The sequence below is a fragment of the [Enterobacter] lignolyticus SCF1 genome (assembly GCF_000164865.1).
GTDB lineage: Bacteria > Pseudomonadota > Gammaproteobacteria > Enterobacterales > Enterobacteriaceae > Enterobacter_B > Enterobacter_B lignolyticus.
The window spans coordinates 3,427,294-3,484,254 of record NC_014618.1 but is presented as its reverse complement, the minus strand read 5'-3'; the positions used below and the strand labels follow the sequence as shown (position 1 = coordinate 3,484,254).

The following is a 56,961-nucleotide window of genomic DNA, read 5'->3' as shown; positions in this document are numbered from 1 at the left end:
TGGCGAGCAGCAGCGCGAGATTGCCGCGCGCCGACTGGCGCAGTGGTTTGACGCCGTTGAGCAGCACGGTTTTGTCGAGTGGAATTCCGCGCCGTATTACCCGGTTGACTACATCGGTCTGTTTGCGCTGTACGAGCTGGCGGCGGATGCCTGGATCAGTGAACGCGCAAAAGCGCTGATCGACCGGCTGATGCTGCTGAGTTCCCTGCACTATCAGGCCGGAATTGCGGCCGGCACCATGGGGCGGGTTTACGAAAAAGAGCTGCTGGCGGGCGTACTGACCGAACTGTCTGCCTACGGCAACGTGGCCTGGGGCGGCGGCTGGTACAACCGCAAGTGCGCCTCTCTGCCGCTGTTTTGCGCCAGCGACTATCAGCCACCCGTCGATACCCACCGTTACGCCACCTTGCAGCAGGGGACGCTGTCCGCCAGCTATCAGGCGGGCGGCGGAAACATTGTCGTGTGGAAAGCGCCCGGCGTCAGCCTCTCCAGCTGCGTGGATCACCATACCGGCAAGCGGGGCCATCAGCAGCATCTGGTGGATGTCCAGTTCGCCAGCCACTACGACGCGAAGCTGTGGGTGAACCATCCGGGCGACGATGAGCCCGGCGGTGAAAAACGGCCGTCCTACTGGTCCGGCAACGGCGTATTACCGCGGGTGATGCAGGTCGACAACCGCGCCATGCAGATCTACTGCCTGCCTGAAGGGGAAGCCTTTCCCTGGACCCACCTTTACCTGCCCGGCGAGGCGTTCGATCGGGTGATTAGCACTGCTCATAGCTGTGTGGTTAAGGCCGGGGAGGCGTTTGCCGCCATCTGCTGTTCCGCGCCGCTGACGGCCGTGACTCAGGGGATGACCGCCGGTAATGAGTACCGCGCGCAGGGGCATCGCGTCGCCTGGTATATCGAAGTAGGACACGGCGATGCCAGCGACTTCGACGCATTCTGCCAGCGCATGTCGACGCTGAGCGTACGTCTGGACGACAGCGACACCGCCGTCGCCGCGACGGCGGAAGGCGAACTGATGCGCCTTGATCTACAGGGCCGCTGCCAGGTTGAGGGCGTTGAGCGCGCCTTTCCTGCTGATGCCGGATGCCATCCGATCGTGATTTATCGTGGAGACGCACAATGAAGCCGCAACAACTCATCCCCGCCCTGGAGCGGGTAGTTCACGGGTTCTGCCAGTTAAAAGGGATGGGAGAGCTGAGCGCCAGCAAGGGCCTTGCTATTCAGTTTGAGCAATGGGAGTGGGAGGTCGGCGTCGGTCTTTACGGCTTCTGGCGCTATGCCCTGCATCAAAATGACGCCGCGCTACAGGCGTCACTGCTGGACTGGTATGAGGGGCAGATAGCGAAAGGTCTGCCGGCCATGCAAATCAACACCACCGCGCCGATGATAACCCTCGCGCTGCTGGCGGGCCACGGCGATCGCGCCGATCTGCGCGAAGCGGTCAACGCCTGGGCCGACGATCTGATGGCGAACCTGCCCAGAACCGAGGAGGGGGGCTTTCAGCACGTGGTGAAGGAGCAGCCGAACACCGGACAGCTCTGGGATGACACCCTGTTTATGACCTGTCTGTTCCTCGGTACGGCCGGGATCGTACTGAAGCGCCAGGATCTGATAGACGAAGCCGTTTACCAGTTCCTGCTGCACACCCGCTACCTGAGCGATCCCCGCAGCGGCCTGTGGTATCACGGCTGGACTTTCCTCGGCAATCACCATTTTGCGGGCGCCTTCTGGGCGCGTGGAAACGCGTGGATCACCGTCGCTATCCCGGAATTTATCGACCTGATGGGCGAGCACCTCGATGCCGGTACCCGACGCTTTCTGACCCAGGTGGTCGCGCGCCAGGTGCGCTCCCTGTGCGACCTGCAGGCCGAAAACGGCATGTGGCACACGGTGCTGGATGACCCTTACTCCCCGCAGGAGTCTTCCGCCACGGCGGGGATCGCCTACGGCATGCTGCGCGGCGTTCGTCTTGGCCTGCTGGATGACGCGGTCGTTGAGCCTGCGCTGCGGGCCGCGCGCGCGGTGTGGCAGCGCATTGATGCCGACGGCATCGTCCTTGAAGCCTCTAAAGGGACCATGGTGGGGCATGACCATCAGTACTACTGCGACATCGCCATTGCCCCTGTGCCTTACGCCCAGGCGCTGACGATGCTGCTGCTGCTTGAGCTCGAGCAGGGCCAGTGGCTGGCATAACGGTTTTAACGTTGTAATTATTCGGAGAACATTTGATGTCCAAACGGAACATTATGGGGGCCTTCCAGACTTTTGGCGGCGCCATGGCGGTCCCCATTGCCTTTCTACCCTTTACCGGTTTACTGCTCGCCATCACCGGCTTACTGACCATGCCCGACGTGATGGGCGGGCTTGCCCATCCGGATTCTAACTTTTATAAGGTGATGACCATCATCAAGTCCGGCGGCTGGACGATTTTCAGAAACTTCCCGCTGCTGTTCTGTATGGCGCTGCCGGTGGGTCTGGCCAGAACCGGCCAGGCGCGCGCGGCGCTGGTCGCCTTCTTCGCCTACATGGCCTACAACTACTTCACCAACAGCATGCTCACCTTCTGGGGGCCTGAGTTCGGCGTTGATTTCAGCAAAGCGGTCGGCGGCTCCAGCGGTCTGGCGCTGGTCGGCGGCATCAAAACGCTGGATACCAGTATCGTCTTCTCGCTGATTATCGGCGGCGTGGTGACCTGGGTTCATAACCGCTTCTTTGAGAAGAAGCTGCCGGATTATCTGGGTATTTTCCAGGGGATGAGCCTGGTGTTCATCATCTCCTTCTTCGTTATGCTGCCAATGGCGTACCTGACCTGCCTGCTGTGGCCGAAGGTGCAGCTTGGCATCAACGCCATGCAGAGTATGTATGTCGAAGCGGATGCGTTAGGCATGTGGATGCTGGCGTTTGTTGAACGTATGCTGGTGCCGACCGGTCTGCACCGTTTCGTCTACTTCCCGTTCTTCTTCGGTCCGGCGGTGGTTGACGGCGGCCTGTATACGCACTGGATTGAAAACGTGTCGACCTACGCGGCCTCTACCGTTCCGCTGGTTGAACAGTTCCCGGCGGCGGGCTACTCCCTGTACGGCAACATCAGCGTTTTCTGTTCATTAGGGGCGGGTCTTGCCATTTACGCCACGGCGAAGAAAAGCCAGAAGCGCAAAATTGCGGCGCTGGTCATTCCGGCGATTATTACCGCGATGGCGGTGGGCATCACCGAGCCGATTGAGTTTACCTACCTGTTCGTTGCGCCAGTGCTGTATCTGGTGAACGCCCTGATCGGCGCGACCCTGTGCGTTGTGCTTTATCTGTGCGGCGTGGTGGGGTTCATGGGCGGTGGTTTGAATGACATCATTCTGTTCAACTGGGTGTTCTACGCCAAGAACCACGCGCATCTTATCTGGATCCACCTGGGTCTGGGGCTGGGCTTTGCGGCGCTCAACTTCTTCGTGTTCCGCTACATGATCCTGCGCTTTAATTTCCTGACGCCGGGCCGTGGCGAAGACGAAAATGAAGAGGTGCGTCTCTATACCAAGCAGGACTATCGTAACAAGCAGTCTGGCGCGCCGGTCGCGGGCCAGGAGCCGGACAGACTTAAGGCGGCGGCAATCCTCCAGTGCGTTGGCGGCTATACCAACGTCGACACGATTGGCAACTGCCAGACCCGTTTGCGGCTGGTGGTGAAAGACCCGGCGCTGGTTGCTGACGATAAGGCCATGAAACAGGCCGGAGCCCTCGGCGTCATGCGTGCAGGTAAGAACCTGCAGGTGGTGGTCGGACTGTCGGCGCCGATGGTTCGCGAATACTTCGAACAAGAGTTCAATAAAGGACCGGGCAGCGCCAGCGCGGAGCTGGCAGCCGCGCCTGCGGTCTGATACCTGAGTGATATACCTGTGGGGGAGCAATGCTCCCCCATTGTCATTTTTCCAACAGGAGCTGCGTATGAACCGGTTGAACATCGGCGCTCGCGCCCATGATCTTAGCGGCCACTCCCTGCAGGATATTATCGATGAGGCCCGCAAACTGGGCCTTGACGGGTTGCAGCTGGCCATCCATAAAACCTGGGAGGACGAGTGGCAGGCCAGGGATGAGGATGCGATTGTCGCCAATATTCATCACCTTCAGTGTTCCGGGCTGTCCCTGTTTCTGCTGGCGAGCTACTTTAATCCGGCGCATTCCCGCCCCGATGTGCTGGCGCGAGAGCTCGAACGCGTGCGTTTTACCATCGCCGTTGCCGGCAAAAGCGGCGTTGCTGCGGTGGGAAGCGAAACGGGCTCCCTCAACGACGATGAGTGGACGTGGCATCCGGATAACCACGGTGAGACGGCCTTCTCCACCGTAGAGCAAACGCTGTCACGGCTTCGCCCTTCGCTGGTGGCCCATGACAGGCACTTTCTGGTTGAGGCGGTCAGCGACCACATTATTCACGACGCCGGTCGTCTGGCGCAGCTAAACGCGCGGCTAGGGGCGCGTTTTCAGGTCACCTTGGATCTCGCCAATCTGCTCAATACCGGTAATGCCGCGCGCTGGCGCGACGTGCTGGAACATTTTCTTCTCACCCACGGCGGGCGGATTCGCCTCCTCCATTTTAAGAACTTTATCCTGCAGGACGGGCATAAGGTGCCGGTGGGGCTTGAGGAGGGGATCATCGATTACGCGCAGGTGCTGAGGACGCTTGAGCGTTTTCAGCTAAGCCATATTCCTGTTGTTGTTGAAGAACTGACGGGGGCGGCACTGGCGGACAGCGTGGGGTATTTGCGGCGGCTGAGCGAATAATTCGGCGAACATCGTCATGGTTGCTAAAAATAAACAGCGCGATCCGCGCTGTTTATTTTTTTTTCTATCAATCGCGGGCGCGTTCGTTATTCCATTTCAGCGCCATAACGGCGCTCGCCAGCAGCAGCGTAACGCCGTTAGCGGCAATCAGCGGAATATCTCCTGATTTAATCCCGTAGGTTAGCCACAGTAAAAGGCCGCTGATAAATACCAGATACATTTTGGTGGAAATCGCCCTGGTTTCACGCGTCTTAAGGATGTCGAAGACCTGTAAGGAAAACGAGCCTGTCGTCAGAAATGCCGCGCACAGGCCAATGGAGGCGGCGTCAAAGGCAAACAGGACGGTGCTTAGCGCTGCCGTCCCTGCCAGGAAAATAATCTGGTTTGATGAAATACGTTTTTTCACGGGTGAACCTGTTGATAAATTGGGCGCATCAGGGCGATGAAATAATATGAAAAGGGCACTGATAAGCAGTGCCGGGGCATAGTGTAGTTGTTTTTCTTTAATTTAAAACGGCGTTTTGAATTTAATTTTTGGTATTTTTAAATGAAAAATTACTTGGCGGAAGAGGCGACGACAGGGTGGGCAGAATAGCCTGTTTCCCAAGGAAACAGGCTATTGTACGCGGCGATTTACCAGGCCTGGTGGTACAGCGCCATAATATCGTCGAGGGTGGCTTCCCGTGGGTTTCCACCGGTGCAGACGTCGTCGAACGCCGCCTGCGCCAGGGCCGGGATATCTTCTTTACGAACGCCGATGGCGCGCAGATTTTCCGGGATGCCGACGTCCTGGTTGAGCGAGACGACCGCGTCGACGGCCGCGGCGCGCGCCTCTTCCGGCGTCAGATGTTCGACGGGGCGGCCCATCGCCCGCGCGATGTCGCGGAATTTGTCGCCGGTATGGGCCGCGTTGTAGCGCATCACATGCGGCAGCAGGATAGCGTTAGCCACGCCGTGCGGGGTGTTGTAAAACGCGCCAAGCGGATGCGCCATGCCGTGAACCAGCCCCAGGCCGACGTTGGAAAAACCCATCCCGGCGACGTACTGCCCCAGCGCCATCGCCTCGCCATCGTCACGGTTGCCGTTGACCGACCCCCGCAGCGCGCCGGCGATAATCTCAATGGCTTTCAGGTGCAGAGCGTCGGTCAGCGCCCAGGCGGCGCGGGTGATGTAGCCTTCAATCGCGTGCGTCAGCGCGTCCACGCCGGTGGCGGCCTTCAGCGCTGGCGGCATAGCGTCCATCATATCCGCATCGATAAACGCGGCCTGGGGAATATCATGCGGATCGACGCAGACGAATTTGCGGCGTTTTTCTTCGTCGGTGATGACGTAGTTAATCGTCACTTCCGCCGCGGTGCCTGCGGTTGTGGGAATCGCCATCACCGGCACGCTGGCGCGGCGGGTCGGCGACAGGCCTTCGAGGCTGCGCACGTCGGCAAATTCGGGGTTGTTATGAATAATGCCAATCGCCTTACAGGTGTCCTGCGGCGAGCCGCCGCCGATGGCGATCAGGTAGTCGGCCCCGCTGTGCTCGAAGGCTTCAAGGCCCGCTTTCACTACCTGGATCGTCGGGTTCGGAACCACGCCGGTGAACGCCTCCCAGGCAAGCCCCGCGTCGTTCATCCGCGAGGTGACTTTTTCGACAACGCCGCAGCGCACCAGGTTTTCATCGGTCACTATCAGGGCCTTGTGGTAGCCGCGCCGCTGCACCTCATCGACTAACGATGCGACCGAACCCCGGCCAAACCACGCCGTTTCATTCAATATCATGCGATGTGTCATAGGATAATTCCCCTTTTCGAAGCCCATAAGTTTTCAGCAAAAGACCTTGTAACTATGTGGTTATTGTTTATCGATAGCGGCGTCGCGAAACAACCGGGGCGCGAATGTGTGATGGTTATCAATGAATAAGGCGTTTAGCGCCGTGCTGCGGCGAGTTCTGGCTGCGCTGAAAATGTCCGTTTGCGGCAGGTTTTTGCAAAACGGTCAGCATGGAGGACGCTGGCGGGGCAGCGGCGGGCGTTGCGTTCGGGCGATCGAGGCAATAAGCTAATTCCTCAATAGATAAGCGATAAGGGAAGCACAATGAAAAGAGCATGGGGTTTGCTGGCGCTGCTGGGCATCGCGGCGTGCGCCGGGGCGGCAGGCAGCAAACAGGCGCTGAAAACGCCGGTCCCCGGCGTGGTATGCGATAAATACGTCTGCGCCGACAGCAACGGGCTTTCCGCACCGCTCACGGAAAAATATCTGGGGAAAAATGCGGGTAAGAAATTAGCTTCGCTGGGGGACTTCGACCATACGCAGTTTACCTTTGCTAACGGTATTTTCTGCGATGTGAAGGAAAAGCTGTGCCGTAAGGATCGCTATTATGGCATGGACGGTAAACGCAGCGGCGCAATTGACCAGCACACGACGAATCTGCTGTTCCATCCGCAGCCGGCGAAAAAATAAGAGAATCGCCAGGCTGCCCCGTTGGCCGACATGATGGCAGGAAACATACGTTTTCTGCCGGTTATGCCTGCGCGTATTTATTACGCTTGTGTTGATACAAGAGCTCATCGGCTTTTAATAACGCAGTCTCCAGCGTATCGCCGGATCGCAGCTGATAGCTGCCGTAAGAAAAAGAAACCAGCTTATTTTCATCGATTGCGGCGAGATTTTCCTGAATGCGGGCTATTACATCGCGGGATTTTGCCAGCGAGGCGTTAATCAGCACCAGACTAAACTCATCGCCGCCGAGGCGAATACCAGCGTCGCTTTTACGAATAGACTGCGCGATTGCTCTACCTAAATACTGAATGGCCTGGTCACCCATGTGATGGCCGAGCGTATCATTAATTTTTTTCAGCCCGTCGCTGTCGATAGCGATAACGGTGACGGCGATATTTTTTGCCAGCAACGTCTGAATTTTTTGCGCCAAAGCGGGCGTGAGCGCTTTACGATTATACAGCCCGGTCATTGCATCCGTGACGTTGTCGCGAGAGAGCGACTCATGCCGCATGAGCTGCTGGCGCGCGTAGTGGCACAATAACCCGGTGCCCAGCAGGTACAGCGCTATCAGCCACAGGCAGTTGATCAGGACATAAATCCCGTCCAGCTTGATATGCAGGGTATAATAGCGGGTAATATTTTCCGCATAGTGAATCAAGGGCGCAGATTTGAGCTCCGGACGGTGGAACACGATATTATCGCCAGTGGCGTTATCGGTGACATACAGTGAAAGAAACCGCCACAACAGCGGGCGCTCGGTCGTATAAAATGAGGTGGCAAGGTCTTCGATATTAACATCCGTTATCAGAATGCCTTTGATTTCGTTATGCTGAAAAACGGGGGTGAGCATGCTGATAATATTTTTCTTAGTGTATCCATCACGATAAATATGCGACACAATATTCTCACCCTGACGTAAATCGTTTAATGCATCGGCATCGATGTTGATACTGTGGGCGCTCCGCTCGATATTAATATTGCCATCGCTGGTGACTAACCAGTTGCTAAATGTATAATGATGCGTATCAACCAGTCTGTTGATAAAAATAAAATTATTTTGCAGATCAATGTAGTAGCGAATATTGTTAAAACGGTAGCCGGTATAGTTTGAAAATGTATATTTTGATAACGTTTCGACCGTATTGTTTTGAATGATCGGTAGCGCAGAAACATCCTGCGCCCATGCGTTGCAGTCATGATTACGCGTTTGCAGCGTTCCATTGAGGCTGGGCATCGTTTGTCCTGCCAGGTTCAGGCCTGTTATCCCGTTCATTGACTCAACGTGCCGGCAGATCGCCGCGCTGCTCTTTACATTACCGCTGCTGGCCTGCTGATGGGCGGAAAATATTCGTGAAAGGCGAAAGGCAATATTCTGGTTGACATATTCTTCATGGAACAGCGCTGATTTCCCGTTTTCTGCGATATACCCCATGTAGCCTTGTAAACTTCGGTATTCATTTACGATAAAACCGAAGAAAATAGACGTCGTCAGAACGATAATAATGATTGTCGCGCTGCGGTATTTAGGCTGTGGCAAAGGGGAATATTCCTTTATTCAAAACGGATACAGAAGAATCTGAGTATAGCACCTGACACCGCCGGAGAGTTCAAAAATAAACAAATCAGCATTATCTAAAATGCCGGTCCCAACGTATTGTTGACGGGCGGTGAATCCCCCTAAGCGGCGGGGCGCTCAGTCAGGTTTTTGAAATCCCAGTAAACACAATGCATGCGGGTCAGTTGGACTGGCTGACTCACCGGGAGGCACCCGGCACCGCAACTGACCCTTTCGCATCCTCTTATCCAACCGGCTTACTGCTGAGCCATCATCATTTTACGGTGCTTTTCAATCTGCTGCTGATGCGCGTAAGCCTGGCTGTTGTTCATGCTGGCATGTGCGGCCATCGCTTTCTGGTGCGTATTCATCTCCGTCATTGTCATGGCGTTTCCGGCCACTGCGGCGGCGGGAGCGGAGGCGGCTGTCTGGTGCGCCGCCGCCTGGGCATTGTTGACCTGACGGTGCGCGTCCACCGCGTCGGCGGCCCAGGCGGAAGAGGCAATGCCCAGGGCGATGAAGGCAGTGATAATCGATTTTTTCATGGTGCTAGTCTCCTTATTCATTTCAACGTGTCGTTCCAGAGGAATTCCGCGGAGGGAAGCGTCTGGATGTAGTTGATTATAAAGAGATGATTCTGTTGCCAGCGTGACCGGGCGGTGACAAGTGCGTCATGAACGCGCAGGGATAAAGCAGCCTGTCCGACGACAGGCCGATGCGTTCAGGCGGCAAGCCTGGGAAGGCTGAGGGTAAAGCGGGTCGACATGGCGTCGGAGGCCACGCTGATTTTTCCCTGGTGCGCGGCGACAATCGATTTCACAATGGCCAGCCCTATGCCGCTGCCTTCCCCCTTGCGCTGGCGTGAAGGGTCGACGCGATAGAAGCGGTCAAACAGGCGCGGCAGATGCGCTGGCGCAATGGGCGCTCCCGGGTTCTCCACCGTCAGCTCCGCCCATTTGCCGCGTTCATGCACATGCACCGTCACGGACCGACCTGCCGGGGTATAGCGAATGGCGTTGGATAGCAGGTTATTGATGACGCGGCGCAGCATCAGCGGGTCGCCCTCCACGATGCAGGCCTGGCCCTCCAGCTGCAGACCGACGTTGCGCTCTTCCGCCCAGGCCTCGAAAAACTCGAATACCTTGATGGTTTCCGCCCGCAGGTCCAGCGGAATACGCTCCGGGATCAGCTGATTGTTGTCCGCCTGGGCGAGAAACAGCATATCACTGACCATTTTCGCCATCCGGTTGTACTCTTCAAGGCTGGAGTAAAGGACGTCCTCAAGCTCTTTTGTCGTGCGCGGCTGGCTTAAGGCAATCTCCGTCTGGGTGACGAGGTTGGTGATCGGCGTTCTGATCTCATGGGCGAGGTCGGCGGAAAAATTGGCCTGCCGGGTGAAGACGTCCTCAATGCGCGCAATCATATGGTTAAAGGAGATAACCAGTTGTTCAAGCTCGATAGGCACGCGCTCCGGCTCCAGGCGAACGTCGAGATTCTCCGAGGTGATGTTTTTGATTTTCATGCTGACGTTGCGCAGCGGCTGGTGGCCCTTATGCACTGCGAACAGCACGATAAAAATAATCAGCAGGCTCATCGCCGAGGCAATCATCAGCAGGTTGTGCTTCAGCGCGTCAAGATAGTGCAGGTGAAAATCAATGGAGAGCGCAATCAGCAGCGTGTCGGTTGCGGTTTTCCCGCTCCCCGGCGAGGCGACCGGGGAGGCGATAATCCGCCACGTGCTCTGGCTCATGCCATGCATGTTCTGCATGCTATCCTGGCTGTCGGCCCACTGAAATACGTTGCCGGAGCCCAGGTTCTGGCTGAAGCCGGCGGTTTTCAATACCGGCATCAGGTCAGGACCGTCCGCCGAGCGGTACAGCACCTGCTTTTGCGGGTCCAGCAGCAGCACCGAGATATAGCGATAGCTGGCAAGGATAATGCCGATTTTCTCCACCTTTTGCCGTTCGGAGTCATCGGGATTTTCCAGAATGGTCGACAGCGTAGTGTTGATCTGCTGCAGGTTTTTCACGTCCTGCTCGGCAAAGTGATTCTGTACGGAATGCAGCATGATACCGGCAAAGGCGGCAAAGGCGATGATGGTCGCCAGGCTAATGAAGAAGGTGAGGCGTATCTCAAGCGAAAACGGTCTGCGCCGCCAGTTAATCCTCATCAGGCACCTCAAGCACATAGCCGACGCCCCGAACGGTCTGAATCAGCTTCGGCTCAAAATCGTTGTCGATTTTGGCCCGCAGCCGTTTAACGGCGACGTCGATGGCGTTGGTGTCGCTGTCAAAGTTCATATCCCAGACCTGCGAGGCGATAAGCGAACGCGGGAGCACCTCGCCGCGATGGCGGATAAAAAACTCGAGCAGGGTAAACTCTTTGCTGGTCAGCGTAATACGGGCGCCGCCGCGGCTCACCTTACGCGATACGAGGTCGAGGGTTAAATCGGCGACCTGAAACTGGCTTTCCGGGATCACCGCCGCCCCGCGGCGCAGCAGAGTGCGCACCCGCGCCAGCAGCTCGGCGAAGGCGAACGGCTTCACCAGATAGTCATCGGCGCCGAGCTCAAGCCCCTTCACCCGATGCTCAATGGTGCCGAGCGCGGTCAGCAGCAGAATCGGCATTCCCTTATTGGCGGTGCGCAGCATACGGACGATATCCCAGCCGTTGACGTCGGGCAGCATGATGTCCAGTACGATCAGGTCGTAATCGGCGGTCATTGCCAGGTGGTAGCCGGTCAGGCCGTTATCGGCGAGATCGACCACAAACCCCGCTTCGGTCAGCCCCTTGCTGAGGTACTCTCCGGTTTTTACCTCATCTTCGACAATCAGTATTTTCATCTGCCCTCCGCAGCGCCAGTTCGCCTGTCATTCTAGTGGGCGGGGGGACGAGATCAACGACTTAAACCGAAAATGACAGCTTTGTCATTATCCTGTCACCCTGCGAACAGAGTCGCTCAGCTAAGGTGTCCGCCATCATCATCTGGAAACGATTGGCAGCAGGTTACCGGGCTCGCCTGGACGGGAAGCGATATGTTTAGATTAAAACAACTGGCGGTCAGTACGGCATTTTTTCTGGCGGGGTGCGTCTCTCTGGCGCCAGACTATCAGCGCCCTGAGCTGCCGGTGCCGCAGCAGTTTTCTCTCTCCCGCAATGCGCTCGTCCCGACAACCGCAGGCTATCAGGACACCGGCTGGCGCACCTTCTTTGCCGACCCGCAGGCCAGGCGGTTCATTGATGAGGCGCTGCGTAACAACCGCGATCTGCGAATGGCCTCTCTGAAGGTTCAGGAAGCGCGCGCGCAGTACAATGTGACCGACGCCGATCGCTATCCGCAGCTGAACGCCTCGTCAGACGCCAGCTACAAAGGCGGGTTAAAAGGCGATAGCGCCACCAGCAAAGAGTATGAGGCCGGGCTGGGTCTGACCTTCGATCTCGATTTCTTCGGCAGGCTGAAAAACATGAGCGAAGCGGATCAGCAGAACTTCTTTGCCAGTCAGCAAGCCCAGCGCGCCGTGCACATCCTGCTGATTTCCAACGTCTCGCAAAGCTACTTTAACCAGCGCCTGGCCTGGGAGCAGCTGAATATCGCCAAAGAGACGCTGCAAAACTATCAGCAATCCTACGCCTTCGTTGAGCAGCAGCTGGTCACCGGCAGCACCAACGTGCTGGCCCTTGAACAGGCTCGCGGGGTGATTGAAAGCACCCGCGCCGAGATCGCTAAACGGGAAGGGCAGCTGGCGCAGGCGAACAATGCGCTGCAGCTGCTGACCGGGAGCTACCAGATGCTGCCGAACGACGCGCTGAATCTGGAAAAAGATTTGAATCCGGTCGCGCTGCCGCCCAATCTCTCCTCGACGATTCTGCTGCAGCGGCCGGATATCATGGAGGCCGAGCACCAGCTGCGGGCGGCGGACGCCAATATCGGCGCGGCGCGGGCGGCGTTTTTCCCGTCTATTACCCTGACAAGCGGGATCTCCAGCAGCAGTACGGACCTGACGAACCTGTTTACGGCGTCCAGCGGTATGTGGAACTTCGTGCCGAAAATTGAGATCCCGATTTTCAACGCCGGCCGCAACCAGGCCAATCTGACCCTGGCGGAAGTGCGCCAGCAGCAGTCGGTAGTGAACTACGAGCAGAAAATACAGGCGGCGTTTAAGGACATTGCCGATGCGCTGTCGCTGCGCGATAGCATCAGCGGACAAATTGCCGCCCAGCAGCGTTACCTGAATTCTTTACAGATTACCCTACAGCGCGCGCGCGGATTATACGCCAGCGGCGCGGTGAGCTATATCGAGGTGCTGGACGCCGAGCGTTCATTATTTGCCACCCGGCAAACGATCCTCGATTTGAAATATGCCCAGCAGGTTAATGAGATCAATCTCTTTACCGCTCTTGGCGGCGGCTGGAGTGAGTGAAATAGCCAATCATGATGAAATCAGGAGTCAATATTATGCGTCAGTCAATGAAAGTCGCGCTGTTCGGAGTTCTCTCTCTGGTGATGGCGCAGGCCGTACAGGCCAACGAGCAGCACCAGGGAATGGCGATGTCCGGCAGCGAAACAAGCGCGCAGCCGCAGGTCGTCAGCGCCAGCGGCGTAGTAAAAGAAATTGATCTTAAAAATAAAAAAATCACCATTGCCCATGAGGCGATTCCGGCCATCGGCTGGCCGGCGATGACCATGCGCTTTACCTTCGCCACCCAGGATGACAGCATCAGCGCGCTAAAACCGGGCAGCCAGGTGAATTTCTCGTTTATCCAGCAGGGTAATATTTCGCTGCTGCAGAGTATTAACGTCATCCCGTCCTGATTATTTTCACGATTTATTCGCCCGGCATAACTGTCGTTATGGTGGGCGAATTTTCAAAGCCTATAGCTAATTTAGCAGGAGCGATGATGGCTTCTTTAAAATACACGGCAACGATTATCAGCAGTCTTATCGTGGGAGGCGTCATTTCGCTTGCGGCTTACCATTATATGAATGCTGCGGGCAGCGCGGCATCGCCGTCGGCAGAGCGTAAAGTCCTGTTCTGGTATGACCCGATGAAACCCGATACCAAATTCGATAAGCCGGGAAAATCGCCGTTTATGGATATGGATCTGGTGCCGAAATACGCCGACGAGGGCGACGCGCAAAACGGCAACGGTATCCGTATCGACCCCACGCTGGTGCAAAACCTGGGGCTTAAGACCGAAAAAGTCAGCAAAGGCCGTCTGCAGTACTCGCAAACCATTCCCGCCAACGTCAGCTTCAACGACTACCAGTTCGTGATAGTCCAGGCGCGTTCTGACGGTTTCGTCGAAAAGGTCTATCCGCTGACCCTCGGCGATAAGGTGAAGAAAGGGACGCCGCTGATTGATATTACCATCCCACAATGGGTGGAGGCGCAGAGCGAATACCTGCTGCTGTCGGCGACCGGCGGTTCAGCCACTCAGGTCAAAGGGATCCTTGAGCGGCTGCGCCTGGCCGGGATGCCGGAAGAGGATATTCAGCGCCTGCGCGGTTCGCGGACCGTCCAGACCCGCTTCACCATCAGGGCGCCGATCGACGGCGTCATCACCGCGTTCGATCTGCGAAGCGGAATGAACATTTCGAAAGATAAAGTGGTGGCCCAGATTCAGGGGATGGACCCGGTGTGGATCAGCGCCGCCGTCCCGGAGTCTATCGCTTACCTGCTCAAAGACACCTCGCAGTTCACCATTTCGGTACCGGCGTACCCCGACAGAACGTTCAGCATTGAGAAATGGAGCATTCTGCCCAGCGCCGATCAAACCACCCGTACCCTGCAGGTGCGTCTTCAGGTCGACAACCGGGATGAGGTGCTCAAGCCTGGTATGAATGCGTACCTGAAGCTGGACACCCAGAGCCCGGAAATGCTGCTTATCCCGTCGCAGGCTGTTATCGACACCGGCAACGAGCAGCGCGTCATCACCGTCGACGGCGACGGACGCTTCGTGCCGAAAGCCATCAGGGTGCTGCACGAGTCGCAGCGGCAGACGGGCGTTGGCGGCGGGCTGCAGGAAGGGGAGTCCGTTGTCGTCAGCGGCCTGTTCCTGATTGACTCAGAAGCGAACATTACCGGCGCGCTGGAGCGTATGCGCCATGCGCAGACCCCTGAGGCAATGGCGCCGGGGATGGTCATGCCGTCCGCAGACGCGCACTCAGGTCATTGAGGAGACGGCAATGATTGAATGGATTATCCGGCGTTCGGTCGCCAACCGCTTTCTGGTGATGATGGGCGCGCTGTTTCTCAGCGTGTGGGGGGCCTGGACCATCGTCAACACTCCGGTGGATGCGCTGCCCGACCTCTCCGACGTGCAGGTGATTATTAAAACCAGCTATCCGGGGCAGGCGCCGCAGATTGTTGAAAATCAGGTAACTTATCCCCTGACCACCACCATGCTGTCGGTGCCGGGCGCGAAAACCGTGCGCGGCTTTTCCCAGTTCGGCGACTCCTACGTGTACGTGATTTTTGAGGATGGCACCGATCTCTACTGGGCCCGCTCCCGCGTGCTGGAATACCTGAACCAGGTACAGGGGAAATTACCGGCCGGGGTAAGCTCTGAAATCGGCCCGGACGCCACCGGGGTGGGCTGGATCTTCGAGTACGCGCTGGTGGACCACAGCGGCAAGCACGACCTGGCGGCGCTGCGCTCCCTGCAGGACTGGTTTTTGAAATACGAGCTGAAAACCATTCCCAACGTGGCGGAAGTCGCCTCGGTGGGCGGGGTCGTAAAACAGTACCAGGTGCAGGTGAACCCGCTGAAGCTCTCGCAGTACGGCATCAGCCTGCCGGAGGTAAAAGCGGCGCTTACCGCGTCAAACCAGGAGGCGGGCGGTTCGTCGGTGGAGATCGCCGAAGCGGAATATATGGTGCGCGCCAGCGGCTACCTGAAAACGATTGATGATTTTAACAATATCGTGCTCAAAACCGGCGCTAACGGCGTACCCGTCTATTTACGCGACGTCGCCCGCGTGCAGATTGGCCCGGAGATGCGCCGCGGTATTGCGGAGCTCAACGGCGAAGGAGAGGTGGCCGGCGGGGTTGTGATCCTGCGTTCGGGCAAAAACGCCCGTGAGGTCATCTCGGCGGTTAAAGAGAAGCTCGATACGCTGAAAAAGAGCCTGCCGGAAGGGGTTGAGGTGGTTACGACCTACGACCGCAGCCAGCTTATCGACCGGGCGATTGATAACCTCAGCGGGAAGCTGCTGGAAGAGTTTATCGTGGTCGCGCTGGTCTGCGCCCTGTTTCTCTGGCACGTGCGCTCGGCGCTGGTGGCGATTATCTCGCTGCCGCTGGGGCTGTGCATTGCGTTCATCATCATGCATTTCCAGGGGCTGAACGCCAATATTATGTCGCTTGGGGGGATCGCCATCGCCGTGGGGGCGATGGTGGATGCCGCCATTGTGATGATCGAAAACGCCCATAAGCGGCTGGAGGAGTGGGAGCATCGCCATCCCGGCGAACGCATCGATAACGACACCCGCTGGAAGGTGATTACCGACGCTTCGGTAGAGGTGGGGCCTGCGCTGTTTATCAGCCTGCTTATCATCACGCTGTCGTTTATCCCTATCTTCACCCTCGAGGGGCAGGAGGGGAGGCTGTTCGGCCCGCTGGCGTTTACCAAAACCTACGCCATGGCGGGGGCGGCGGCGCTGGCGATCGTAGTGATCCCTATCCTGATGGGCTTTTGGATCAGAGGGAAAATTCCGGCGGAGACCAGCAACCCCCTGAACCGCGTGCTGATCAAAACCTACCACCCTTTGCTGCTGAAGGTGCTGCACTGGCCGAAGCTGACGCTGCTGGTCGCCGCGCTGTCTATCTTCACGGTTATCTGGCCGCTGAGCCGGGTAGGGGGCGAGTTTTTGCCGAAGATCAACGAAGGCGATTTGCTGTATATGCCATCGACCCTACCGGGCATTTCGCCGGGGCAGGCCGCCGTACTGCTGCAAACGACGGACAAGCTGATTAAAACAGTGCCGGAGGTGGCCTCCGTTTTTGGCAAAACCGGTAAAGCCGAAACGGCGACCGACTCTGCGCCGCTGGAGATGGTGGAAACCACCATCCAGCTGAAGCCGCAGAGCGAGTGGCGCCCGGGGATGACCATCGACAAGATAGTCGAAGAGCTGGATGCCACCGTGCGGCTGCCGGGGCTGGCGAACCTTTGGGTGCCGCCTATCCGTAACCGTATCGATATGCTGTCGACCGGGATTAAAAGCCCGATCGGCATTAAGGTCTCCGGCACCGTGCTGGCCGACATCGATGAGACGGCGCAGCGTATTGAAGAGGTGGCCAAAACCGTACCCGGCGTAGCGTCCGCGCTGGCGGAGCGCCTTGAGGGTGGGCGCTATATCGATGTGGATATCAACCGTGAAAAAGCCGCCCGTTACGGCATGACGGTAGGCGATGTCCAGCTGTTCGTCTCCTCGGCCATCGGCGGGGCGACGGTGGGGGAGACCGTGGAGGGCGTGGCCCGCTACCCGATCAACATCCGCTACCCGCAGGGGTTCCGCGACGGTCCTGAAGCCTTAAGGCAGATGCCTGTCCTGACGCCGATGAAGCAGCAGATCACCCTCGGCGACGTGGCCGACGTGAAGGTGGTCTCCGGCCCGACGATGCTGAAAACGGAAAACGCCCGCCCGGCGAGCTGGATTTACATCGATGCCCGCGGTCGCGACATGGTGTCGGTGGTTAATGACCTGAAGGCGGCGATCGGTGAAAAAGTGCAGATGAAACCCGGCACCAGCGTGGCGTTTTCCGGGCAGTTTGAGCTGCTGGAGCACGCCAACAAGAAGCTGAAGCTGATGGTGCCGATGACGGTGATGATTATCTTCATCCTGCTGTATCTGGCGTTCCGCCGCGTGGACGAGGCGCTGCTTATCCTGATGAGCCTGCCGTTTGCGCTGGTGGGCGGCATCTGGTTCCTTTACCTGCAGGGGTTCCATATGTCGGTAGCGACCGGTACCGGGTTTATCGCGCTGGCTGGGGTCGCCGCCGAGTTTGGCGTGGTGATGCTGATGTATCTGCGCCATGCGATAGAAGCGGAGCCTGAGCTTCTCAGCCCCGAGACCTTCAGCGAGCAGGGGCTGGACGAGGCGCTGTACCACGGCGCCGTTCTGCGCGTGCGGCCAAAGGCGATGACCGTGGCGGTGATCGTGGCCGGCCTGCTGCCGATCCTCTGGGGCACCGGCGCCGGTTCGGAGGTAATGAGCCGTATCGCCGCCCCGATGATCGGCGGGATGATCACCGCGCCGCTGCTGTCGCTGTTTATTATCCCGGCGGCCTATAAGCTCATCTGGCTGCGCAGGCATCGGGTGAAAAAAGCGTAACGGCACAAGCACACTGGCGCAGGCCAGTGTGCTTATTTTATGGGGGGAGTCAGTCCAGGTACTGCTCGTATTCTTGCATATGGGCGTAGGCGTGCTGCTCAAGCTTGCTTAATCCGGCCTTCTGCGGGCGAAACGCCAGGGAGTTCACCGGTTTGTCGTTAATCAGCAGCTCGTAATGCAGGTGCGGGCCGGAGGAGCGGCCGCTGTTGCCGGACAGGGCGATGCTGGCGCCGCTTTTGACCTGCTGGCCCTTCTTCACGAGGATCTTATTGAGATGCAGGTAGCGGGTTTTGATACCGGCTTTACCGCTGACCTCAACGAAATAGCCCATGGTTTTGTTGTATTCCGCTTTGGTGACCGTGCCGCCAATGACGCTGACCACCCGGGTTTTCATCGGCATCGAATAATCAATGCCGTTGTGCGGGCTGACTTTGCCGGAGACCGGGTTGACCCTGGCCGGGTTAAAGGTGGAGCTCAGGCGCGCGGAGGCCGGTTTAGGGTAGGCCATGTTGACCTTCGCGATGTTGTCATCGAGCTTATAAAACGCGCTGTCGGAAATTCGGTAGGCGGTATATTCGCTTTTCCCGGCGGACAGCTTGTAAGCGACGATGCGAGACTTGCCGGACTTTTTCCCCACCACCAGGCGAATGGACTCATTTTTTTTGAGCTGCTTCAAATTAACGCGTTCAGGAATAGAACGTTTAAGCGCCGCAATTTCGCTTGATTCCAGCCCTGATTTGCTGGCGGTAATATAAAAATTGTCCTTGACGACATCGGTCGAATACATGTCTGCGCTTCATCGGTAATTTCGTTGTGGCTCAGCATACTACGGCCTGAGCTGCCCGCTGTCACCCCTTCTGACGCAGGATCCCAATACCGATGCTCATAATATTTGTAACATATCTTTTATTACGCCTGCTGCAGCTAATATGGGCGCTTTACGAGAAATCCGATAATCCGTAGCGGCATATCTTTGGTTAATTAGCCAGCGAAATTTATAATATTTACACGTATTGAATTATCCTGATGGAATATATTTTTATATAAATGAAATATTATTTTTTCCGCTACGCGGCTTGCGTGAAGCCGCGCTGCATTCATGAATCCCATTCATAGGACTATCCGGGCGGCGCGGGTTAATCCGCCGGGCGCTCTGCTGCTACACTTTTGGTCAGAAAAATCGGTCATCTGAACAGAGGGCGTTACCCTATGAATTATCACGCGTTGGGCCGCAGCGGCCTGAAAGTCTCCCGGCTTTGCCTTGGCGCCATGATGTTTGGCGACAGGACGCCTCAGGCGCAGGCGTTTGACATCATCAGCCATGCGCGGGATGCGGGCGTCAATTTTATTGATACCGCAGATGCCTACGGCGCAGGCGTATCAGAACAGATCGTCGGCGCCGCGATCCGCGCCGATCGCGACCGCTGGGTGGTGGCGACCAAAGCGGGGTATCCCGCCGGTCTTTTATCGCCGACCGCTGCCGATTTGTCGCGCGGTTATCTGCTACGCGCGGCGGAGCGCAGCCTGAAAAACCTGGGAACCGACTGTATCGATCTCTATTATCTGCACCGTGACGATCTCGCCACTCCGCTGGAAGAGACGGTGCGGGCGCTGGCCTGTCTGCAGCAGCAGGGAAAAATTCGCTATATCGGGGTCTCGAATTTCCGCGCCTGGCGTCTGGCGGAGCTGGTGCGGTTGTGCGATGAGGCCGGTATCGATCGTCCGGCGGCCTGCCAGCCGCAGTACAACGCGATGAACCGAATGCCGGAGGTTGAGCTGCTGCCCGCGTGCCAGTTTTACGGCGTGGGCGTGGTGCCCTATAGCCCGCTGGCGCGCGGTGTGCTGACCGGGAAATACGCCCGCGTGGATAACCTGCCGGAAGGTAGTCGCGCGGCGCGGGGCGACCGACGGATCCTGCAAACCGAGCTGCGCCCCGAGTCGCTACAGGCGGCGCTGCACATCAAAGCGCATGCCGAAGCGCGCGGAATGACGACCGCGCATTTCGCGATTAACTGGGTGCTGAATAACTCGCTGGTTGATGCGGTTATCGCCGGGCCGCGTACGCTCGAACAGTGGAAGGGCTACCTTGCGGCGCTGGAGGCGCCCGCCTTTACTGCCGATGATGAAGCGCTGGTCGACGCGCTGGTGCCGCCAGGCCATCCGTCGACGCCAGGTTTTACCGACCCGGCCTATCCGGTGACAGGGCGCATTCCGCGCCTGTAGCATAACCGCGAGCGGGAGCAGGGCGCTGCAGCGCAGCGCCCTGTCCGACGGTCAGAGCTTTAGCTGGCCGGGAGGGGCCGGTTTGCCAATCAGGTACCCCTGAATCAGGTCGCAACCTAACGTTTTCAGATAATTAAGCTGCACTTCGGTTTCCACGCCTTCGGCAATAATCCGCATGTTAAGGCTTTTGCCGAGGCTGACGATCGCCTTAAGAATGTTCAGATCGCCGTGCTGCTGGGTGATATTTGACACAAATGAGCGATCGATCTTTATCGTATCGAAGGCAAACGAGCTTAAGCGCGACAGCGACGAGTAGCCGGTGCCGAAGTCATCAATCGAGATGCTCAGCCCGAGGTTGCTCAGCGCGCGCAGGGTGGCAAGCGAGCGGGCGCTTTGGTTAACAAAGTTGGATTCCGTGATTTCCAGCTCGAGTCTGGCAGCATCCAGGCCGTTTTTCTTAAGCTCGGACCGCACGATATCCGGCAGCGATTCATCCAGCAGCTGCAGCGGTGAAATATTTACCGCTACCCGGGTCGATGGCGCCCACTGGGTTGCCTGCTGGCAGGCCTGGGCGAGAACCCATGCGCCAATAGAGTGGATAAGCCCCGTTTTTTCGGCGACCGGGATAAAGACCTCCGGCGATATCGCGCCCCGTGCGGGGTGGAACCAGCGAAGCAGGGCTTCATAGCCGTAAATCTCGCCGCTGACGGCATCGGCAATCGGCTGGTAGTACACTACCAGCTCGTTATTTTTCACCGCGTTCGCCAGGTCATTTTCAAACGACCGGTTATCAAGGAGATCCTCCAGCATATACTGCTGGAAGTTGCGCACATTGCCGGGGCCAATGCTTTTGGCGTCGTACAGGGCGAGGTCGACGCATTTATACAGATAATCAGCGCGGGTCTCCGTACTGGAAACAATCAGGCCGATACAGGTTTCCACGCTGACCGAGGTGCCATATACCTGGTACGGCATGCTGATATTATCCCTGATGGCGCAGGCCAGGCTGTAGGCCTGTTTTTCGGTCATATCGCTGGACAGGATGGCGAATTCGTCGCCGCCGAGACGATATAAAACGACGGATTCATTAATAAACAGCGACAGCCGCTCGGCGATATCGATAAGCAGTTTATCTCCGGCATCATGACCCATGGTGTCATTCACCGCTTTAAAGCGGTCGAGGTCGAAAAGCATCACCACCACCGCGGATTTGGTGTCGATAAGCTCCTGCATTTTTTGCCAGAACAGCAGCCTGTTCGGCAAGCCCGTCAGCGAGTCGTGATAGGCGACATACTCCAGTTTTTCATTTTTGTTCTGCAGGTCTTCTTTGGAGATGTGGAGATCCTGAGCCAGCAGCTCCATTTTCCTGTGGGCTTTTCGCAGATTATTGTTTCGCGTTAACGTCAGAAATCCTAAGGTAAAACTCAGGATAATCAGCATCAGCGAAATAAACGAATAGATATAGTACAGATAGCGAATCTTATCGTGGGTGCTATTAACGATATCGATATCTTTGCTTAAGGCCTCGGAGGCGATTTCGCGCAGCGGAGCTTCAAGGTCACGCATGCCGCTAAGCATCTGGACAATTTGTCCGCTGCTGAGGGTGCCGAGCTGTTTGTCGAGCGTCACCAGGTATTTTTGCACATCGGTGATAGTGGCAAGCGCATCCGGATTTTTCCGGATGTACTTGCCAAGATCGCCTTCTTTCAGCAGCGTGCTCTGGCTTGTCATAATATCCAGACGCATGCGCACATCATCTATACTGACATCGTTAGAGCCAACGGCATACAGCGCCAGGCTAGCCTCTAATCTGAAATATTCAGAAACGATTTGTGAGACAGACCATGAATCGGTGTAGCGAGTCAGTTTCTGCAGCTCATTTTGTCTTTCCTGAACAAGATAAGTTATGTAGCCAGTTAAAGCGAAAAGAAAAAGAATGATGACAGTAAGAATGCGGTTCAATCTACAGCCCCTATTGCACGATTATCCGGGCGACCTGCCAGGCTGAACGGGCATAATAAATCTGGTTATTGAGTTCCGGACTGCTGTCATAAGGATAAATGATAAACAATGGCCCTTTATCACGTACGGGCATTAAATTACCATTACGTTTGTAGGCCAAAATAGCATTAAACTTTTTAAGGTCATCAACCGGGACGCTGATCGTATAGTCATTCAGCGCGACGACTTTCACCGTCTGGCCCTGGGCGTTCACTTTGTCAAACAGCTTATTAAAAGAGACGCCGTCAAAGCGCATACGTCCGTCATACCATGGCGTGGTGGTTTCAATTGTCGCTACGCCCAATTTTTCAAGGTCGGCAATGCTGAATTTCTGCGGCTCACCCTGGCCGTTGCTTCCTATTTTTCCAGAAATTGTCAAAACGACCTTGTCTTCTGGCGCGGACGTCGTCGATGCTGCATAACATGTCGACAGGAAAAGGGATGAGATTACAAGATATAGGAAGATTCGCACATTAAGCCCCTCGCTCTAAAAAACATGAAAGGAAAGTGTATTTCCTCGCCATTTAAATCAATACATCGGTAACATGCTGTTCACATTATAACAGAGCCTGGCTAAAGCAAGCAAAAAAACGACGGGAGATAACGTTAAGGGACATGAAAATAAATATATTGCCAGGTAATTAATATGCAAGGCATTCACGTTATTTTTTTGTCTCCTTACGTTACAAGCTCAGCCACCCTCCGACGGCGCCGACGGTAAGTACCACCAGCCACGGCGGAAGTTTCCAGAACATCAGCGCAATCAGGGCGCAAATCGCGAGACCAAAGTCCTGCGAGGTCAGTATCGCGCTGGTCCATACCGGCTGGTAAAGGGCCGCCAGCAGCAGCCCCACCACGCCGGCATTGACGCCGCACAGCGCTGCCTGCATGCGCGGGCTGCGGCGCAGGCGTTCCCAGTACGGCAAAACCCCGGTCACCAGTAAAAAGGAAGGGGTAAAAATGGCGAGCAGGCAAATAGCGCCGCCAAATACGCCGGAGGGCGGTGTATTCATGGCCGCGCCAAGAAATGCCGAGAAGGTAAACAGCGGGCCGGGAAGCGCCTGCGCGGCACCGTAACCGGCAAGAAAGATGTCATTATTTACCCAGCCGTGGGGAACGACTTCCGCCTGCAGCAGCGGCAGCACCACGTGCCCGCCGCCAAACACCAGCGACCCCACCCGGTAAAAGGCATCGGCCATCAGCAGCGTCTGGTCGGGATGAAGCTGCGCCAGCAGCGGCAGTCCCACCAGCAAAACGGCGAACAGGCAAAGGCTAAGCGCACCGGTACGGCGGCTGACGGACAACGGCAGCGGATCGCTGCCGGCGCTTAGCGGCGGTTTGCACAGCCGCAGCCCGAGCAGCGCCGAGGCGGCAATCACGCCCGCCTGGCTCCAGGCGGCTGGCGCGGCCAGCGCCACGCAGGCCATGGCGGCCATCAGCGTGATGCGCGGTACATCCGGGCAGAGCGTGCGGGCCATTCCCCATACCGCCTGGGCGATGACGGCAACCGCCACCACTTTTAGCCCGTGCAGTACGCCCGGCGGCAGCGCGGCGTGGTGATGGGCAATGCCGAGGCCAAGCAGGATCATGACCAGCGCGGAAGGCAGCGTGAACCCCGCCCAGGCGGCCAGCGCGCCCCGATAGCCGGCGCGCGAAAGCCCAAGCGCGATGCCGACCTGGCTGCTGGCCGGACCGGGCAGGAACTGGCACAGGGCCACCACGTCGGCGTAGCTGCGCGCCGTCAGCCACTGCCGGCGCGTGACAAACTCATCGTGAAAATAGGCCAGATGGGCGACTGGCCCGCCAAACGAGGTCAGCCCCAGCTTTAAAAAGATGAAAAAGACCGGCCAGAAGCTGCGGCCGGCGGCGGGAGAACGGGGCATGTGTTGTACCTTCTGCGCTGATGCCTGTGCTGTTGAACGTAGCAGGCGCTCGCCGTTTTGCCACCAACGCCGCCGGACGATGAATAATGCGGAAAAGATCTATTACGGGGTAAAAATAAAGACCCGGCGTTAAATGACTACAGAATTATTTGATGATTAGCGTATTAATAATATTGGCGTAATACAACGGCGCCGTTTTTATTATTTTTTGTTATGACATTCTTCGCGCGAAAAATATTTTCACCGCCGTTTTTCCCTCCGCGCATCGTTCTAAAGGATGTCGTTCTTCCGGACGATATCCAGCCCTCTGGCGTCGTGCTGAGATGGAGGCCTTGGCAGGAGATGGGGTGATTCTATGAACATCAAAATCGATGCGCTCAACTACTACGGCGCGACGAAGAAATACCAGCTGCACTTTCCGGCGCTACAGGAAGACATTGAGGCCGACGTGGTTATCATCGGCGGCGGCTTTTCGGGGATTAACACCGCACTGGAGCTGGCAGAGCAGGGGATAACCAACGTGGTGGTGCTGGAGGCGCGCCATCTCGGCTATGGCGGCACCGGACGCAACGGCGGCCAGGTGATGGCGGGGATCGGCCACGATATCGAAGCGGTGAAAAAGCATGTCGGCAAAGAAGGGCTGGAGACGCTGTTTAAAATCGCCAACCTCGGCGCCGGGATCATTCGCGAACGCATCCGCAAATACAATATTGACGCCGATTTCGTCCCTGGCTACGGCTATCTGGCCTACAACTCCCGTCAGCTGAAAACGCTGCAGCAGTGGGAAAAGGAGTTTAAGGCGGCCGCCCCGGATGAAGACATTGAGCTCTACACCGGCCGCGACGTGCATAAAGTCGTGGGCTCCGACGTGTACTGCGGCGCGCTCAAGCATATGGGCGGCGGGCAGATCCATTCGCTGAATATGCTGCTGGGCTCCGCCCAGGCGGCCGCATCGCTGGGCGTGAAGATTTATGAATCCTCTCCGGTGGTGGAGGTGAATTACGGCAAAGAGGTGCGCGTGCGCACCGCGATGGGCAGCGTGAGGGCAGCAAAAATGCTGTGGGCCTGCGACAGCTTCCTCAACAATATGGAGCCGGAAATCTATAACAAGACGCTGGTCACCTACTCCTATCAGGTGTCGACCGCGCCGCTATCCGATGAGCTTATTGAGCGGATTAGCCCGCTGCGCGGCGCGTTCAGCGATATCCGTCCGGTGATTAACTACTACCGGGTGACCCGGGAAAACCGTCTGCTCTTCGGCAGCGCCACGCGCTTTGTGGAATACACCCCGACGGATTTCGCCGCCTGGAACCGCACGCTGATGGCGGAGGTGTTCCCCTACCTGAAAGACGTGAAGATAGACTTCGCCTGGGGCGGCCCGATGGCCTGCAGCGCCAACCTGTTCCCGCAGATCGGTACGCTGCGCGATCGCGACAACGTGTTCTACGTGCAGGGGTACTCCGGCTTCGGCGTTACGCCCTCCCATATCGTATGCAAAATTCTGGCGGAAGGGATCGCCGGCGGATCCGATCGGTACCGTCTGATGAGCCGTATTCCCCACGCCACCATTCACGGTCGCGACAGCCTGCGTTTGCTGCTGGTCACCGCCGGGAAACTGATGCATCAAACCGCCGGCTTCTGGAAAGGCCGCAGTTAATCTGGAGAAACTGATGAAAGCGTTCAAACTCAACCAACCCGTTCCTGAATTGCATCCTATCGGCAGCGTCAGCCTGCTCGGCGCCACGCCGACCGAGGGCGACCCGCAGGTCGCCGCCGCCATGGTGTACGGCGAACCGCAGGATGCCTTTACCTGCGGTCTCTTCTCCTCAACCAAAGGAAGCTTCACCATGACCTATCCGTTTACCGAACATGCCACCGTCCTTGAGGGAGAAGTCGAGCTGACCGTGGCGGGCGGCGAGCCGCAGCGCTTTGCGCCTGGCGACAGCTGGTTTGTGAAACAGGGCACCGAAGTGGAGTGGAAAATTCTGACCAGCCGCTTCGTGAAGCACTACCTGGCAAACGTCGAAAGCCGCTAACGCCGTCGTTGTCCTCCCCGGTGAGAAGCGGCGGGGAGGACAATTTTGCTCATCGTCACAAAATCATCCGCTCCTCTCCACCTTCAGGACGATATTCGTTGAGCGGGATGCCTGCATAAATTATGACTATCCCGGAACGGTTGCGCCGTTCCCTGGCCCTACACCTTGTGCAGAGGTTGACTATGTTCAGTAACAGACTCGCCAGCCATCTTGAACGCGGCGTCGTGGGTTTTCCCACCACGCTCGCCAGCTCCGTCGGCTTAATCATGGCAAGCCCCGTCATTCTTACCGTTACCAGCGGTTTCGGCATGGGGGGCGATACATTCGCGCTGGCGGTGCTGCTGGCGTTTATTATGATGCAGGCCCAGGTCACCACCTTCGCCGAGGCGGCCACGCTCATCCCCACCACCGGTTCGGTGTATGACTACATCTCCTGCGGGATGGGGCGCTTTTTTGCCATTACCGGCGCGCTGTGCGCCTACCTTATCGTCCACATCTTCGCCGGAACGGCGGAGACCATCCTCGCCGGGATCATGGCGCTGGTAAACTTCGAGTCGATCAACGCCCAGATGGCGGCGCACCAGAACACCTGGATGGTGGGGGTGGGCATGGTGGTCGTTTTCGGCCTGCTGAACGCCATCGGCATTGAGATTTTTGGCAAGGTAGAAGTGGTGCTCACCTTCGGGATGTGGACCACGCTGACCATTTTCGGCCTGTGCGGCATCTTTATGGCGCCCGTCACTCATCAGGCCGGATGGTTCGGCACCCCGGTAAACGTCAGCGATCTTTCCGGGCTGTTCGGCTATATCGGCATGGCGATGTTCATGTTTGTCGGCTGCGAGCTGGTCACGCCGATGGCCCCTGAAATTAAGCAGGCGCACCGCACCATTCCCCGGGCGATGGCGCTCGGGCTGCTGGGGGTCGCCAGCTGCATGTTTATCTACGGCGCGGCGATTAACCGCCAGGTGACGAACGTGGTGGTGGATGCGGCGAACAATGTGCATCTGCTGGATACGCCGATGGCAATCCCGGCGTTTGCCGAGCGCGTCATGGGGCATGCCGGGCAGTACTGGCTTGGCGTGGGGCTGCTGCTGGCAGGCTGCGCGACGATCAATACGCTGATGGCCGCGGTGCCGCGCATCATCTACGGTATGGCGCTGGACGGCGCGCTGCCGCGCTTTCTGACCTGGCTGCACCCGCGCTTTAAAACGCCGGTGATCGCCATTGCTATCGGCGTGGCGATCCCCTGTCTGCACGCCTGGTATCTGAACGGCGATCTGGATCGTATTGTGCCGCTGATCCTTGCCGCCGTCTGCGCCTGGGGCGTTGCCTATCTGCTGGTGACGCTGTCGGTGGTGCTGCTGCGTATTCGCCGTCCGGACCTGCCGCGCGCCTACCGCTCGCCGTGGTTCCCGCTGCCGCAGATTATCTCAAGCGTCGGGATCGTTATCGCGATTATCAACATTGCCCCGCCGGGCATGAACAGCCGCGACATTCTGGTGCCGTTCGGCGTGATGCTGGGCCTTACCGCCGGGTATGCGCTGTTCTGGACGGTGTGCGTGCAGCGCGTCAACCCCTTTAAGCCGCTGGCGGTAGAAGAGGTGGTTGAGCGGGCAATCGGTCAGTATGACGCCCATAACGTGGGAGAGGGGGTTCCGGATGCGCTCCGTCCCCTGCTTTAACACGCCGCTGTTAAACGCCGTTTCGCGCGATTTAGCAGGCTGGCCCACCGAGAAGCGCTCAGAGCGCAGCGGCGTGCTGCGCCTGAGCGACAGCGCCGAGGTGACCTACAGCCAGCGGCAAAAGCGGCTGTTTATGGCCAGCATCCAGAGCTGTGAGTTTAGCGTCGAGGGGCCGGTAAACCGGCCCCTGCAGGGTAAAATTCGCGCGCATCAGTCCGGGTGGTTTACGCGCCATCCGGTGACCTTTGTCGCCGGTAAACGCGCGGCGGCTGACGCGGCGGCGGCCTGGCTCAACGGCTTTCCTAATCTGCAGGCCACCCTGAGCGAGCTGGACTACCGCCGCTTTTCGCTGGTGATTACCGACCAGAAATGGTGCTGCACGATTGAGCCCTGGGGGGCCAGCGAAGTGGTTTGCAAACTGCCGCCGCTGCGCCGCTATTTGCGTCTCGAACCGCAGCAGCGGATGCTGCTGCTGAGCGTGATGAATATGGTCAGCCAGGCGATGGGGCAGCTGATGGACGCGGGCGCTAACCGCGCTTGTCAGGCTAAAGCCGGGTAAAAACGAAACGTCCCCTGTTCCTCCCAGACCAGCGTCAGCGGCAGCTGATGCTGGTCTCTTATCTGCGCAATGAAGGCGGTATCTTGCGTATTGCAGGGCGCGTCCAGCACAATCCACAGCGCGTCGGCGCGGACTGACTTATTGTAGTACTGATAGTCCAGCAGCTGTCCGAGCGCAGCGCGGATCTCCCGCTTTGTCGAGCTTCCGGCGACGGGCTTGAGTTCGCAGTAGATATTCAGGCCGTGACGCGATAACAGGACATCGACGCGATCGAGCGTATTCGCCAGCCGGTGTTCGTGGCGGCAGGCGTAACCCTGCATCTGCATACTGCGGGTGAAACGGCCAGCCAGCGCGTTATGAAGCTGTCTGACGTCAATCACCCTGCCGTCAACGACGCGAATAATGGGGGCGTAATCCGTCTCGTCGGGCGAGGTGTTCCCCGGCTGCGAGGGCGTAAAGCCCGGAATGTCGTGCTGGCTGAAAAAATCGGCCAGCAGCTGCAGGTCGTCGGCCGTGCGGATAATCAGGTCGATATACTCAATTCGGCGGCTGCCATCACGGTTGGCGAGCGTTTTTGCATAGGGATGAAAGGCGGGACGCGTCTGCGCTTTATCCACACGGATGCGGACGCGGGAATAGTGCGCGGTGCAGCTGACCCTGACCGTATTTCCCTCTTTGCTCCACGCATTAAATACGTAGTGCGGGCTTGTCTGCTTATTAATGTAGCCGTGGTTATCCCCCACGTAGCCGCTGAGCAGAAGGTTAAGCACTGGATCGAAATGCAGGCGGGCCTCTGGATGACGCGTAAACCAGGCGGCGGCCTGAGGCTTGACGGTGATATCTGGATTGCGCGGCGTTCTGTCCATGGTCCGTAAGGGGTTGATGGGTCTTGCTTATTTTATCGGCACGCGGCGAGGATACTTTATTGCCGGCGGAAACGCAGCCCTGCGTTACAGCGGCGCTCGCTGACCTGCCGGCATCAGGGTTCTGGAGACAAGCTCGGTGCGGTTCACCACCTCGGTTTTGGCGAAGATATTGCGTAAATGCGTTTTCACCGTCGAGAGCGAAATATCCAGCTGGCGGGCAATCAGCTTATTGCTCGCTCCTTCGCGCACCATGCTGACGATTTCCCGCTCTTTGGCGGTCAGCATCTCCGACAGGGCATCGTCATCCTGCAGCAGCTCGTGGATAGCCAGCTCGACCAGCGGCAGCACCGCCTGCGCCCGCAGCCGCTCTTCGCTGGAAAACGGCGTATCGCGCATCAGAGAAATTCCTGCCACAATCCGCCGATCGCGGCGGATAAAAATCTCCGTCATATCGCGAACGTTATTCGGCAGCATAAAGTCGTGATAGTAGTGGCGATAACGGTCATACAGCCCAGGGGTCATTCCCGCCATGGTAATCGAAGGATGGGTGAAGCGGGAGGGCAGCAGGGGGTCGAGCGGCTGGAAATGTTCCAGGTACTGCTGATGCGTGTTCTCAGAAATATTGTGCAGAATGTAGTTCTCCGGCGTCGTGCGCTTATTCACCCGATAAAACACCGCCGACGACAGCGGGATAAGCTGCGAAATTGTCTGCAGGCAGCGGGCAATAATCGCATCATTATGACGAGACATTGATAACGCGGACATATTGTCTCCTCCCGTAAAATGAGGGCGCGCCAGGCGGATTGAGAACCATGAAACAAGCATATGTTTTACAAGTTGGTAACACAATGCTTAATATATTAACAATGTGAAGTGAGTTACATAATTTATCGTAATGCGTTGTTAAGTAATGGGTTGATTTCATTGCTTAGCCTGGCGGTACTGCTTTTGTTAAAATGTTAATGAATATTGTGAAGGACAGGCATCATGTTGAAAGAAAACTTCAATGAGCTGCAGATCTTCCTTGTGGTCGCCCGGGAACGCAGTTTTACCCGAGCGGCGGCCCGGCTTGGCGTATCGCAATCGGCGTTAAGCCACGCGATGAAGGCCCTGGAAGCGCGCTTAAACCTGCGCCTGCTGACGCGCACCACCCGCAGCGTCGCGCCGACCGAGGCCGGAGAGCGGGTAATTGCCTGTCTGGCGCCGCGGCTTGACGAACTGGAGCGCGAGCTGGAAAACATTGTTCAGCTCAACGGCGTCATCTCCGGCAACATTCGCCTTTCCGCCGGGGAGCACGCGGCGCGCCGTCTGCTGTGGCCGAAGCTAAAGCCGTTTCTGCAGGCCTGGCCGCAAATCAATATTGAGCTGGTGGTCGACAATGGTTTTGTCGATATCGTTGACGGCCGGTTTGACGCGGGCGTGCGGCTGGGCGAAAGCGTTGATAAAGACATGGTGGCGGTGAGAATCGGCCCGGATATGCGGATGGCGGCAGTCGGGTCGCCCGGCTATTTTGCCGCGCGGGGGATCCCGCAGACGCCGCACGAGCTACAGCAGCACCGCTGCATCAACATGCGGTTGCCCACCGCGGGCGGGCTGTATCACTGGGAGTTTGAAAAAGACGGTAAACCGCTGCGCGTAGGGGTCGAGGGGCAGCTGACCTTCAACCTGCTGGCCGAGCGGGTCGACGCCATCGTCAGCGGATTCGGCATTGGCTTTGTGCCGGAGGATATGGTGCAGGATGAGCTGCGCGCCGGCGCCCTGGTCCGGGTGCTGGAGAGCTGGTGCCCAACGTTTCCCGGCTACTACCTTTACTACCCAAGCCGCCGACAGCATCCTCCGGCATTTGCGCTGCTGATTGACGCGCTGCGCGATAGCGGGGCGTGACTCAGCGACGCTCCAGCCGCTGAAACAGCCACATCCCCGCGATCATGGCGAGGACAAACCCGACGCCCTTGAGCTCGCCCGCGCCCAGCAGCACCAGGCCTGGCCCCGGGCAGATGCCCGCCAGCCCCCAGCCAATGCCAAACAGCACGGCGCCGCCGACCAGCCGCTTGTCGAGGGTTGAGGAGGTCGGCAGAACCATTTTATCGCCGTAGATTGGGCGCTGGCGTTTCTTCGCCATGCGAAAGGCGAAAAAGCCGATGCTGATAGCGCCGCCCATCACAAACGCCAGCGACGGGTCCCACTGCCGGGTAATATCCAGAAATCCGGTGACCTTCGCCGGGTTCGCCATTCCGCTTATCAGCAGGCCAAGGCCGAAAAGCAGGCCCGCCAGAAAGGAAAAAAAGAGGTTCATCTTAACTCCGTATCCGTTAACGCCAGAAACCGATAACCCAGACGGTCACGGCGGCGACGACCATAAAGGTCAGCGTCGCCACCAGAGAACGCAGCGACAGCCGCGACAGCCCGCAGACGCCGTGGCCGCTGGTGCAGCCGGAGCTATAGCGCGTTCCCAGGCCGACCAGCAGCCCGGCGAAGATTATCGTGGGCCATGACGCGGCGATATCGCGCTCGGGCAGGGCGGTGAAGGCCCGATAGAGCAGCGGCGCAACGACGATCCCGGCAAGAAACGCCAGCCGCCAGCCCTTATCGCTGCTGGTGCGGGACAATACGCCGCCGAGAATGCCGCTGATGCCCGCGATGCGTCCGCAAAACAGAATCAGCACCCACGCCGCCGCGCCGATAATCAGGCCGCCGATAAAGCTCTGGACGGGCGTGAAGTGCGCGATATCAATCATCATATTCCGTTACCTCGCCGGTGTTTTTCGGACAGTAGAGTTCATACAGCGTGTTGAGGAGCGTCAGGATATCCGGGGCGGAGATGCGGTAGAAAATCTGCTTACCTTCCCGGCGGGTGCTGACCAGGTTTTCCCGCCGCAGCACGCCAAGCTGCTGCGACAGGGTCGGCTGGCCTATGCCGAGCGCCGCCTCTATTTCGCTCACCGATGCTTCGCCCTGGCTCAGGTGGCACAGCAGCAGCAGACGGGTTTCATTGGCGAGCGATTTCAGCACTGCCGCCGTTCTGCCTGCCGCCGCCCGCATCTGTTGTTGATTGATTGGCGCGTTCATCGCTTCCCTCAAATAACATTATATATATTTATATAATATAAAAATTAATATTGTATGGCAAGTGACCTTATGATGTTGCGGCGGCGATCTTGAATAAGCGACGCGCTGGTCTATGCTCAAAACAATGTGTTAGCTAAATGTTTATCAATAACCAGATGAATAATAAAGAAAATTAAAAACCTCTGTGGATAGGGCTATGAGCAAAACCGAGCAGGCGTCATGTGGATGGTGCAGTTTGCCAGATAAATTATTTATTTTTATACTTTTCATGGCTTTACCGCATGCTGTGAGGGCCGGTAGAGTCTATGCCCCCGATTTATCCCCTGAAAGGCTTCTGTCATGAACCGCAAAGTGCGGTTAAGCGTCCTTCTCCTGGCGCTGATGGTTTACGGGCCGTGCCGGGCGGCAGGGTTTCTCGACCCTGAAGACGGTATGCCCGACATGAGCGACTATCTGCGCGATAACCGTTACGGTTTTTTACCCGTTCCGATGGTGATTACTGAACCGGCGGTCGGCTACGGCGGCGGGCTGTTCGGCCTGTTTCTGCACGGCAAGGGAACCCAGCAGGGCGAGCGCTTTATCCCGCCCGCCATGACCGCGTTTGGCGGCGGCGGAACGCAGAACGGCAGCTGGTTTGTCGGCGGCGGTCATCGGCACACCTGGAATGACGACCATATTCGCTACCTCGTGGCGATGGGCTATGCCGACGTGAATCTGGATATCTACTCCGGCGACGTCGCCGGATTTGGCCACAGTAAGGCTATCGCCACCCAGACCAAGGGCTACGGCGGTATGCAGAAGCTGCAGTTCCGCGTTGGCGATACCCCGGTATTTCTTGGCGTGTCCCAGTTTTATGCGCGGATGGATATTTCGGCGGATAACGGCCTGGTCAACCGCGCCTGGCAGCGGCTGTTCGGCGCGGACAGCACCTCGTCCGCCGTAGGGCTGGTGGCGGAATACGATACCACCGACAACTTTTTCTATCCGCGCAAAGGCGCATCGCTGAGCGGGGAGTACCGCTTTTACAGCAGCTTTCTCGGCGGCGACTACCGCTACGACCAGCTGACGCTGGACGGTAAATATTACTACCCGCTGACCCGCTCGCTGACGCTGGCGGTGGCCGGGAACTATCAGGCATTAATGAACCAGCAGCAGCATCTGCCGCCGATGGCGCGACCGGACATCAACCTGCGCGGCATCTCCCGCTATCGCTACCAGGGCGACTATGTCGGCACCGTGCAGACGCAGCTTGCATGGCAGGTGACGCCGCGCTGGATAGTGCAGGGGTTTGTCGGCGCCGGCAGCGCCGCCGATGAGGCAAGCCAGCTGTTTGATACCACGGAAGTTGCCTGGGGCACCGGGTTTCGCTACCTGATCGCCCGCCAGTATGGGTTGTACACCGGTGTTGACGTCGGTTTTAGCAAAAATGAGCAGGCCGTCTACTTCAACGTCGGCTCCGGGCTGTAAGTAAAATTGATAATGAGAAGATGATGATGAAATGGACGCAAACTCTGCTGCCGCTGTTTCTGCTCTCTGGCGCCGCTTACGGCGCCAGCACTGCGACCGGTACCGATAGCAGCGACGAAGAGAAAACCGAAACCGGCAGCACCTTTCCCATCTGGGGCGATGAGGCGCGGGCGCGAGGTTACGAGATCCCGCTGCCGTTCGGTATCAACCTGAACTACATGAACATTCGTCAGGATATCGGCGTCGACAGCATCATGTTCTCTGGCCTGAAGCTTGGCGATCACCCGATTCCCAGCGATATGTTTGAAATTGACGCCGGGCACACCCGGGAGAGCAGCAAAACGGAAACCCTGCGCATGGATATGTGGGTGTTTCCGTTTTTGAATATTTACGGGTTATACGGTTACACCAAAGGGTCGTCGGTCTCCACCGTGTCGGTAGACGCCGATCCGACGAAGTTTACCGGGATCAACCGTATTATCGCCGGATCGGTCCATCGCCTCTACCAGCAGGGCTCCCTGCAGGACATCGATTTCACCCTCGATTTCAAGGGGCGAACCTGGGGCACCGGCGCGACGCTCGCGGGCGGCTATGGCAACTGGTTTGCGCTGGTTGACACCAACTACACCCGTACCGATTTTGATATCCTCGACGGCAATATTTCCGCGCTCACCGTTTCGCCGCGCGTCGGCTACCGCTTCAGCTTTGAGGGCATATCCGGGCCGTCGCACCTGAGCCTGTGGGTGGGAAGCATGTATCAGGACGTGCAGCAGGAGTTTAAGGGCAACCTGTCCGATTTGCAGATGCCCGCCGAGCTGCAGCCGCTGATCAATGCGGTCAACAAAGACGGCGACGGTAAATTCGCCGTGAAGCAGCACCTGAAGTCGCCGTGGAATATGCTGGTCGGCGCGCAGTACGAGGTGACGCGCAACTTTAACGTGCTGACGGAGTTCGGCTTCAACGAGCGTAATAGCTTCTTTATCTCCGGCGAATACCGATTCTGATGACGCGAAATGGCGTGCTGCTGGCGGGGCTGGTCGGCGTGGTGTTCGCCTCGCCGCCGACGTTTGCGCTGGACAGGCAGTCGGTGGATGCCTTTCTCGGCAAGCTCGGGGCCGACAATCAGTATGATGCCAGCAAGGGCATCAACTGGAGCGTGCTGCCCGGGCCGTTTTACACCCCCGAGCTGCGGCTCGGGCTCGGCATGGCGGCGGCGGGCATTTACCGCGTCAACCCGCAGGATACCGTCACGCAAAATTCGTCGCTGTCGTTTACCGGCTTTGCCAGCACCAGCGGCGCGCTGGGCATCGGCTTTACCAACTATACGTTTTTTACCGACGATCGCTGGCGGCTGTTTGTCGAGGGGAATATCGCCAAAGTGCCCACCGGCTTCTGGGGCGTTGGCTATGATGCCGCGCAGGGCAGCGAGCAGAAGTACACCGACAATTCCGTCCGGCTGCATCCTCAGCTTTTCCGTCGGCTGGCGAATAACCTGTATGTCGGCGTCGGCTGGGATTTCTCGGCGATGAACGCCGACGTTGACGACCCGCATCCCGGCGATAAATTTTCCCGGTTTACCACCTCAACGTCGCCGCTAAGTTCCGGCGCAACGGTCAGCATGCACTACGACACCCGCGATGTGATTACCCGCCCCACGCGCGGGCAGTTTTTTAGCATCGAGTACAGCGTATTCGACCCGGCGCTCGGTTCCGATACCCACTTCACCGCCGCGCAGGTGCAGTACAATTATTATGCGCCACTGGATGAAAAGCGGGTGCTGGCGTTCGATCTGTGGGGGCGCTTCACCCACGGCGACGTGCCCTGGGACCGGCTGTCGCTGGCCGGGGATAACCGACGGCTGCGGGGCTACTACCAGGGGCGCTATCGCGATAAAGACGTGGTCAGCGGGCAGGTGGAGTACCGCCAGAAGCTCGACTGGCGCAACGGCTATGTGCTGTGGATGGGCGTCGGGGCGCTCGGCGGCTCGCCGGGCGAGCTGAGCGAGCATCCCCTTTTGCCGACGGTGGGCGTGGGCTATCGGTTTGAAGTGAAGCCGGATATGAACATTCGGCTGGATTTGGGCGTTGGCCGGGATACGGCCGGATTTTATTTTCAGGTCGCGGAGGCCTTTTAATGCGTGGTTGGTTGTTCACTTTTCTGCTGTGCGCCTTTTGCGCAACCGCGGGCGACGCGGTATTGCCCACCCCGGTCGTGCGCGGCGTTGCGCCGGTGGCGCGGCATCTTTCGCCACCGGAGTCGCTGCGTCCGTGCTGCGCGTTTGGTTACGATCTGAAAGTGCGGGCGCTGGGCGTGCCGATCCCGGTGTATCAGATAGGCAACGTGCTGACGCTGGATACGCTGGGCAACCATCGCTATAACGACAGCGCGCTCGGGGCGGTAAAAAACCTGGTGGGGCTGAGCGAGGAGGCGAACGGCCTGCTGTATACCCACCGCGGCGGGTTTATCGATATTGCCCATGTGCGCGATACGGCGGACAACACCTTCTACCTGTTCACCCGCCTGTATCCGAAGCTCGGGCAGCGCTGGCGTCTGTTCTATAGCGAAGAGCTGGGCGTTCGTCGCGTCCAGCTGAACGCCTTTACGCCCCCGTCATCGCCCGCCCAGCGCTATACCCTCGCCGCCTGGCTTGCGGGAAAGCTGGCCTTTGAGCTGGCGCAGTGGCATGAGGTGGCGCAGTGGTATGGATTCCAGTCCGTACCCGGTTTTTCGGAGGAGATATCCGCCTTTTCGCCGGAAGATCTCTACTCGAATTTATTAGGCGCCAGGCTTGCCATTCATGTGATTCTGTCGGGGCATGCCCGTTCGGTTGATGATTACAATCGGGCGATGGATGCCACGCTTCGCCAGGCGCTGGTAGGGCTGAATGTGGCCACGCGCGAGGAGAGCGAGCAGATGTTTCGCGCGGTGGACGGCGACTGGTGGAACAGCAGGCGCCGGGTGCCGGATAAATTTCTGGTGCTGAAACGCAATTACTCGCTCAGCGATAACCGCCTGCCTACGCCGGTGCCGTTTGAAAAAGCGACGCCGTATCAGCTGGAGATCCCTGAAACCATTAACGGCTATGTGCTGGCGCGCCTGGGCGAGCTGCAAATTCACCCCGGCAACGATATGCAGCAGCTGCCGATGCCCGCCGGCTACTACACGCCGCGCCAGTTCCAGGTTCTGGCACGTCGCGCTGAACAGGCCGACGAGGTTCAGCTGCAGCGAATGCAGAAATAAACGCGCTGCTCCGCCCTGCCGCCGGGACGAAACTTGCGGCAAGGCGGGCTAAGTGTTAAAAGGTGCCCCTTCATAAAACGCTACAGGGGAAAGACGTGAAAAACGCGTCAACCGCGTCCGGACAAACGCAATCGGATGCTGAGTCGGATAACCAGCCGACGCTTCACCGCGGCCTGCAAAACCGCCACATTCAGCTCATCGCCCTCGGCGGAGCCATCGGCACCGGCCTGTTTCTGGGAATTGGGCCCGCCATTCAGATGGCCGGTCCTGCGGTCGTGCTGGGCTACGCCATCGCCGGGATTATCGCCTTTCTTATCATGCGCCAGCTGGGCGAGATGGTGGTAGAAGAGCCGGTTTCAGGCTCCTTCGCCCATTTTGCGTATAAATACTGGGGGCCGTTCGCCGGGTTCCTGTCGGGCTGGAACTACTGGGTGATGTTCGTGCTGGTCGGCATGGCGGAACTCACCGCCGCCGGTATTTATATGCAGTATTGGCTGCCGGATGTGCCGACCTGGGTCTGGGCGGCGGTGTTTTTTATCATTATTAACGCCGTGAACCTCGTCAATGTACGCCTGTACGGCGAGACGGAGTTCTGGTTTGCGCTGATCAAAGTGCTGGCAATTCTCGGTATGATCGGTTTTGGCCTGTGGATGCTGTTCAGCGGCCACGGCGGCGAGCGCGCGTCGGTGGATAACCTCTGGCGCTATGGCGGTTTTCTGGCGACCGGCTGGCAAGGGCTGGTGCTGTCGCTGGCGGTGATTATGTTCTCGTTCGGCGGGCTTGAGCTGATTGGGATCACCGCGGCGGAAGCGCGCGACCCGGAAACCTGCATCCCGAAAGCGGTAAACCAGGTGGTGTACCGTATTTTGCTGTTTTATATCGGCTCTCTGGTGGTGCTGCTGGCGCTGTACCCGTGGGTGGATATTAAATCCGACAGCAGCCCGTTTGTGATGATTTTCCATAATCTTGACAGCAACGCGGTGGCTTCTGTGCTGAACTTCGTCATTCTGGTGGCTTCGCTGTCGGTGTATAACAGCGGGGTGTACTCCAACAGCCGCATGCTGTTCGGCCTTTCCGTGCAGGGCAACGCGCCGAAATTCCTCACCCGCGTCAGCCGCCGCGGCGTGCCGGTGAACTCGCTGCTGCTCTCCGGTGCGATTACTTCGCTGGTGGTGGCGACGCTGCTGCTGAACTGGCTGATGATCTGCATGGCGCACCTTAAGTTTCGCGCCGCGCAGCGCCGCAAAGGGCGCGAGCCGAAGTTTCGCGCGCTGTTTGCGCCCGCAAGCAACTATCTGTGCATCGCGTTTTTGCTGATGATCCTCGGACTTATGCTGACGATTGACGACATGCGCCTGTCGGCCATCCTGCTTCCGGCGTGGGTGGTATTCCTGTTTGTCGTCTTTAAGACGCTGCGCAAGCGCGGGTAAGGCAACGACCGCATCGCTTCGCATCGTGGCTATGAATTCCTGCATAGCGTCTCCTGCATCGCCCGGCGGCCATGATGACCGCCGGGCGATGCCGATGCAAACCAGGGGCGACGTTACGAAAGCCCGGCCGCCGGACAGCGGCCTAAGTGATGACGAAAACCGATCGCGGCCGCCGCGAGGGCGAGCATCATCACAACCTCCAGCGTCAGAAAACCGGTGATGGCGATGATGTAGCCGCCGTGGCGATTGAGCGCCAGAAATACGCTGCCAAGGAGCGCCGGGCCCAGACCCAGCGCGGACTGCAGCAGCGTGCTCAAAATGGCGCTACCGGCGCCGGCGTCGTTAGGGCCGATGTCGCGCATCCCGATGCGATAGAAGCTGTTGACGATCAGCGCCTGGCCATAGCCCACCAGCAGGGTCGCCGGCACCAGCGTCAGCGTGCCGGTATTCAGGCCGACATACCAGAAGGTGGCGATAAGCAGTATCAGCCCGCAGAGCTGCACGCCGAGACCCGTCAGTAATATTCTCCCAATGCTATAGCGGGCGATCAGCCTCGGCGCGTACAGGGCGGAGATAAAGTAGGACACGCCCAGCGCGATAAAGCTGTTGCCGGACTGCCACGGCGCCATTCCCAGCCCTGTCTGCATGGTCAGCGCCATGCAGAACATAAAGCCCGACCAGGCGCTGAAAAACAGCAGGGCGATCGCTATGCCGAAACGGAGGCTGGCAAGCTTCAGCAGCCGCGGCGGCAGAAGCGGCTGCTCGCCGCGCCGCTGTTTCTTCAGCGCGCTGGCCCGCATCAGATAGAACAGCGGCGCCAGCGCCAGCAGCATCGCCCGCAGCGGCCACGGCCAGCGCATTTCCGGCCCCAGCGCCATCGGAAACAGCAGGCAGCAGAGGATCAGCGCCAGGTACAGCGTGCCCGACCAGTCGATGCGCGACGGCGTTTCCCGGCGGGTTTCCGGCACATAGCGAACGCTGAAGGCCAGCACCAGCAGGCAAATCGGCACATTGATAAAAAAGGCGTTACGCCAGCCGAGCCCGGCGATATCCGCCGAGACCAGCCAGCCGCCGCCCATTTGCCCGACGATAAACGCGATGCCGCCGATACCGCCGTACAGGCTGATGGCACGCGCGTGGGCGGCGCCTTTTAGCGTGACGTGAAGCGTGGCGAGAATTTGCGGCACGATAAGCGCCGCGCCAGCCCCTTGCAGGATACGGGCGGCCAGCAGCTCGCCAATCGAGTTCGCCATTCCGCACAGCAGCGACGCGATGCCAAACAGCGCCACGCCCCACATGAACAGGCGGCGGCGCCCGAGGTTATCGCCAAGCTTGCTGCCCATCGCCAGGCAAACGGCGAAGGCCACGCCGTACAGCGCCACAATGAGCTCGAGCTGCGTCGGCGTGGCGCGCAGCGAGCGGGTGATGGCGTCCAGCGCCACGTTGGTGATCGAGGTGTCGATAAGCGGCAACATTTGCCCGGTCAGGAGCAGCAGCAGCCCGGCGCGACCCGGTGAAACAGCGGACGAATTCATGGGGTTCTCCATTGCGTCATTCAGCAGATGGACGTAGCATCGCTGAATGCAAAAACGGGTACCAGTTCCTGATTATACTGGTACTGGCGCTACTATGCTGGAGGCGATATGTCGCTCATCACCCCTGTTGAACCCTTGCCGCTTCGCGTTGATGACAACCGCAAACAGCTGGGCGCATTTTTGCGCGCCCGGCGGGAAAGCCTTGACCCTCAGCGGCTCGGCCTGCCGCGCAGCGGGCGGCGGCGCACGCCGGGGCTGCGCCGGGAAGAGGTGGCGATGCTCGCCGACGTCGGGGTGACCTGGTATACCTGGCTTGAGCAGGGCAGGGAGGTGAATCCCTCCGCTGCGGTAATGCAGGCGGTTGCCGGTGCGCTGCAGTGCAGCGCGCTGGAGACGCGGCACCTGTTCGTGCTGGCCGGGCTGCCGCCGCTGGAGTCAACGCAGGCGCCGGTGTGCGAAGGCATCAGCGCAGGCGCCCGGCGGATGCTCGACAGCCTGATGCCGCAGCCGGCCAGCATCCAGAAGCCGAATTTTGACATTGTGGCGTGGAACGCCAGCTTCTGCCGCCTGATGGGCGTGGATTTCAGCGTCATGCCGGAAGATGACCGCAACTGCATTTATCTGTATCTCACCAACGACACCTGGCGCAGCCGTCTGGCAAACCGCGACGTGCTGCCGACGTTCGTCTCCTATTTTCGTGCGGCGATGGCGGAACATCGCGGCGACCCGGCATGGGAGCACAAGCTGGCGCGCTTCTTTGCCGCGTCGGCGGAGTTCGAAGTGCTCTGGCACCAGCGTTATGACGTTCGCGGGGTGGAGAATCAGCTTAAAAGCTTTAACCACCCGGAAATAGGCGCGTTTAGCCTGCAGCAGATGTACTGGTACTCGGCGCCGCGCAACGGCTCGCGCCTGCTGGTCTATCTGCCGGTCGACGCTGCCGGGGAAAACGCGCTGGCGCAGCTCAACCGCCAGATCTGAGTGATATACTCAACAAAAACGTAGCGACAGAGGGATGCAATGAACGTCACCCGTAAGCAGGAGCGCATTATCCGGCGGGCGCTGGCCGACTGGCGGCAGCAGGGCCAGATCACCGATAGCGAGCACGCGAAGCTGGCGGCAACGCTCAACGCCGTTGCCTTTGACTGGCAGCGCCTGAGCCGCTACGCCTTCTGGACGGCGATAGCCTGCGTGCTGATAGCCCTGGCGAGCTTCTTTGCCGACAGCGAGCTGGTGGATTATCTGCTCGCGCTGTTTTCTTATTCCGGGCTGCTGCGCATCGGCGCGCCGCTGGCGCTGGCGGTTGTTTTCTATCTGTGGGGCTTTCGCCGCCAGCGGCGGGAGACGCAGTGGCATTACAGCACTGAGGCGATACTGTTTCTCGGCGTGGTCTGTACCGCGCTGATGCTGTGGCAGCTTGGCGAACGGCTGGATAACGGCAGCGGACACGTCGCCCCGCTGTTTTTAATCGGCTGCGCGATTTATGGCGCGGTGGCCTGGTTCGGGCGCTCCGCTCTGGTGTGGCTTTTCTTCCTGCTGGCGCTGGGCAACTGGTTCGGCGCGGAAACCGGCTACGTCTCCGGCTGGGGAGCCTACTGGCTGGGCATGAACTATCCGATCCGCTTTGTGCTGTTCGGCGGCTCGCTGCTGCTCGCCTGCCTCCTGCTGCGCGAGGTGCTGGCAAAGCGCCGCCTGTTCACCATCAGTAAAGCGATGGGGCTGACGTACCTGTTTATCGCCCTGTGGATCATGTCGATTTTCGGCAACTACAATCTCGACAGCTGGAGCAGCGTGACCCTCGAAGCGCTGATCCCATGGGCGCTGCTGTTCGCCGTCGCCGCCGGGATCTGTATTTATATCAGCCTGAAAACCGACGACGGGATGCTGCGCGGTTTCGGGCTGACCTTTCTTGCCATCAACCTCTACACCCGCTTTTTCGAGTACTTCTGGGACAGCCTGCACAAGGTGGTGTTTTTCCTCATTCTCGCCGTCTCGCTGGCAGTGGTGGGGCGGTATGCGGAAAAGATTTGGCATGCGGGAAGGCAAAATGGCGAATAGGATTCTGATGCTTGCCCGGCGGCGGTCGCCGGGCGCAGACATCAAATCTCGGTCAGCGTGGCGCTCAGCGGCAGACGGGATTTCGGCAGGCTGGCGTTGAAGTCTTCAACGCTGTGATGACCGACCGGCACGACCACCAGGCTGGTGAAGCCTTTTTCTTTCAGGCCGAACTCCGCGTCAAGAATGGCGGCGTCGAAACCTTCAATCGGCACGGCGTCGAGCCCCATGGCGGCCACGCCCAGCAGGAAGTTACCGACGTTGAGGTACACCTGTTTCGCCATCCACTGATCGTCATCTTTCAGGTCGACGCGGTGCATATCGGCAAAGAAGCGGCGGCCTTTGTTGTTAGCGGCTTTCGCCTCGGGCGATGCAAAACGTCCGTCGGCGTCTTCCTGATCCACCACGCGCTCCAGCCAGGCGTCGTCCATCGCGGTTTTGGCGCAGAACACCACCACGTGGGACGCGTCCAGCATTTTACGTTCGTTGAACACGTAGCCGCCAGCGGCGGATTTCGCGACGCGCGCTTTTCCGGCCTCGGTGCTGGCGACGATAAAGTGCCAGGGCTGGGAGTTAGTGCTGGACGGGCTGAACTGCAGCAGGGTTTTCAACTGCCCGGCCTGGTCGGCGGTCAGTTTTTTATTGGCGTCGAACGCTTTGGTGGAGTGGCGTTTCAGGGCAACAGATACGATATCCATAATGGCTCCTCAGAAATTGGTATCGCCGTCGTTTGGCGAATTACGTGGGAGCAGGGTACAGGGTTAGCCCGCGCTTGATAAGGGCTAAAATTGTGATAACACTTGTTTTCCTGAGCTGAAAATCACGCCGGGCGCAGGCGTTTTTGCCGGTTTTTGGGCAGCTTGTCGACCACCAGATGCCATGAATCTTCAATCAGGCTTTCGACCAGATCCGGGTGAATGTCATCGCCGCCGTAGACGGAAATCCAGTGCTTTTTGTTGAGATGGTATCCGGGGTGAATGCTGGGGTAAATCGCCTGATGCAGCAGCGATTTTTCCGGGTCGACCTTGAGGCTAATCAGCGGATGGCCGCGCAGGCTCATGGCTATCATAAAAATCTTGCCGTCTACCTTAAAGACGTCATATTCCGGGCCAAACGGCCAGCAGCGTTCGCTGAACGGATATTCCTGCGCCACGCGCAGCGCGTGGGCGACTAACGCATCGCCATTCATTGGGCTTCCTCCTCGGCCAGCGCCCGCCACATGGCTTCAAAACCGAGCGCAATAAGCGCCTGCGCGCGCGACGGCTCGTGGCTGGCGAACTCAATAGTGGTCTCCGCCAGCGCCAGGAACAGCGCATCGCCGAAGGGCTGGTAATCGCCCGCGAGGAAAACCTCGCGCACCGAGCGCTTACAGAGATCCTGCAGCTCAGGATACATATCGCTGACCTGCCGTTTGGTGGCGTCGGTGATCCGTTCGCTGAGCGACATCCGGCGAATGGCTTTGTGGCTGACGGGGTTGCGGATCCCCCAGTCAATATAGTTGTTCCAGATGTTACGGGTGTTTTCTTTTGGGCTGCTGATATCCAGCCCGGCCGGGCGAACCAGCAGCGCCTGCAGCATATCGGCTTTGATATCGAGGTAAAGCGCGTTTAACAGATCGTCTTTGGTGGCGAAATAGCGAAACAGCGTCCCTTCCGCCACCCCGGCGTTGCGGGCGATCACGGCGGTGGATGCGGCAACCCCGGACTGGGCGAAAGCTGCGGTTGCCGCCTCAAGTAACGCTTGTTTTTTATCTTCGCTTTTCGGACGAGCCACTACACTTTACCTCACAGTCTGGAAAAAACATCGATTGAAGCATGCCGGTTGCGCCACTTCAACGCTGAATGTCAAAAATTGAAAATCGTCTTGACGACCTTCGTTCTGTTTCTATAATGAGTGCTTACTCACTCATAATCAAGTGTCTCTTGTATCGCCAGCTGTTCCGCCGTCGGTCGTGGTCAGGATATGAAGCGATTCTTTCTCAGCGTGGTTGCCATCATGTTAATTGCCAGTGCAGCGAGTTTACCGTTTGTGTTGAATGCCGGTTTTGGTCGGACGCCCCAGGGCGCGCAGTTAAGCATCGTCGAGCGCTCCGCGCAGTACCGCGACGGGGCGTTTCATAATCAGCTGCCGACGCCGGGTTTTACCGGGGAGAAAAACATGCTGGCGGCCTGGTGGGAGTTTCTCACCGCCCGGCGCGAAAACGCCCGTCCGGCGCAGCCGCTGCCGCGGGTGGCGACCGATCTTGCCAGCCTGCCGTCTCAGCAGGAGGTGATTTTCTGGCTGGGACACTCCTCGTGGTATCTGCAGCTTTCCGGCCAGCGCATCCTGATCGATCCGGTTTTCAGCAGCTACGCCGCGCCGTTTTCGTTCCTTAACAAGGCGTTTGACGGCGATTACCCGTGGAGCGCGCAGAGCATGCCGGAAATAGACCTGCTGATTATCTCCCACGATCACTACGACCATCTTGATTACGCCACCATCAGGGCGCTGATGCCGAAGGTTCGCCGGGTGATTACGCCGCTGGGTGTTGGCTCGCATTTGCGCTACTGGGGGATGAACCCCGATATCATCACCGAAGCCGACTGGCAGCAGCAGGTCCGGTTCAGCGATGCGCTGGCGGTACATGTCTTACCCGCGCGCCATTTTTCCGGCCGCGGTCTGAAGCGCAACCAGACGCTGTGGGGCAGCTTTATGTTCGTTACGCCGCAGCAAAATATCTACTACAGCGGCGACAGCGGCTATGGCCCGCACTTTAAGGCGATCGGCGAGCAGTTTGGCCACGTCTCTCTCGCGATCATGGAAAACGGCCAGTACGACGAGGACTGGAAATACATCCACATGATGCCGGAAGAGACGGCGCAGGCGGCGGTGGATCTTAACGCGCGCGCGGTGCTGCCGGGCCATTCGGGGCGCTTCGTACTGGCCAAACATACCTGGGACGACCCGTATAAAAAGCTGGCGCTGGCAAGCGAGGGGAAACCGTATCGCCTGCTGACGCCGGCGCAGGGGGAGCCGGTGTGGGTGGCAAATCAGGATCAACCATTTCAGGCCTGGTGGGAATGACCGCCGGACGGTTTACAACAGGGGAGGGAAGCATGACGATTTCCGCTCAGGTGATTGACGCCATCGTCGACTGGATCGACGACAATCTGCATCAGCCGCTGCGCATTGAGGATATCGCCCGCCACGCGGGCTATTCAAAATGGCATCTGCAGCGTTTGTTTGTCCAACATAAAGGGGAGAACCTGGGGCGCTATATCCGTAAGCGCAAGCTGCTGCTGGCGGCGCAGGATCTGCGCGACACCAACCAGAAGGTCTACGATATCAGCCTGAAGTATGGCTTTGATTCGCAGCAGACCTTCACCCGCGTCTTTACGCGAACCTTCAAACAGCCTCCCGGCGCCTGGCGCAAAGAGCACCAGACGCACTGATTGTCGCGCGCTGGCGTGGCGCTTATGCCAGCGCGAACCAGCGACGCCAGATGTAGCGCAGCGCCAGGAACTCGATGGCGCCCAGCGCTAAAAACCAGACGCAAAAGAGCAGGGTGTAGAGCTGGTTGAGATCCATCAGATGGAAGGTCTCGACCAGCTTTTGCGCCAGCGTCAATCCTAAAGAGGGCGCTGGCAGCAGCAGGCAGGAGAGCAGCGCCATCAGCAAAATGCCGCCAGCGGTCAACAGCGATTCGAGCGGATGCTTCATTGTTATGTTAATCGTCAGTTAAAAACGATATTGTCGGGGAATTCTGCCGATAACGCAATGCTCCCCGTCAGGCATTATTTTTCTTCGCATTTATATTAGCGCTACGATTATCTGCGTAATATATTCTTGATTAATTAAAAATAAATCTGCTTTGGTAAATTAACGTCATTATTACCCCAGCACTTTTACAAAAGTATAAGTGCTGTAGCCGATAAGCGTGGCAATAATAATGGCGGCGGCGACATATAGCGCCAGGCGGCGCCCGCGGTAGATTCCGAACATGATACCCCCTCGTTTAGCGTCGGTTTAGAAAAACTTTGTAATAGTGTTGGAAACATTTTCTCTGCCGCTAGTTTTGAATATTACGCCAGCTTGAATATTGCGTTAGATCAAATTTAATGCCATGTGAATATTTGCCTTAACGTTTTTTGCATTGGCCGGAAATGATTTTCGGCTTTCCGCTAACCGGAATTTAAAAGGATATTTACAATGACCAAAATGATTAACCCCAACACTATCCCGCCCGGCGGCGGTCCGCGCTATCGCGAAGCCTACCAGCAGAGCGTTCAGCAGGCGCTGGCGCAGCAGAAAAGCGACCTTTGCGGCTTAAGTACGGCGCAGGCCAAAGAACGCTATCAGCAGGTCGGGCCGAACGCGCTGCCGGAGAAAAAGGGCAGACCGGCCTGGCTGCGCTTTCTTGCGCACTTTAACGATGTGCTTATCTACGTGCTGCTGGCCGCCGCCGCGCTGACCGCGGCGATGGGGCACTGGGTCGACACGCTGGTTATCCTTGGCGTGACGGTGGTCAATGCGCTTATTGGCCACATTCAGGAAAGCAATGCCGAAAAATCCCTGCAAAGCATCCGCAATATGCTCTCCAGCGATGCGGTCGCGCTGCGTAACGGCCAGCACGACACCGTACCGACCGTTGAGTTGGTTCCGGGCGATATCGTCGTGCTGCGCGCCGGCGATCGCATTCCTGCCGATATGCGCCTTATCGAGGCGCACAACCTGCGGGTGGAGGAGGCTATCCTGACTGGTGAATCCACCGTAGTGGATAAGCACACCGGGGCGCTACAGGGCGAGCTGCCGCTGGGCGATCGCGCCAACATGCTGTTCTCCGGCACCACCATCAGCGCCGGCAGCGGCGTGGGCGTCGTTACCGCCACCGGCCAGGAGACGGAGCTTGGCCATATCAATCAGATGATGGCGGAGATAAAGCAGCACCGTACGCCGCTGCTGGTGCAGATGGACAAACTCGGCAAAGCGATTTTCGTCATTATCCTCGCGATGATGGCGGCGCTGTTTGCGTTCAGCATCGCGCTGCGCGACATCCCGCTGGGGGAGCTGCTGCTGTCGCTGATTAGCCTCGCGGTCGCGGCGGTGCCGGAGGGGTTACCGGCCATTATTTCGATCATCCTCTCCCTGGGCGTACAGGCGATGGCGCGCAAGCGGGCGATTATCCGCAAGCTGCCGACGGTGGAAACCCTCGGGGCGATGACCGTCGTCTGCTCGGACAAGACCGGCACCCTCACCATGAATGAAATGACGGTAAAGGCCATTATTACCGCCGACAGCGGCTATCGCGTGGATGGCGACAGCTATGCGCCTGAAGGCCATATCTATCTTGAGGGCAGCGATGAGCCGCTGCAGGTGCAGCCGGATACCGTGCTGGAAACCTACCTGCGCGCTATCGATCTCTGCAACGACAGCCAGATTATCCAGGACGAGCGCGGCCTGTGGGGCATCACCGGTGGGCCGACCGAGGGCGCGCTGAAGGTGCTGGCGGCCAAAGCACATCTGCGCGAGACGCCGACGCAGCTGGTGGCGAAAATTCCTTTTGATTCGCAGTACAAATATATGGCGACCCACTACCGGATCGACGGCGTGGATCGGGTGCTGGTGACCGGCGCCCCGGACGTGCTGTTTGCGCTGTGCCAGCACCAGCAGACCCGTCAGGGCGAGGCGGCGTTTGACCGCGCGTACTGGGAGGCGGAAATGGCGCGCTACGCCAGCCAGGGGCTGCGGATGGTGGCGGCGGCCTGGAAGCCCGCCGCGCCGGGCGCGACAACCTTAACGCATGACGATCTGCGCGCGGGCCTGGTGCTGCTCGGCATTGCCGGGATGATGGACCCGCCGCGTCCGGAGGCCATCGACGCGATTCATGCCTGCCAGAACGCGGGCATCCGCGTGAAGATGATCACCGGCGATCATCCGCAGACGGCGATGAGCATCGGCCAGATGCTGGGAATTGGCAACAGCATGCAGGCGGTGACGGGCTATCAGCTTGAGCACATGAACGATGAGGAGCTGGCGAAAGCGGCGGTTGAGTACGATATTTTTGCCCGTACCAGCCCGGAGCATAAGCTGCGGCTGGTGAAAGCGCTGCAGGAGCGCGGCGAGGTGGTCGGGATGACCGGCGACGGCGTGAACGATGCGCCCGCGCTGCGCCAGGCCGACGTCGGTATCGCGATGGGCATCAAGGGGACCGAAGTGACCAAAGAGGCCGCCGACATGGTGCTCACCGATGACAACTTCGCCACCATCGCCAGCGCGGTAAAAGAGGGCCGCCGGGTCTATGACAACCTGAAGAAAACCATTCTTTTCATCATGCCGACCAACCTGGCGCAGGGGCTGCTGATCATTATTGCGCTGCTGGCGGGCAGCATGATCCCGCTGACGCCGGTGCTGATTCTGTGGCTGAACATGGCGACCTCCGCCACGCTCTCCTTTGGCCTGGCGTTTGAGGCGGCGGAGCGCAATGCGATGAACCGTCCGCCGCGTAAGACCGGGCAGCACGTGATGGATGCCTTCGCCGTCTGGCGGGTGGCGTTTGTCGGCTCGATAATCGCGGTCAGCGCCTTTGCGCTGGAGGCCTGGCTGGCGCCACGCGGCCATAGCCCGGAGTTTATCCGCACCGTCCTGCTACAGATGCTGGTGGCCGCGCAGTGGGTTTATATGATCAACTGCCGCAGCAGCAACAGCTTCTCGCTTAACCGCGGTCTGCTGCTTAACAAAGGCATCTGGCTGGTGACCGGCGCGCTGCTGGCGCTGCAGCTGGCCATCATCTACCTGCCGTTTATGCAGATGATGTTCGGCACCGAAGCGCTGCCGCTGCGCTACTGGGGGATTACGCTGGCGGTTGCCGGCGCAATGTTCGTGGTGGTGGAAATTGAAAAACGCCTGACGCGCGGCCTGCGCAAAGCGCGCTGAAGCACGGCCCCTCTGCCGGTGCGGGAGAGGGGCCGTTGGTCACGCCATCCGGTGCTCGCCGCTCAGCAGCGCCCGGCGGTCGAAGAAGCGCCGGATTTCGCCCCCGGCCATAAACGCCGCGCGATCCGACATATGGGCAATCACGTCGGCATCGTGGCTGACCAGCAGGTAGGTCATGCCGTGCTCGCCCTTCAGACGGTTGAGCAGGTTGAGGATCTCCGCCTGTACCGACATATCCAGCGCCGAGGTCGGCTCATCAAGCAGCAGAATTTTCGGGCGCAGCAGCAACGCGCGGGCAATTGCCACGCGCTGGCGCTGGCCGCCGGAAAGCTGGTGCGGGTAGCGGTTCACGGCATCGGCGGGCAGTCCCACCTCCTGCAGCGCGGTAGTGACGCGCGCTTCAATTTGCGTTTTTCCGTGGATCTGCAGCGGCTCCGCCAGCGTGCGGTACATCGTGTGGTTCGGATGCAGCGACGCGTACGGGTCCTGAAATACCATCTGCACGTTGCGGCGCAGCGCGCCGGTAAAACGCGCGCCGGGAGTCACGCTCTGGTCGAGCAGGCTAACCTGCCCCTGCCATTCGCGCTGCAGCCCGGCCAGCACCCGCAACAGCGTCGATTTGCCGCAGCCGGAGGCGCCTATCAGGCTGAACGTTTCCCCGGCATTGACCGCGAAGCTGGCCGAACTGACGGCGGTTTTGGCGCCGAAGGTGACCTGAAGCTGCTCAAGTTTAACGACCGTCATGGTTTACCCCGCGAAAAGACTGGCTGCGATCGAGCGTGGGCAGCATCTGGCCAAAGGTACTGGCGCTGGGGCGGCAGGTCCACAGCGTGCGCGTGTACGGATGCGTGGCGTCGGGCAGCCGCTGCGCCGCCATTTCATCCACTTTTTCCCCCTGATACATCACCAGCACGCGGTGGCAATGCGCCGCCACCAGCGGCAGGTCGTGGCTTATCAGCAGCATCGCCATCCGCCGCTGTTCGCATTGCTCCACCAGCAGTTCGAGGATCTGCTGGCGCAGGCGAGCGTCGAGCGCCGAGGTCGGTTCGTCGGCAATCAGCACCTGCGGGTTGTTGATAAGCGCGATGGCGATCATCACCCGCTGGCCCATGCCGCCGGAAAGTTCGCCGGGATAGCGGTTCAGGACGCTGCTGTCCAGCCCCACGGCGTGAATGGCGTCGCCTGCCTGTTCCTGGCGCTGGCGGCGGCTCAGGCGCTGATGCAGGGTCAGCGCCTCGTCGATTTGGGCGGCGACCGTTTTCACCGGGTTGAGGGCGTAGCGCGGGTCCTGTAGCACCATGGCGATGCCGTTGCCGCGCAGCTGCTGCCAGCCGCGGGGGCTGAGCGTCAGCACGTCGCGCCCCAGCACGTTCAGCGTTTGGGCGCTGACGACGCCCGGCCTGCGCACCAGCCCCATCAGCGCCCGGGCGCTCATGGATTTACCGGAGCCGGATTCGCCGACCAGCGCCAGGCGCTCGTTGCCCAGCGTAAAGCTGAGGCTGTTGACCACGCGGCTGCCGGGGTAGTCAATGTTCAGCCCCTGCGCGTGAATACGAATATCAGTCATGTTGCGGCTCCATCACATCGCGCAGGCCGTCGCCCAGCAGGTTAAAGGCGAGGCTGGCGAACAAAATCGCGCCTCCCGGAATGGCGGCAATCCACCACTGATCGAAAATAACCTGCATGCCGTCGGCGATCATCGCGCCCCATTCCGCCATCGGCGGGCGGGCGCCGAGCCCCAGGAAGCCCAGACCGGCGGCGGCAAGGATTATCCCCGCCAGATCCAGCGCCAGACGAACGATGGCCGAGGGCAGGCACAGCGGCAGAATATGGCCCGCCAGCAGCCGCCAGCCGCGAATGCCCATCATCTCCGCCGCCGCGAGGTAGTCGCTGTGGCGCAGGCGCTGGATTTCGCTGCGCGCCTGCCGCGCATAGGCAGGCCAGGTGGTGAGCGCCAGCGCCAGTGCGCCGTTGACCAGCCCCGGGCCGAGCATGGCGACAAAGGCGAAGGCCAGAATCAGGCGCGGCATCGACATCACCACGTCGGTAAAACGCATCAGCACGCGCTCCAGCCAGCCGCCGTAGTAGCCGGAGAGGATCCCCACCAGCAGCCCGACGGGGAGGGTAATGGCGGTGACCAGCCCCACCAGCCCAAGCGCCGGGCGGGTGCCGTAAATCAGCCGCGAGAGCAGGTCGCGGCCATAGCTGTCGGTGCCCAGCCAGTGGCGGGCGTCAGGCGCCTGCAGGCGCGCGGCGGCGTCCTGCCAGTTCGGGTCCAGCGGCGCAATCCACGGCGCAAACAGGGCGACCAGCAGCAGCAGGGCGATCGCCAGCAGGCCGCTGAAGGCGGCGGGCGAACGGCGCAGGCGACGCAAAAACAGGGAAGCAGGCATCAGCGCACCCTCGGGTCAGTCAACCGCACCAGCATATCGGTGAGGTTATTAATCACGACAAAGCAGACGCCGATAAGCAGCGTGCCGCCCATAATGGCGGTGGTGTCGCCGGCGAACAGCGCGGTAGTGAGGTAGCGGCCAATGCCCGGCCACGAGAAGACGGTCTCGGTCAGCACCGCGCCCTCCAGCATGCTGGTCCAGGCCAGCGCGATGACCGTCAGCAGCGTGCCGCGAATATTGGGCAGCACGTGGCGCAGCAAAATCGTCATTTCGCTCGCCCCTTTGGCGCGGGCCAGCAGGATGTACTCTTTGTTCATTTCGCTCAGGCACGCCGAACGCGTCAGGCGGGTGATGCTGGCCAGCGCGTAGTAGGCCAGCAGCAGCACCGGCAGCACCAGGTGGCTGGCGGCGTTTTTAAATGCCGCCATATCGCCGGAAAGCCAGGTGTCGATCAGCGCGAACCCGGTATGCGGCGTCACCGTGTACTGGTAGAGGTCGTCAAGCCGTCCCGGCCCGGCGCTCCACTGTAGCCTGGCGTAGAATAGCGCCAGCATTAACAGCCCGAGCCAGAAAATCGGCACCGAGTTGCCCAGCAGCGTAAAGGTGCGCACCGCCAGATCCCAGGGAGTGCCGGCATAGCGGGCGCACAGGACCCCCGCAGCGACGCCAAGCGCCGCGCCGACGATAAGCGCCAGCGTCGCCAGCTCAAGCGTGGCGGGAAAGACGGCAAGGAGATCGTGCAGCACCGGCTGCCCGGTGGCGCTGGCAATACCGAGATCGCCGTGCGCAAGGTTGACCAGATAACGCCAGAACTGTACCGGCAGCGGCTGATCCAGGCCGAGCTGATGGCGCACCTGATCGTAGGTCGACTGGCTGGCGTGATCGCCGACAATCTGCAATACCCGGTCGACCGGCGACAGCGCCGACAGCGCAAAGGTGACCAGCAGCAGTCCGAGCAGGGTGAGGGCAAGGGTGAAAAGCGCCTGGATGACCCGCAGCGCTTTCGGAGAGGTGTGTGACATGCGTGGCTCTTAACTGGCTGAAATAAATCCCCCTCTCCGGTCAAGGAGAGGGGAGAGGGGAGAGGGAACCGACGGCGATTACTTGGTCACCCGGTCGTACCACACCATATCGGCGTTCAGCCCCTGCTGATAGCCTTTGACGTTATCACGCACCACGATCTGCGTTTTGCCCTGATCGACAAACACGTACGGCGAGCTGCGCTGTAGCTCTTCCTGCATTTTTTTATACAGGTCGAGGCGTTTTGCCGGGTCCGGCTCCGCAACCGCCGCCAGGGTTTGTTTATTCAGTTCGGGAATTTTCCAGCCGTTGAGGCCCGCCACGGTGCTGGACTTCCCGTCGTTCCACGCAAAGGCGCTGGCGTTGGAGTGGGCGTCAAAGTAGTCCGGGATCCACAGGCGAATCGCCGCCTGATGCTGTTTGGCGCGCACGCGGGCGTACACCTGGCTGCCCGCGGCAGGCAGCAGATCCACCTTCACGCCGCCCTGGGCGAAGCTTGCCTGCATCGACTGCGCGATGGTGATAAACGGCGGTTTGTTTTCCACATCCAGCGTGAAGTGCGCATCTTTAATGCCCGCTTTGGCGAGGATTTCCTTTGCTTTGGCCGGATCGAAGGTAAACGGGTTATTTTCCAGTGCGCCCGGCAGACCGACCGGCAGGAAGCTCTGGTGAACAAAATACTGCCCTTTCAGCAGGTCTTTGGTAATGCCGTTGTAGTCCACCAGCCAGCGCGCGGCTTCCCAGAAGGCGGGGTTATTGAGCAGCGGGTTGGCGGTATTGGCGGTGTTAAACGCCAGATAGTTTTGTTCCGCTGACGGAATGCTCAGCACCTTCACGCCCGTTTTCCCCTGCAGGGCGTCAATCTGGTCGGCGCCCAGGTCGCGGGCGATGTCGGCATCGCCCTGCTGAATCAGCAGGCGGCGGGAGGCAGGGTCCGGGACGTTTTTAATGATGACGTTGTCAATCTTCGGCGCGCCGCCGGGCGAAGTGCCGTTGGCGTCCAGCACAATGGCCTGATGCGGCTGGTACACGCGCATCTTAAAGGCGCCGCTGCCCGCAGAGTGCATCTTCAGCCAGCCGTTGCCGAAATCGCCCGCTTTGGCGTTCGGCGCCACTAGCTGCTCATCAACAATAGAGGCGATTGGCGTAGATAAAATATTCAGCGCCACCGCCGGGCTGACGTCCGCCGTCCAGTGCAGCTGCACGGTGTGGTCATCGATTTTCTTAAGCTGGCCATCGATATTGTCCGGCTCCCAGCCCAGCACGTTGAGAATAAAGGCCGGGGATTTATTGAGCTTCACCGCGCGGGTGTAGGAGAAAATAATGTCTTCCGGACGCAGCGGGTTGCCGGAGGCAAATTTGGCGTCGGGTTTGAGCTTCACGGTCAGGGTTTTCGCGGCCGGGTCAGCCTGCCAGCTCTCCGCCAGAATCGGGGTGATCTTTTCCGGGTTATCGCGATCCGGCTGCACCAGGCGCTGATACAGGCTCGGCACCGTCTGAATACTGGAGAGCTCGTTGGCTTCCGCCGGGTCGAGGCTGACGAGGTCGTCAAGGCCCTGCGCCACGACCAGCGTGTTAGGGGGTGTGGCGGCATGCGAAGCGGCTGACAGCGCAGACAGCAGCAGTAACGACAGCAGTTTTTTGGTCATAGCGGCGATCCCTGAAGCAAAAAGAAGAGGATGATTATTATAGGATTCGCTACGTTATCGCTGTGATCGGCTTCTGTTAAAGTTTAAATTCAGCTTAGCTTATGCGGAAAATGCATAATCAAGACGGGAAAGGCATTAGCCCACGATCGCCAGCGTCATCACCTGGCTGCCGTCGGTATGAAAACGTATCGGGAACCGCGTGTCGCGGTATTCCGGGCCAATGTCCTGACTGATATGCAGCATCAGCTGCTGTTCGGCAATGTGCGTCACCTGCGCGGCGTGAAAATCCGGCATGTCGGGAAACCTGTCCGATAGCGCCTTATACAGGCTCTCTTTGGCGCTGAAGGCCAGCGTCAGCGCCAGCGGAAAGGGGAGGCGGCAGGCGCGAAGGCGCGCGAGTTCGTCCGGGCAGGCGATGCTGTCGGCTATCTCTTCGCACTCCCCGGCCTGTAGTCGCGTTTCATTATCCATGCCGACCCGCTGGCGGGCCACCACCGCCAGCGCGGTGGTGGTGCTGTGGCTGATGCTGCCGAACCACCCCGGCGGCCACGTTGGCTGACCCCGCTCACCGATATCCGCAATCGTCGGGATCCCGTGCTCGCGCAGCGCGTAAAACGCCGCTATACGGCCTGCCAGATGCTCGGCTTTGCGCTTACGGCCTGCGTTCAGCAGCTTCTGGTGGTGAGGGAGCCAGAAGAGATCGGCATCGGTGAAGGTGGCAGGCGCAAAGTCGATGCGGTGCAGGGGAGTACCATGAAGGACGAGGCGGGTGTGATGGGTCAGCATGGGGTCTCCTCCGCGCCCCGCTCCGCAAAACGCGGAGCGGGGGAGACAGGTCATCAGAAGTGCGTGTTAACGCTCATAAACCACGTCCGGCCCGATTCGTTATAGGTATTGGCGCCAGCGCCGTACATATAACCAGTATCGCCGCCGGTGGTCTGGGCGTTGCCCGCACGCCAGTGGCGCTTGTCGAACACGTTGTCGACGCCCGCGGTCAGGCTGACGTTTTTGGTCGCGTCCCAGGTGCCGCTCAGGCCAACGATGCTGTACGGGCTAACCTCATCGGTTTCGCTGCCGGTCGCCGGCTGTCCCTTATAGTTGTATTTCTTCGGCTGCTGCTTGCCGTACCAGGTCAAGGTCGACTGTAGCGACACATCCTGCGTCACCTGCCAGCTCAGGGTGGAGTTAAGCGTATAGGCCGGAATAATCGACAGGCGTTCGCCGGTCTCTTTATTCTTACTTTGCAGCATATAGGTGATGTTGTTGGTCCAGCTGATGGTCTCGCTGACCGGCACGTTCAGCGTTCCCTCAAGGCCTTCCACCACCGCTTCGGGGATGTTTTCCCACTGGTAGATATCGGTATAGGTGGTTTTGCCTTTGCTGGTTATCGAGGTCTGGTTGACCGGGACATAGCCTGCTTCAATCTTGTTGCGGTAGTCGTTACGAAACCAGGTAACGCCCGCCAGCCAGCCGTCGCGCTTGAACTCCAGACCAATCTCTTTGTTGATGCTGGTTTCCGCCTTCAGATCGTCGTTGCCCTGCAGGTAGCAGCCCACACCGGTGCCGCTGGCGTAGCAGCCCTGGCCCTTGCTGTAGAGGATGTAGTTCGGGTTGGTCTGGTACAGGCTCGGCGCCTTATAGGCGCGGGCGATGCCCATTTTCAGGGTGACGTCGTCGCCCAGCCCCTGGGAGAGGTTCAGGGACGGGCTCCAGTTGCTGCCAACGATGCTGTGGTGATCGAAGCGCAGCGCGGGCGTCAGCATGGTGGAGTCGGTGACCTCCATGTTGTTCTCGGCAAACAGCGAGAAGATCTCCGCCTGCGAGTACGGGCTGCGGTTGGTGCTGCTGTAGCCCGGGATATTCCCGCCCATAAAGGTCTGGGTGTTGGAGGTCATGTCCTTCATTTTTTGCTGGTTCCACTCGGTACCCAGCGTCAGGTTCTGGTTCACCCACAGATCGAACGGCACGCTGACTTCGCTGTGCAGCATCACATCGGAGAGATCGATATCAACGAACTTCTGTTTGGCGTTAGGATCGAAGATCCCCTCGGTGCCGCCCGCCAGACCTTCCGGAATACGGGAGTTGCGCGTGTGCTCGTACTGCACCCAGTTGCTGGTGGTCACGCCGTTGTCCCAGCCGCCGTTCCAGGTCAGCGCATAGTTCTGGCGATAGAGGCGGTTGGTCTCTTTGCCGTAGTTCTCTTTAACCAGGCTGTTGGTATTGGTGTTCTGGGTATCGCCCGCGTACAGGTTGCCCTGGCGGCTATAGCCTGCCTCAAGCTCCAGCGACTGCATCGGCGCGAAATCCCAGCGCGCCACGCCGTTGATGTCTTTATTTTCGACCCCTTCGCGACCGGCCGGCAGGGTATTCTGGTAGATGCCGGTACGTTCTGACTGGTGCCCCTCGTTGATATCCCAGGCGTCGGCCTGGGTTTTATCGAGGTTGCCGTACAGGCGGAAGCTGAAGTCGCCGCCCAGCGGGCCGCTGAGGCTGAAGTTGGTGCGCTTTGTCGCGCCCTCGTCCTTGTGCTCCGGCATGTTCATATAGGCGTTCCAGGAGCCGTGCCACTCTTCCGAGCCTTTTTTGGTGATGATATTGACCACCCCGCCCGCGGCGCCGTTGCCGTAGCGTGCCGCCGCCGGGCCGCGGATCACCTCAATCCGCTCGATCATCTCCGGCGGCACCCAGCCGGTATCGCCGCGCGTATCGCGCTCGCCGCGCCAGCCCAGGCGCACCGAGTTGCGGCTGGTGACCGGTTTCCCGTCGATCAGAATCAGGGTGTTTTC

52 protein-coding genes (2 of these 52 cut by a window edge) are annotated in these 56,961 nt (G+C 59.1%); 25 read left to right on the top strand and 27 right to left on the bottom strand.

Translation table 11 applies throughout. From position 1 onward, the window contains the following. From ENTCL_RS16265 to ENTCL_RS16250, 4 genes are all read left to right on the top strand, one after another. On the top strand, positions 1-1,132 hold the final stretch of the coding sequence (locus ENTCL_RS16265; protein ID WP_013367238.1) for a hypothetical protein. It extends 1,334 nt beyond the left edge of the window; only the last 1,132 of its 2,466 coding nucleotides appear in the window; its start codon lies beyond the left edge, outside the window; its stop codon occupies positions 1,130-1,132. Further along, entirely contained in the window at positions 1,129-2,202 is a 1,074-nt protein-coding gene (gene bglB, locus ENTCL_RS16260) for a beta-galactosidase BglB (RefSeq protein ID WP_013367237.1), read from the top strand. The genes ENTCL_RS16265 and bglB overlap by 4 nt, the downstream gene beginning before the upstream one ends. A 35-nt stretch (positions 2,203-2,237) precedes the next feature. Then, on the top strand, positions 2,238-3,878 hold the full coding sequence (locus ENTCL_RS16255) for an alpha-glucoside-specific PTS transporter subunit IIBC (protein WP_013367236.1): 1,641 nt from the start codon (positions 2,238-2,240) through the stop codon (positions 3,876-3,878). Positions 3,879-3,945: 67 nt separating this feature from the next. Further along, positions 3,946-4,779, top strand: coding sequence for a sugar phosphate isomerase/epimerase family protein (locus ENTCL_RS16250; RefSeq protein WP_013367235.1), 834 nt, complete (start codon positions 3,946-3,948; stop codon positions 4,777-4,779). Positions 4,780-4,846: 67 nt separating this feature from the next. On the opposite strand, the gene ENTCL_RS16245 is transcribed toward ENTCL_RS16250, so the two are convergent. Continuing rightward, complete coding sequence (locus ENTCL_RS16245; RefSeq protein ID WP_013367234.1) at positions 4,847-5,185, bottom strand: SemiSWEET family sugar transporter; 339 nt, start codon at positions 5,183-5,185, stop codon at positions 4,847-4,849. A gap of 227 nt (positions 5,186-5,412) precedes the next feature. Further along, positions 5,413-6,561: a lactaldehyde reductase gene (gene fucO / locus ENTCL_RS16240; RefSeq protein WP_013367233.1), complete on the bottom strand. Its 1,149-nt coding sequence runs from the start codon at positions 6,559-6,561 to the stop codon at positions 5,413-5,415. A 303-nt stretch (positions 6,562-6,864) separates the two neighbouring features. Between fucO and ENTCL_RS16235 the strand changes: the two genes are divergently transcribed. Next, complete coding sequence (locus ENTCL_RS16235) at positions 6,865-7,230, top strand: YcgJ family protein (protein WP_013367232.1); 366 nt, start codon at positions 6,865-6,867, stop codon at positions 7,228-7,230. A 61-nt stretch (positions 7,231-7,291) separates the two neighbouring features. Here the strand turns inward: ENTCL_RS16235 and dgcJ are convergent, their stop codons facing one another. The 4 genes from dgcJ to ENTCL_RS16215 all read right to left on the bottom strand — a co-directional run bounded on the left by dgcJ (position 7,292) and on the right by ENTCL_RS16215 (position 11,667). Continuing rightward, positions 7,292-8,806: a diguanylate cyclase DgcJ gene (dgcJ, locus tag ENTCL_RS16230; RefSeq protein ID WP_013367231.1), complete on the bottom strand. Its 1,515-nt coding sequence runs from the start codon at positions 8,804-8,806 to the stop codon at positions 7,292-7,294. 275 nt (positions 8,807-9,081) lie between these two features. Beyond that, positions 9,082-9,369 (bottom strand): hypothetical protein, encoded by a 288-nt coding sequence (locus ENTCL_RS16225; protein WP_013367230.1) that lies wholly within the window; start codon positions 9,367-9,369, stop codon positions 9,082-9,084. A gap of 176 nt (positions 9,370-9,545) precedes the next feature. Beyond that, on the bottom strand, positions 9,546-10,994 hold the full coding sequence (locus ENTCL_RS16220; RefSeq protein WP_013367229.1) for a Cu(+)/Ag(+) sensor histidine kinase: 1,449 nt from the start codon (positions 10,992-10,994) through the stop codon (positions 9,546-9,548). Beyond that, the gene (locus ENTCL_RS16215) at positions 10,984-11,667 is read right to left on the bottom strand and encodes a copper/silver response regulator transcription factor (protein ID WP_013367228.1); all 684 of its coding nucleotides are present in this window, start codon (positions 11,665-11,667) and stop codon (positions 10,984-10,986) included. Before ENTCL_RS16215 ends, ENTCL_RS16220 begins: the two co-directional genes overlap by 11 nt. Positions 11,668-11,859: 192 nt before the next feature. Here ENTCL_RS16215 and ENTCL_RS16210 point away from each other — a divergent pair, with 192 nt between their 5' ends. The 4 genes from ENTCL_RS16210 to ENTCL_RS16195 all read left to right on the top strand — a co-directional run bounded on the left by ENTCL_RS16210 (position 11,860) and on the right by ENTCL_RS16195 (position 18,158). Continuing rightward, the gene (locus tag ENTCL_RS16210; protein WP_013367227.1) at positions 11,860-13,245 is read left to right on the top strand and encodes an efflux transporter outer membrane subunit; all 1,386 of its coding nucleotides are present in this window, start codon (positions 11,860-11,862) and stop codon (positions 13,243-13,245) included. A gap of 35 nt (positions 13,246-13,280) precedes the next feature. Continuing rightward, entirely contained in the window at positions 13,281-13,637 is a 357-nt protein-coding gene (cusF, locus tag ENTCL_RS16205) for a cation efflux system protein CusF (protein ID WP_013367226.1), read from the top strand. 86 nt (positions 13,638-13,723) lie between these two features. Beyond that, positions 13,724-15,001: an efflux RND transporter periplasmic adaptor subunit gene (locus tag ENTCL_RS16200; protein ID WP_013367225.1), complete on the top strand. Its 1,278-nt coding sequence runs from the start codon at positions 13,724-13,726 to the stop codon at positions 14,999-15,001. Between the two features lie 10 nt (positions 15,002-15,011). Then, positions 15,012-18,158, top strand: a complete 3,147-nt coding sequence (locus tag ENTCL_RS16195; protein WP_013367224.1) for a CusA/CzcA family heavy metal efflux RND transporter — start codon at positions 15,012-15,014, stop codon at positions 18,156-18,158. A 49-nt stretch (positions 18,159-18,207) separates the two neighbouring features. Here ENTCL_RS16195 and ENTCL_RS16190 read toward each other — a convergent pair whose 3' ends face one another. Next, on the bottom strand, positions 18,208-18,945 hold the full coding sequence (locus ENTCL_RS16190; RefSeq protein ID WP_013367223.1) for a peptidoglycan DD-metalloendopeptidase family protein: 738 nt from the start codon (positions 18,943-18,945) through the stop codon (positions 18,208-18,210). Positions 18,946-19,367: 422 nt separating this feature from the next. Between ENTCL_RS16190 and ENTCL_RS16185 the strand changes: the two genes are divergently transcribed. Continuing rightward, positions 19,368-20,381, top strand: coding sequence for an aldo/keto reductase (locus ENTCL_RS16185; RefSeq protein WP_013367222.1), 1,014 nt, complete (start codon positions 19,368-19,370; stop codon positions 20,379-20,381). A 51-nt stretch (positions 20,382-20,432) separates the two neighbouring features. On the opposite strand, the gene ENTCL_RS16180 is transcribed toward ENTCL_RS16185, so the two are convergent. From ENTCL_RS16180 to chrA, 3 genes are all read right to left on the bottom strand, one after another. Further along, positions 20,433-22,343, bottom strand: coding sequence for a putative bifunctional diguanylate cyclase/phosphodiesterase (locus tag ENTCL_RS16180; RefSeq protein WP_013367221.1), 1,911 nt, complete (start codon positions 22,341-22,343; stop codon positions 20,433-20,435). A 10-nt stretch (positions 22,344-22,353) separates the two neighbouring features. Continuing rightward, entirely contained in the window at positions 22,354-22,854 is a 501-nt protein-coding gene (locus ENTCL_RS16175; RefSeq protein WP_013367220.1) for a putative pterin-binding protein, read from the bottom strand. Positions 22,855-23,065: 211 nt separating this feature from the next. Next, positions 23,066-24,265: a chromate efflux transporter gene (chrA, locus tag ENTCL_RS16170; protein ID WP_013367219.1), complete on the bottom strand. Its 1,200-nt coding sequence runs from the start codon at positions 24,263-24,265 to the stop codon at positions 23,066-23,068. A 355-nt stretch (positions 24,266-24,620) separates the two neighbouring features. Here chrA and ENTCL_RS16165 point away from each other — a divergent pair, with 355 nt between their 5' ends. The 4 genes from ENTCL_RS16165 (at position 24,621) to ENTCL_RS16150 (ending at position 28,542) form a co-directional block, all read left to right on the top strand. Beyond that, a complete protein-coding gene (locus tag ENTCL_RS16165; RefSeq protein ID WP_013367218.1) occupies positions 24,621-25,922 on the top strand; it encodes an NAD(P)/FAD-dependent oxidoreductase in 1,302 nt (433 codons plus the stop codon). Positions 25,923-25,935: 13 nt separating this feature from the next. Then, a complete protein-coding gene (locus tag ENTCL_RS16160) occupies positions 25,936-26,301 on the top strand; it encodes a cupin domain-containing protein (RefSeq protein ID WP_013367217.1) in 366 nt (121 codons plus the stop codon). A 182-nt stretch (positions 26,302-26,483) separates the two neighbouring features. Beyond that, positions 26,484-27,983 (top strand): APC family permease, encoded by a 1,500-nt coding sequence (locus ENTCL_RS16155; protein ID WP_013367216.1) that lies wholly within the window; start codon positions 26,484-26,486, stop codon positions 27,981-27,983. Beyond that, the gene (locus tag ENTCL_RS16150) at positions 27,961-28,542 is read left to right on the top strand and encodes a DUF3156 family protein (protein WP_013367215.1); all 582 of its coding nucleotides are present in this window, start codon (positions 27,961-27,963) and stop codon (positions 28,540-28,542) included. Before ENTCL_RS16155 ends, ENTCL_RS16150 begins: the two co-directional genes overlap by 23 nt. Here ENTCL_RS16150 and ENTCL_RS16145 read toward each other — a convergent pair. Further along, positions 28,524-29,408, bottom strand: a complete 885-nt coding sequence (locus ENTCL_RS16145) for a hypothetical protein (RefSeq protein ID WP_013367214.1) — start codon at positions 29,406-29,408, stop codon at positions 28,524-28,526. The genes ENTCL_RS16150 and ENTCL_RS16145 overlap by 19 nt on opposite strands. 84 nt (positions 29,409-29,492) lie before the next feature. Then, positions 29,493-30,173, bottom strand: a complete 681-nt coding sequence (locus ENTCL_RS16140) for a helix-turn-helix transcriptional regulator (protein WP_013367213.1) — start codon at positions 30,171-30,173, stop codon at positions 29,493-29,495. Positions 30,174-30,395: 222 nt separating this feature from the next. Between ENTCL_RS16140 and ENTCL_RS16135 the strand changes: the two genes are divergently transcribed. After that, complete coding sequence (locus tag ENTCL_RS16135; RefSeq protein WP_013367212.1) at positions 30,396-31,292, top strand: LysR family transcriptional regulator; 897 nt, start codon at positions 30,396-30,398, stop codon at positions 31,290-31,292. 1 nt (position 31,293) lies between these two features. On the opposite strand, the gene ENTCL_RS16130 is transcribed toward ENTCL_RS16135, so the two are convergent. The 3 genes from ENTCL_RS16130 to ENTCL_RS16120 are packed head-to-tail and all read right to left on the bottom strand — an operon-like array spanning position 31,294 to position 32,477. Further along, complete coding sequence (locus ENTCL_RS16130) at positions 31,294-31,704, bottom strand: DUF6691 family protein (RefSeq protein ID WP_013367211.1); 411 nt, start codon at positions 31,702-31,704, stop codon at positions 31,294-31,296. 16 nt (positions 31,705-31,720) lie between these two features. Next, on the bottom strand, positions 31,721-32,149 hold the full coding sequence (locus tag ENTCL_RS16125; protein WP_013367210.1) for a YeeE/YedE family protein: 429 nt from the start codon (positions 32,147-32,149) through the stop codon (positions 31,721-31,723). Then, positions 32,139-32,477: an ArsR/SmtB family transcription factor gene (locus tag ENTCL_RS16120; RefSeq protein ID WP_013367209.1), complete on the bottom strand. Its 339-nt coding sequence runs from the start codon at positions 32,475-32,477 to the stop codon at positions 32,139-32,141. Before ENTCL_RS16120 ends, ENTCL_RS16125 begins: the two co-directional genes overlap by 11 nt. A 339-nt stretch (positions 32,478-32,816) precedes the next feature. Between ENTCL_RS16120 and ENTCL_RS16115 the strand changes: the two genes are divergently transcribed. The 5 genes from ENTCL_RS16115 to pheP all read left to right on the top strand — a co-directional run bounded on the left by ENTCL_RS16115 (position 32,817) and on the right by pheP (position 38,614). Continuing rightward, the gene (locus tag ENTCL_RS16115) at positions 32,817-33,944 is read left to right on the top strand and encodes a BamA/TamA family outer membrane protein (protein WP_013367208.1); all 1,128 of its coding nucleotides are present in this window, start codon (positions 32,817-32,819) and stop codon (positions 33,942-33,944) included. 26 nt (positions 33,945-33,970) lie between these two features. Continuing rightward, positions 33,971-34,948, top strand: a complete 978-nt coding sequence (locus tag ENTCL_RS16110; protein WP_044611989.1) for a hypothetical protein — start codon at positions 33,971-33,973, stop codon at positions 34,946-34,948. Next, positions 34,948-36,078 (top strand): BamA/TamA family outer membrane protein, encoded by a 1,131-nt coding sequence (locus ENTCL_RS16105; RefSeq protein ID WP_013367206.1) that lies wholly within the window; start codon positions 34,948-34,950, stop codon positions 36,076-36,078. The genes ENTCL_RS16110 and ENTCL_RS16105 overlap by 1 nt, the downstream gene beginning before the upstream one ends. Further along, entirely contained in the window at positions 36,078-37,184 is a 1,107-nt protein-coding gene (locus ENTCL_RS16100) for a DUF4056 domain-containing protein (protein ID WP_013367205.1), read from the top strand. The genes ENTCL_RS16105 and ENTCL_RS16100 overlap by 1 nt, the downstream gene beginning before the upstream one ends. A 95-nt stretch (positions 37,185-37,279) precedes the next feature. Further along, a complete protein-coding gene (gene pheP / locus ENTCL_RS16095; RefSeq protein ID WP_013367204.1) occupies positions 37,280-38,614 on the top strand; it encodes a phenylalanine transporter in 1,335 nt (444 codons plus the stop codon). Between the two features lie 113 nt (positions 38,615-38,727). Here pheP and ENTCL_RS16090 read toward each other — a convergent pair whose 3' ends face one another. Continuing rightward, positions 38,728-40,149: an MFS transporter gene (locus ENTCL_RS16090; RefSeq protein WP_013367203.1), complete on the bottom strand. Its 1,422-nt coding sequence runs from the start codon at positions 40,147-40,149 to the stop codon at positions 38,728-38,730. Between the two features lie 108 nt (positions 40,150-40,257). Here ENTCL_RS16090 and ENTCL_RS16085 point away from each other — a divergent pair, with 108 nt between their 5' ends. After that, positions 40,258-41,127 (top strand): helix-turn-helix transcriptional regulator, encoded by an 870-nt coding sequence (locus ENTCL_RS16085; RefSeq protein ID WP_013367202.1) that lies wholly within the window; start codon positions 40,258-40,260, stop codon positions 41,125-41,127. A gap of 39 nt (positions 41,128-41,166) precedes the next feature. Beyond that, entirely contained in the window at positions 41,167-42,204 is a 1,038-nt protein-coding gene (locus tag ENTCL_RS16080; RefSeq protein ID WP_013367201.1) for a hypothetical protein, read from the top strand. Positions 42,205-42,245: 41 nt separating this feature from the next. Here the strand turns inward: ENTCL_RS16080 and nfsB are convergent, their stop codons facing one another. The 3 genes from nfsB to ENTCL_RS16065 all read right to left on the bottom strand — a co-directional run bounded on the left by nfsB (position 42,246) and on the right by ENTCL_RS16065 (position 43,974). Beyond that, positions 42,246-42,899, bottom strand: a complete 654-nt coding sequence (gene nfsB, locus ENTCL_RS16075) for an oxygen-insensitive NAD(P)H nitroreductase (RefSeq protein ID WP_013367200.1) — start codon at positions 42,897-42,899, stop codon at positions 42,246-42,248. Between the two features lie 122 nt (positions 42,900-43,021). Next, the gene (locus ENTCL_RS16070) at positions 43,022-43,390 is read right to left on the bottom strand and encodes an MmcQ/YjbR family DNA-binding protein (RefSeq protein ID WP_013367199.1); all 369 of its coding nucleotides are present in this window, start codon (positions 43,388-43,390) and stop codon (positions 43,022-43,024) included. Beyond that, the gene (locus ENTCL_RS16065; RefSeq protein ID WP_013367198.1) at positions 43,387-43,974 is read right to left on the bottom strand and encodes a TetR/AcrR family transcriptional regulator; all 588 of its coding nucleotides are present in this window, start codon (positions 43,972-43,974) and stop codon (positions 43,387-43,389) included. Before ENTCL_RS16065 ends, ENTCL_RS16070 begins: the two co-directional genes overlap by 4 nt. A gap of 189 nt (positions 43,975-44,163) precedes the next feature. Here ENTCL_RS16065 and ENTCL_RS16060 point away from each other — a divergent pair, with 189 nt between their 5' ends. Together ENTCL_RS16060 and ENTCL_RS16055 are read left to right on the top strand one after the other, a co-directional pair. Next, the gene (locus ENTCL_RS16060) at positions 44,164-45,264 is read left to right on the top strand and encodes an MBL fold metallo-hydrolase (RefSeq protein WP_013367197.1); all 1,101 of its coding nucleotides are present in this window, start codon (positions 44,164-44,166) and stop codon (positions 45,262-45,264) included. A gap of 32 nt (positions 45,265-45,296) precedes the next feature. Then, positions 45,297-45,632: a RamA family antibiotic efflux transcriptional regulator gene (locus tag ENTCL_RS16055; RefSeq protein ID WP_013367196.1), complete on the top strand. Its 336-nt coding sequence runs from the start codon at positions 45,297-45,299 to the stop codon at positions 45,630-45,632. Positions 45,633-45,654: 22 nt separating this feature from the next. Here the strand turns inward: ENTCL_RS16055 and ENTCL_RS16050 are convergent, their stop codons facing one another. Continuing rightward, positions 45,655-45,900, bottom strand: a complete 246-nt coding sequence (locus tag ENTCL_RS16050) for a DUF1158 domain-containing protein (protein ID WP_013367195.1) — start codon at positions 45,898-45,900, stop codon at positions 45,655-45,657. A 489-nt stretch (positions 45,901-46,389) separates the two neighbouring features. Between ENTCL_RS16050 and ENTCL_RS16045 the strand changes: the two genes are divergently transcribed. Then, on the top strand, positions 46,390-49,113 hold the full coding sequence (locus ENTCL_RS16045; RefSeq protein ID WP_013367193.1) for a cation-transporting P-type ATPase: 2,724 nt from the start codon (positions 46,390-46,392) through the stop codon (positions 49,111-49,113). Positions 49,114-49,152: 39 nt separating this feature from the next. Here the strand turns inward: ENTCL_RS16045 and ENTCL_RS16040 are convergent, their stop codons facing one another. The 7 genes from ENTCL_RS16040 to ENTCL_RS16010 form a co-directional block, all read right to left on the bottom strand. Beyond that, positions 49,153-49,857 (bottom strand): ABC transporter ATP-binding protein, encoded by a 705-nt coding sequence (locus ENTCL_RS16040; protein WP_013367192.1) that lies wholly within the window; start codon positions 49,855-49,857, stop codon positions 49,153-49,155. Then, complete coding sequence (locus ENTCL_RS16035; RefSeq protein WP_013367191.1) at positions 49,844-50,680, bottom strand: ABC transporter ATP-binding protein; 837 nt, start codon at positions 50,678-50,680, stop codon at positions 49,844-49,846. Before ENTCL_RS16035 ends, ENTCL_RS16040 begins: the two co-directional genes overlap by 14 nt. Next, positions 50,673-51,506, bottom strand: coding sequence for an ABC transporter permease (locus tag ENTCL_RS16030; protein WP_013367190.1), 834 nt, complete (start codon positions 51,504-51,506; stop codon positions 50,673-50,675). Before ENTCL_RS16030 ends, ENTCL_RS16035 begins: the two co-directional genes overlap by 8 nt. Further along, on the bottom strand, positions 51,506-52,528 hold the full coding sequence (locus ENTCL_RS16025; protein ID WP_013367189.1) for an ABC transporter permease: 1,023 nt from the start codon (positions 52,526-52,528) through the stop codon (positions 51,506-51,508). Before ENTCL_RS16025 ends, ENTCL_RS16030 begins: the two co-directional genes overlap by 1 nt. 78 nt (positions 52,529-52,606) lie before the next feature. Next, positions 52,607-54,175 carry an ABC transporter substrate-binding protein gene (locus ENTCL_RS16020; RefSeq protein WP_013367188.1) on the bottom strand — a complete coding sequence of 523 codons (1,569 nt, stop codon included), beginning with the start codon at positions 54,173-54,175 and terminating at the stop codon, positions 52,607-52,609. A gap of 135 nt (positions 54,176-54,310) precedes the next feature. Beyond that, positions 54,311-54,961 carry an enterobactin synthase subunit EntD gene (gene entD, locus ENTCL_RS16015; protein WP_013367187.1) on the bottom strand — a complete coding sequence of 217 codons (651 nt, stop codon included), beginning with the start codon at positions 54,959-54,961 and terminating at the stop codon, positions 54,311-54,313. A gap of 53 nt (positions 54,962-55,014) precedes the next feature. Beyond that, positions 55,015-56,961, bottom strand: the 3' portion of a protein-coding gene (locus tag ENTCL_RS16010; RefSeq protein ID WP_013367186.1) for a TonB-dependent siderophore receptor. Its footprint extends 315 nt past the window's final position; only the last 1,947 of its 2,262 coding nucleotides appear in the window; its start codon lies off the right edge, out of view; the stop codon is at positions 55,015-55,017.

Bases quoted from the DNA above. Each gene is read 5' to 3' on its own strand.
- ENTCL_RS16060 (WP_013367197.1), top strand. From the start codon at position 44,164: ATGAAGCGATTCTTTCTCAGCGTGGTTGCCATCATGTTAATTGCCAGT.
- ENTCL_RS16100 (WP_013367205.1), top strand. From the start codon at position 36,078: ATGCGTGGTTGGTTGTTCACTTTTCTGCTGTGCGCCTTTTGCGCAACC.
- ENTCL_RS16215 (WP_013367228.1), bottom strand. From the start codon at position 11,667: ATGAAAATACTGATTGTCGAAGATGAGGTAAAAACCGGAGAGTACCTC.
- nfsB (WP_013367200.1), bottom strand. From the start codon at position 42,899: ATGGATATCGTATCTGTTGCCCTGAAACGCCACTCCACCAAAGCGTTC.
- ENTCL_RS16025 (WP_013367189.1), bottom strand. From the start codon at position 52,528: ATGTCACACACCTCTCCGAAAGCGCTGCGGGTCATCCAGGCGCTTTTC.
- ENTCL_RS16120 (WP_013367209.1), bottom strand. From the start codon at position 32,477: ATGAACGCGCCAATCAATCAACAACAGATGCGGGCGGCGGCAGGCAGA.
- ENTCL_RS16135 (WP_013367212.1), top strand. From the start codon at position 30,396: ATGTTGAAAGAAAACTTCAATGAGCTGCAGATCTTCCTTGTGGTCGCC.
- ENTCL_RS16235 (WP_013367232.1), top strand. From the start codon at position 6,865: ATGAAAAGAGCATGGGGTTTGCTGGCGCTGCTGGGCATCGCGGCGTGC.
- ENTCL_RS16105 (WP_013367206.1), top strand. From the start codon at position 34,948: ATGACGCGAAATGGCGTGCTGCTGGCGGGGCTGGTCGGCGTGGTGTTC.
- ENTCL_RS16080 (WP_013367201.1), top strand. From the start codon at position 41,167: ATGAACGTCACCCGTAAGCAGGAGCGCATTATCCGGCGGGCGCTGGCC.
- ENTCL_RS16030 (WP_013367190.1), bottom strand. From the start codon at position 51,506: ATGCCTGCTTCCCTGTTTTTGCGTCGCCTGCGCCGTTCGCCCGCCGCC.
- ENTCL_RS16115 (WP_013367208.1), top strand. From the start codon at position 32,817: ATGAACCGCAAAGTGCGGTTAAGCGTCCTTCTCCTGGCGCTGATGGTT.
- ENTCL_RS16130 (WP_013367211.1), bottom strand. From the start codon at position 31,704: ATGAACCTCTTTTTTTCCTTTCTGGCGGGCCTGCTTTTCGGCCTTGGC.
- ENTCL_RS16155 (WP_013367216.1), top strand. From the start codon at position 26,484: ATGTTCAGTAACAGACTCGCCAGCCATCTTGAACGCGGCGTCGTGGGT.
- ENTCL_RS16195 (WP_013367224.1), top strand. From the start codon at position 15,012: ATGATTGAATGGATTATCCGGCGTTCGGTCGCCAACCGCTTTCTGGTG.
- ENTCL_RS16220 (WP_013367229.1), bottom strand. From the start codon at position 10,994: ATGAGGATTAACTGGCGGCGCAGACCGTTTTCGCTTGAGATACGCCTC.
- ENTCL_RS16110 (WP_044611989.1), top strand. From the start codon at position 33,971: ATGAAATGGACGCAAACTCTGCTGCCGCTGTTTCTGCTCTCTGGCGCC.
- bglB (WP_013367237.1), top strand. From the start codon at position 1,129: ATGAAGCCGCAACAACTCATCCCCGCCCTGGAGCGGGTAGTTCACGGG.
- ENTCL_RS16125 (WP_013367210.1), bottom strand. From the start codon at position 32,149: ATGATGATTGATATCGCGCACTTCACGCCCGTCCAGAGCTTTATCGGC.
- ENTCL_RS16020 (WP_013367188.1), bottom strand. From the start codon at position 54,175: ATGACCAAAAAACTGCTGTCGTTACTGCTGCTGTCTGCGCTGTCAGCC.
- ENTCL_RS16070 (WP_013367199.1), bottom strand. From the start codon at position 43,390: ATGAATGGCGATGCGTTAGTCGCCCACGCGCTGCGCGTGGCGCAGGAA.
- ENTCL_RS16255 (WP_013367236.1), top strand. From the start codon at position 2,238: ATGTCCAAACGGAACATTATGGGGGCCTTCCAGACTTTTGGCGGCGCC.
- ENTCL_RS16045 (WP_013367193.1), top strand. From the start codon at position 46,390: ATGACCAAAATGATTAACCCCAACACTATCCCGCCCGGCGGCGGTCCG.
- ENTCL_RS16090 (WP_013367203.1), bottom strand. From the start codon at position 40,149: ATGAATTCGTCCGCTGTTTCACCGGGTCGCGCCGGGCTGCTGCTGCTC.
- ENTCL_RS16200 (WP_013367225.1), top strand. From the start codon at position 13,724: ATGGCTTCTTTAAAATACACGGCAACGATTATCAGCAGTCTTATCGTG.
- ENTCL_RS16055 (WP_013367196.1), top strand. From the start codon at position 45,297: ATGACGATTTCCGCTCAGGTGATTGACGCCATCGTCGACTGGATCGAC.
- ENTCL_RS16050 (WP_013367195.1), bottom strand. From the start codon at position 45,900: ATGAAGCATCCGCTCGAATCGCTGTTGACCGCTGGCGGCATTTTGCTG.
- ENTCL_RS16040 (WP_013367192.1), bottom strand. From the start codon at position 49,857: ATGACGGTCGTTAAACTTGAGCAGCTTCAGGTCACCTTCGGCGCCAAA.
- ENTCL_RS16145 (WP_013367214.1), bottom strand. From the start codon at position 29,408: ATGGACAGAACGCCGCGCAATCCAGATATCACCGTCAAGCCTCAGGCC.
- entD (WP_013367187.1), bottom strand. From the start codon at position 54,961: ATGCTGACCCATCACACCCGCCTCGTCCTTCATGGTACTCCCCTGCAC.
- ENTCL_RS16225 (WP_013367230.1), bottom strand. From the start codon at position 9,369: ATGAAAAAATCGATTATCACTGCCTTCATCGCCCTGGGCATTGCCTCT.
- ENTCL_RS16160 (WP_013367217.1), top strand. From the start codon at position 25,936: ATGAAAGCGTTCAAACTCAACCAACCCGTTCCTGAATTGCATCCTATC.
- ENTCL_RS16085 (WP_013367202.1), top strand. From the start codon at position 40,258: ATGTCGCTCATCACCCCTGTTGAACCCTTGCCGCTTCGCGTTGATGAC.
- ENTCL_RS16250 (WP_013367235.1), top strand. From the start codon at position 3,946: ATGAACCGGTTGAACATCGGCGCTCGCGCCCATGATCTTAGCGGCCAC.
- ENTCL_RS16150 (WP_013367215.1), top strand. From the start codon at position 27,961: ATGCGCTCCGTCCCCTGCTTTAACACGCCGCTGTTAAACGCCGTTTCG.
- ENTCL_RS16185 (WP_013367222.1), top strand. From the start codon at position 19,368: ATGAATTATCACGCGTTGGGCCGCAGCGGCCTGAAAGTCTCCCGGCTT.
- ENTCL_RS16210 (WP_013367227.1), top strand. From the start codon at position 11,860: ATGTTTAGATTAAAACAACTGGCGGTCAGTACGGCATTTTTTCTGGCG.
- ENTCL_RS16190 (WP_013367223.1), bottom strand. From the start codon at position 18,945: ATGTATTCGACCGATGTCGTCAAGGACAATTTTTATATTACCGCCAGC.
- chrA (WP_013367219.1), bottom strand. From the start codon at position 24,265: ATGCCCCGTTCTCCCGCCGCCGGCCGCAGCTTCTGGCCGGTCTTTTTC.
- ENTCL_RS16140 (WP_013367213.1), bottom strand. From the start codon at position 30,173: ATGTCCGCGTTATCAATGTCTCGTCATAATGATGCGATTATTGCCCGC.
- ENTCL_RS16165 (WP_013367218.1), top strand. From the start codon at position 24,621: ATGAACATCAAAATCGATGCGCTCAACTACTACGGCGCGACGAAGAAA.
- ENTCL_RS16035 (WP_013367191.1), bottom strand. From the start codon at position 50,680: ATGACTGATATTCGTATTCACGCGCAGGGGCTGAACATTGACTACCCC.
- cusF (WP_013367226.1), top strand. From the start codon at position 13,281: ATGCGTCAGTCAATGAAAGTCGCGCTGTTCGGAGTTCTCTCTCTGGTG.
- fucO (WP_013367233.1), bottom strand. From the start codon at position 6,561: ATGACACATCGCATGATATTGAATGAAACGGCGTGGTTTGGCCGGGGT.